We start from the raw sequence: 48025 nt of genomic DNA, 5'->3' as shown, positions 1-48025 counted from the left end.
TCCGTGGCACCCACCGACGGATACGGCAACGCGATCTTCGTCCCCTGCAACCGCCGCGGCGCCCGCAGATGAATCCCGTTCGGCAGCTTGTCCACCACCGCACCGAACTGCCGCAAGATGTCCAGGTGGTAGTTGATCGGCCGATCCCCGATCCGACACCCACCCAGATCCGGGATGAACGCCTCCCCCAACCGGTGCAGCAACGGACCACAGAACAGAATCGGGATCCGGCTCGACCCCGCATGCGCATCAATATCCGCCACATGCGCCGACTCCACGTTCGACGGATCCAGCACCAACGTCCCCGCACCCGGATCCGACGCCACCGTCACACCATGCAGCTCCAACAAACCCGTGACCACACCCACATCACGAATCTGCGGCACATTACGCAACACACTGGCCGACTCACCCAACAACGACGCCACCATCGCCTTGGACACGAAGTTCTTCGCCCCGCGCACCGTAATCGTGCCCTCGAGCGGAGTACCACCGTTCACGTACAGCAGATCGTTCATATCTTCGTCGTCGTCCCGTCTCACGATTGCATCGTCTGTGGCGCCGCCGACGCGGCGCGGTCGGCCGTGCCGGGTGCACGGTCTGGAGAGGCGCCGTCGATACTGCCCCGCCCGACCCGGTGGTGCCAACACGCGCCAGCGCCCAGGTATTCACGTTCACCACACCTTCACTCGCCACGCACTGTGAACGCGAGAGCCGTCCGACCATAGCGCGAGACGCGGGCTCACCCTGTGGGCAGTCTCCGAGGGTGCCCGTGACGACCGCCCGGGCAGTGCCGCGAGCTGTCAGGACGACGTGGACCTTCCGGTGGTCGAGGCCCTGACACGGCGAGGGTCAGCAGACGTCGTTGCCGTGGAGGTCCTCGCAGACCAGGCGGGTGCGCGCTTCGGTGACCGTCGCGGGAGCGGTCGTACTGGTGGTCGTGATGGTGCCCTCGATCGCAGTCCACGTGCTGCTGCCCTGGATGCGGAAGCTGCCCCGCCACGTCGTGGTCAACGAGACCTCGATCCCGGAACGGTAGACGTCCCCCTCCGCGTCGACAGCAGTCCCCACGTCCGTGCCCGGCTCCCCCAGCCGGCTGTACGTGTGCCCCACCCAGGACGCGTCCGGCAACGGATCACCCTCGCTCCACGCCCGCCCCGGCTCCGTCGTGGTCAACGTGCCGCCACCGGCCGAGTACGGGTCGTCGAAGTCCCACACGAACTGCGCCGGATCCGCCCGGATCACCACCGGCACGTCCAACAGCACGGCCTCGAGCTCCTGCGGCTCAGCCGTCGTGTAGGCCGGGTAGTGCACGTTGACGAGCATCGGCTCACCGCCCTGCACCGTCACCGGCGGCGTCGGGACCTTCATCACCGCGAACTCCCGCGCCGCCTCCACCGCCAGGTCCGCCGGAGTCACACACTGCCCGTCAGAAAGCTGCTCGGGCGCGCCGTAGCCCCCGTCGTCACGGACCCGCTGGACCCACAACGGCGCCAACCAGTACTCGTCACAGTCCGGGTCCGCCATGAAGCCGGCCTCGCCCGCATCACAAGCCCCCGGCGCATCCACGATGTCCTGCAGATAGTTCGTGTCGTTCAGCTGCAAGCACGTGACCGCGTCGACCCGGACGTACTTATCTTCAGGACCTGCCTGAGACGAATCATCCTGATCATTCTGATGCTGGGCGTTCGACGAGCCGATTGCGGTCGCTGTAGCAGTGTCGTCGACGTCATCAACATCGGCATCATATGTGCGATCGTTCGAGGACCCAAGAAGGAGCGCTCCCGAAATCATGAAGACTGCACCCATCTTCAACATGGTCACTCCTCGTCAAGGTTGGAGACTCCGACGACGGCCCAGTCCTCGCCAACCCGTGACATCTCGATTCGGATCGAATAAGTGACCTTCTCGTACGAGAAGACTGTTTCACCAGCGGGATCGGTAATCTCAACGGCACCCGTTGTTACTTGAAGATCAATCGGCCAGATCCCCGTTGAAGGATCCTGTTCGTAAGTTTGCAGAGTGCGTACATGAGTTTCACCGCCGTGAAACTTGTCCCCATTCTGGGCAATCTCGCGCGACTGCTCGAGCCTGTTGGCACAGGTCTGGCACGTCTTGTGAGACATCGCCTCCCACTCGGCAGTGTCGCCCGTCTTCATGATGTACGGATCGAGCAACTTGAAGTACACCGCCGCAGCCTCGGCACCTGCGGCACCGTCGTCGTCCATCTCCGCCGGGCGCTCGGGCGGGGCGACCGTCGACGTGGGACTCGGCGACACGGACGGTGACGCGGAGAGTGATGGCCCCGGCGTCGTGGACTCCGACGCGGCGGGCGGCGGTTCGGGTCCGTCCAGGCCGCAGCCTGCGAGGAGCAGGACCGCGGCGAGGCCGACGGCAGTGGCGGCGAGCGTTGCGCGAGGCATACGGGATGCTTTCGGTCGACGACGACAACGTGGAGACACGACAACGTGGAGACACTAGGGGATCTGACGCGATCGTGTCGGAACGTCCTGTGGACGAGAAGCCCCACGCGAGTTGTCAGGACCACGTGCACGTTCCTATCAACGTGGTCCTGACAACTCCCGACGCCCAGCAGTTGTCAGGACCACGTGCACGTTCCGATCAACGTGAACCTGACAACTCGCGCAGGGAGGGGCGCTCAGACTGGTTCGACGTCCTCGTGGTGCTGCGTCGCGGACATGAGCGCCGCGCACACGATGCCGATGACCAGCACCGCCCCCACCAGCAACAACGTCTGCGCCGCAGCGTCGGCGAACCCGGCGACGAAGGCCTGCTGCGCTGCGGCTCCGACCTGCTCGGCGATGTCCGCGGGCACCCCGTCGGGCAGCTGGACGGACCCGGTGGCCGTGGTGCCGAGGTCTCCGCTCGCCCGCGTGATGCCGTCGACGAACGACTGCCGGTACTGCTGGGGCAGGCTGGTCGCGAGCTCCTGCGCGGCCGCGGGCACCGTCACGGACAACCGTGAGGACAACGCGGCGACGACCACCGCCGACCCGATGACGCCGCCCACCTGCCGGTTGGTGTTGAACGCCCCTGCGCCGGCGCCGGCGGTGCGGGCGTCGAGGCCGGAGGTCGCGAGGTTCGACAACGGCGAGAACGTCAGGCCGGTCCCGACCCCGAACAGCGCCATCGGCCAGACCAGCACCCACGGGGACAGGGCGGGGTCGAGGACGGCCGCGAGCCACACCACGGACCCGGCGATCCCCGTGAACCCGGCGGCGACCACCCACTTGGCCGGCACCCGGTCCGACAGCCTCCCCGCGATCGGGGCGACCACCCCGGACACCAACGAGCCCGGCATCATCACGAGCGCCGCCTGGATCGGCGTCAGGCCCAGGATCGACTGCAGGTAGATCGTCAGCGGGAAGAAGATCCCGATCATCGCGAAGGTCACGACCATGCCGTCGACGTTGGCCAGCGAGAAGTTCCGCGACCGGAACAGCCGGAGCGGCAGCAGCGCGTCCGCCCCCATCCGGTACTGCCAGGCCACGAACGCCACCATCACCAGCAGTCCGGCACCGATGAGGCTCCACACCGTCACCGGGCCCCAGATCTGCCCCCAGTCGTAGTTCTCCCCCTCCTGCAGGCCGAACACGACGGCGCCCAGACCCACGAGCGACAGCACGACGCCCAGGGGGTCGAGCGTCGTGCCGTGCGAGGGCAGGTGCGGCAGCCGGGTGACGGAGAACCAGAGCGCCGCGACCCCCACCGGGATGTTCACGTAGAAGATCCACTCCCAGCCGACGGTCTCGACGAAGACGCCGCCGAGGAGCGGTCCGGCGATCGTCGCCACGCCCGCCGTCGCGCCCCACAGCCCCAGCGCGGCCCCGCGCTGCCTGGCCGGGAAGACGCGCGTGATCATCGACATCGTCTGCGGCGTCATCAGCGCCGCGCCCACGCCCTGCAGCACGCGGAACGCGATGAGCCACCCGATCTCGGGCGCCGAGCCGATGTTCCCGGAGAACCCGCACAGGAACGAGAAGACCGTGAACACGACGAGCCCGACGATGAACACGGCCTTCTGCCCGTACCGGTCCCCCAACCGCCCGGCGAGCAGCATCAGCACCGCGTACGACAGCAGGTAGGCGCTGTTCACCCAGCCCACCTCGATGAGCGACGCGGAGAACTGCTCGGTGAGGGTCGGGATCGCGATGTTCACGATGGTCGTGTCGACCATGATCATGAAGAACCCGAGGATGAGCGGCGGGAGCACGCTCCATGCGGACCTGCCGCCAAGGTCCACCAGCGGGATCACCGGGGCGCGCCCGGACGTGTCGGTCATGACGACGAGCCTGGCACGCACCCCTGACGACCGCTCCCGATCAGAGAGGACGACGCGCGGCAGCCCGGCCTCGTCGCCGCCCGGGCGCACTGTCCGCCCGGCCCGTACCTCGCGACGAGCTCCGCGCCGAGGCGGGCGAGCTCGGCCTGCACCTCGGGCGGACCCTCGACGTCGGCCTGCGCTCCCCAGCCGGCCAGGTGCCGCGCGACGTCGAGCGGCGTCGGCGCTCCGACGCGCACCCGCGCCCGGCTGCCGTCCCCGTCGTCCCCGTCGTCGACGTCACCCCCGTCGACATCACCCCCGTCGCCATCGTCGCCACCGTCGCGTCCGCCGCCAGGCACGGGTCCCTCCACGTGCGTGTGGCGCCCGAACTGCGCGCCCAGGACGCCGACATGCTCGGCGCGCACGACGACGGTCGTCCACGTCGCCGAGCGCCGTTCCTCCACCTCGCCCACCACCCGCTCCCACTCGGCGCCGAGGTCCAGGCCGGCGGGCACGGTGAAGTGCTCGTCGGTGACCTCGAGCCCGCCGATGCGGTCCACCCGGAACGCGCGGGACCCGTGCGGCGTGCCGGCGACGAGGTACCAGATCCCGTCCTTGTCGACGAGGCCCCAGGGGTCGACGTCGCGCCGCGACGTGCGCCCGGTGGCGCCGGTGTAGTCGATGCGCACACGCCGGCGCTCGACGACGGCCTGCTGCAGCTCGCCCAGCCCTGCGGGCCGTTCCCGCCCGGTCGTGCTCCAGCGCTCTCGGTCGACGACGACGGCCGCGGCGGCCGCCTCGGCCTCGGCCCGGAAGGTGGCGGGCAGGGCGCGCACGAGCTTGCGGAGCGCTGCGCGGGCGTCGTCGGACGACGCGGCGCCGGGCCCGGCGAGGAGGAACAGTGCGCGCGCCTCGGGCGCGGTGAGGCCGGACAGGTCGGTGCGCGACCCGCCCAGGAGTGACCAGCCCCCGCCGCGGCCCGGCTGCGAGTACACGGGCACCCCGGCGGTCGAGAGTGCCTCGAGGTCGCGGCGGGCGGTCGCGACGGAGACCTCGAGGTCGGCGGCGAGCTCCGCGGCGGTCACCCGGGGGCGTGACTGCAGGTGGAGCAGGACCTGGATGAGCCGGTCGGCACGCATGCTCCGAGACTGGCACACAAAGTGCTCAGTCGGTGAGCACTTTGGCGCCCACGATGGTGTTCAGGAGGCGTCGCCCGACGCCCTGACCGAAGGGAACGACCATGCTGCGCGGACTCACCACCATCACGTACCTCGCCGACGACGTCGCCGCCGCCCGCGACTGGTACGCCAAGGCGCTGGACGCCGAGGCCTACTTCGCCCGGGACGCGGACGGCGCCCTCGCCTACGCGGAGTTCCGCATCGGCGACTACCAGCACGAGCTCGGCATCATGGACCGGCGGTTCGCCCCGCCGCAGCCCGACGGCGCGGCGGGTGCCGTCGCGTACTGGGCGGTCGACGACGCCCGCGCCGCGCACGAGCGCCTGCTCGCGCTCGGCGCCACGGAGCACCAGGCGCCCGTCGAGCGCGGCCCGGGATACGTGACCGCGTCGGTCCTCGACCCGTTCGGGAACGTGCTCGGGGTGATGGAGAACGCCCACTACGAGGAGGTGCTCGCCTCGTTGCGCGGCTGAGGGCTGCTGACCGCGCCTGAGTGCGACGGCGCGGAGCCCTCGCCGCCGCGCACCTAGCGTTCGCGGCGGCGGGGCAGCCGCATCGTCAGCAGCGACGCCCGGGGCGCGAGCCGCCCGGCCAGGCCGAGCACGTCCTCGGTGCGCGTGCCGTCGGGGTCGATGACGGAGAACAGGTTGGCGCCGAGGTAGAACGTGATCGCCGCGTTCGCTACCTCGCGCGCAGGGAGCAGGCGCGCCAGCGGCGTCCCGCCGACGACCCGCTCCCAGTGCTCCTCGACGAACGCGACCCAGACCTCCGCCCGGGTGCTGATCTCCGCGCGCAGTGCCGGCTTGGTCACCGCGGCGGCGACCAGCTCGCTGAACGAGGCGAGGTACCCGCGCTCGACGTCGGTGCGGTAGATGGTGACGGCCGCCGCCGTGAGCTCCTCGAGGGTGCGCGCCTGCGCGGCGGTCTCGCGATGCTCGGCCAGGCGGGTCTCGCTCGCGCGGTCCAGCGCGGCGAGCAGCAGCGGGTCGACCCCGCCGTAGTGGTAGAAGACGAGCGCCGGGTTGACCTCTGCCGCGGCGGCGACGGTCCGCACGGAGGTGCCGGCGTACCCGTGCTCGCGCAGCACCCGGTCGGCGGCGTCGAGCAGCCGACGGCGCGTCTCGTCGGCGTTCCTGCCCCGGGTGCGCTGCACCGCCGCTTCCGCCATGGCCCGATCCTATGCTTTGATCGACTGACTTAATCGAGTGATCAACATGAGATCGGAGTCCACGATGATGGTCCCCTCCCCCACGCCGAGGCGAGCGGTCGTCGCGGGGTGGAGCGGGTTCATCGGCCGCGCGGTCGTCGAGGACCTGACCCACCGCGGGTACGACGTCGCCCGCGTGGGCCGCGACGGCCCCGACGCCCGCTGGTCGGACGGCGCCCTGGCGCGCCTGGTCGACGGCGCCGACCTGCTGGTGAACATGGCGGGCAAGAGCGTCGGGTGCCGCTACACCGACGCCCACCGCGACGAGATCCTGCGCTCGCGCATCGCGACCACGCGAGCGCTGCACGACGCCGTCTCCGGGGCGGCGCGGCCCCCACGCCTCTGGCTCAACGCCAGCACCGCGACCATCTACCGGTACGCGCTGGACCGCCCCCAGACCGAGGACGACGGCGATCTGGGCACCGGATTCTCCGTCGACGTCGCCCGGGGCTGGGAGGACGCGTTCTTCGGCGGCGACCTGCCGGGCACGCGTCGCGTGGCGCTGCGGATGGCCATCGTGCTGGGCGGGCCGGCGTCCGACCAGCTCGCGCAGGTGGCACGGCTCGGCGTCGGCGGGCCGCAGCTCGACGGGTGGTGGTTCGGCCACCGTCGTTACCGGGGCATCGGCGAGCACCCGACCGGCGGGCCGGCGCCCGCGCACCGCAGCCGCGGGCGGCAGATGTTCTCGTGGGTGCACCTCGACGACGTCCTGCGCGCCGTGCGGTTCGTCGACGACGACGCGTCGCTCGCCGGGCCGGTGAACGTCGCCGCGCCGCACCCCGTCGACAACCGCACCCTCATGGCGGAGCTGCGACGGACGGTCGGCGCGCCGTTCGGGCTGCCCGCACCGCGGTGGCTGCTCGAGCCCGCGCTCTGGGCGCTCCGCAACGAGTCCGAGCTGCTGCTCAAGAGCCGGTGGGTGCTGCCCGGGAGGCTCGCACGGGCGGGGTTCACCTTCGCGTGGCCCGACCTCGGCCCGGCGCTTGACGATGCCGTCCACCACCGCGCCCGGTAGTCGTGCTCGTCCGGGGGGGCGCCGCGGTCAGGCGTCGCCGCTCTGGCGTCGTCCCGCGACACCGACCGCCACGGCCGCGACGACGCACACGACCGCCGTCGTGAGCAGGCCGACGGCGAAGCTGGTTCCCGCGGCGACGAACCCGACGACGAGCGAGCCGAGGCCGGTGCCGGCGTCGAAGCCGATGTTCCACACCGCGCTGGCGGTGCTGTGCTGCCGTGACGGCACGGCGGCGAACGCGGCGACGAGCGTGAGGTTCTGCAGGCTGCCGTAGGCCAGGCCCACCACCGTCATGCCCAGCACGAGCGGGACCGGCCGGGCGCCGCCCCCGGTGATCGCTCCCGCGCACACGACCAGCCCGACCGCGCAGGCGACGAGCAGCGGCGCGAGGAACGCCCGTGGCCCGAACCGGTCGGCGAGTCCGCCCACTCCCCAGCGGGACAGCGCGGTCGCGGCGGTGAACCCGAGCAGCCCGGCCACCGCCGCGCCGGCGTCGCCGGCGAACTGCGGGGCGAACGTCAGCAGCGCCCCGCCGGGCGTCGTCACCGCGAGCAGCACCAGCGAGGGCATCGCCAGAGCGCGCAGGGTGTGCAGGCGGCCGCCGGGCGCCGCGCTGTCGCCGCCGTCATCGCCGCCGTCATCGCCACCGTCGCGGGCCGCGCCGTCGGCAGCCGAGGACGCGCCGGCAGCCGCGGACGCGGCGGCGGCCTCCGCGGCGTCCAGCCGCCGCCCGAGCAGCACGGCGAACGGCACCGCGAGCGCCGGCAGGGCGCCGAGGGCGAAGACGACGCGGAAGTCGAGCGTCTCGGCGATCCAGGCCGCGCTGGGCACCAGCACGAGCTGCGGGAACGCGACGGACAGCCCGTACAGCCCGATGGCGCGGCCGTGCCGCGGGCCGTCGACGAGGGCGGCGACGGCACTCGAGCCGCACACGGTCAGGACGGCGAAGCCGGTGCCGCGCACGGCGGACAGCGCGAGCAGCCAGCCGAGCTGGTCGGTGGCCATGAACAGCAGCGACGGCACGCCGAGCAGCACCACGCCGGCAGCCATCGTGAGCCGCCACCCCGCGCGCCGCAGCACCCACGGCACCGTGGTCTGCGTGAGCACCGTCGCCAGCATGAGCACGGCGTTCACCAGCCCGGCCCCACCCTCGCCCGCGCCACCGTGCACCGCCCACAGCGGAGCGGCGGGCAGCAGCAGCGCGTATCCGGAGAAGCCCAGCGCCGACATCGCGAGCAACGGTCGGAACCCCGGCACGGCCGCGACCGCCGAGGAGCCCAGCGGGACGGGATGACGCATCCGGCGAACCTATCGCGGTCGCCGTGATCGTTTCGTGACATTAGACCGGTCCGTGCGGTACGTTCCTGCCGGGCCGAGCGGCCCCGGCACGGAAAGAGGTCGCATGACAACGCAGGTCCTTCACGGCAGCACCCAGGACGCTCCGCCGTCGTTCCCGAGCCGGCGCGACCCAGGCCGCGGCGGCCGGAGCCGTCCCCGTACCGGCGCGACCCCGGCGGCCCGACCCGCCACGGTGCAGGCCGGCCTGCAGACCGGTCTGCAGACCACCGCGCAGACCACCACGCAGACCACCAGGAGCACCGCCCCCTCGCCGTCGAAGACCGCGCCGAAGACCAGGCCGACGACGAGGTCCGGCTCGGCCGACGGCCCCCGGCGCACCCCGAACCGCTGGGCCGGGATCGGCGTCGGGCTCACCGTCGCCGTCGCCACCACCACGACGCTCACCGCCACGGCGCCGCAGGCCGCGGCGCCGGAGGTGGACGACCGGCCCACGACCGGCACCCTCCGCGCGGTCACGCAGGCCGCCACGGCGCTGGAGGCGCGCGACGACGCCGCCTCGCGCAGCGGGGTCCGCACCGCGCCCGCGGAGCAGGCCACCACCGGTTCGCAGGTCTCCGTCCCGGCCGAGACGACGCTGTCCGTCGAGACGGTGGGCGAGGGCAGGATCGCGCCCGCACCGGAGCCCGTGCTGCCCGGGTGCGACGGCGAGATCGCCGGGCTCGGCACCAACGGGCAGGTCCCCGCCAGCGAGCTCTGCACGCTGTGGGACGGCCGCACGAAGGTCCGGGCGGACGCCGCCGTCGCCCTCGCCCAGCTCAACGAGGCGTACATCGCGACCTGGGGCGAGCCCTTGTGCATCACCGACGGCTACCGCACCTACGGCGACCAGGTCGCCGTGAAGGCCGCCAAGCCGACGCTCGCCGCCACGCCGGGCACGTCGAACCACGGCTGGGGTCTGGCCGTCGACATCTGCGCCGAGTCGTACGCCGGCTCCCGCTGGGACTGGCTGGCCGCGTTCGGACCCACCTACGGCTGGGACAACCCGGCGTGGGCCCGCACCGGCGGTGCCGGGGCGTACGAGCCGTGGCACTGGGAGTGGACGCCCGGCGTCGCGCAGACCACCGGGGCCTGAGCCCCTCAGGCAGACCCCGCGGGCGCCCGCCCCCGACGCCCCCTCCCCCCCCCCCCCCGGCGTCGGCGGGGCGTCCGCGCTTCGGCCCGACACGACGTCGAGGGCCCGCTCCCGTGCGGGTGAAGTTCTGACGGTGGGTACAGCCGTGCCCCAGGCCGTTCTCCGCTCCTGCCGCGGGCTCGCCCGCAGGGCCAAGTCACCAGGTGACGCTCGGTTTCCCTCGGCATCTTCGTCGCCAGGCGTCAGCGCCCATGAGCTCCGTCCTGACCGTCACCGCCGTGGGCGTACGCCGGGCGTCGACCCTGCCAACGGTTGCTGACCCGCAGAGCCGGACGAAGACTCGAAGCGCCCACCACCGCTGACAGCTCCGGGGGAGACCATGGTCGACACCTACGGGTTCGACGCCGCCTACGCGTCCACCGTCGACACCGCTAACCGGGCGCTCGACACATGGTTCGGCAAGCAGCCGCCGTTGCGGCTCCACTACGACGGCTCGGACACGGCCGACCAGGCGAAGATCGCCCTGTCGAGTGCGTGCCGGCCGTGGCAGATCGTCCGGGGCGGCAGCAACAAGCTGCTCCGGTTCGCGGTGCCGCTCGCCTCCGGCACCCTCGAGGTGGAGGCTCCGAGCCAAGGGATCGATCACGCATCCTTCGACCTGGGGGGTGTCTCCGTCGTCGTCGAGGTCCAGCTCGGGTGGTTCCCGCACGGCCCGGAGCAGACGGCAGCCGGCTCGGGAGGCGGCACGGCGCGGGCCCTGGCGCTGAACCTGTCGACCCGCGGGGCCGGGGTCGGTGACAGCACCCCCGGGGCCGTGACGACGGTCAGCGTCTCCGACCCCGGCAACAAGCTGTCGGAGCTCGGGTCGGCCGTGCTGGCGGAGGTGTTCCCCGATGTCCTGATCGCCCATCGGGCCGACGTCGGGCACGTCTTCGCCACGCTCGTCCCGGTGCCGGACGGCGCCGACGCCTGGATGAACCCGACGGCTTGGGACTACTTCTACCAGGAGTCCTCCCAGGGGCCCGCGGTGCTCTGCGTCCTGACGGTGGTCACCGGTCGCACCCTGCCTGCGACGTCCGCGTTCGACGCGTCCGTGCTCGTCGCGGGCGCCGACAGGTTCGCGGTCGTCAGCGGCCTGCAGCTCCTGACCCACGGTCTGCTCCCAGCGCTGCCGAAAGCGTTCGGCGGCGGGACGTTCGCCGTCACGCCCACGTCGGACACCACGGCGACGATCGTCAACGTCGGGCCCGTCAGGACCAGGACGACGAGCTGGGGCGCGGACACCTACTACCCGCACATCGACTCGTACGCGTTGTCGATCGACGGGTCAGACGTCGTCACCGCCGTGCAAGGGCGGTGCGACATCACCGGCCTCGCGGACGCCTACATCACGTTCAGCGGGACCAAGACGGCGGCCATGAGCTATTCACCGGACACCGGGGCCCTGTCCACCGGCAGTCCGTCGGGCCGGATCGACTCGTCCAAGCACATCCCTTGGTACGACTGGGTCTTCGGCGCCCTCTCCGGCGGCATCGGCATCGCCATCATCGACGGCGTCATCTCGGCGGTCACGGACACCGTCACCGCTTCCGTCGCCGACGCGGTCAGCACCTCCCTCGATGCCTCTATCGCCTCCACGGCCCTGGCGGTCTGCGACTGGGCAGGCCCACGGACCGATCCCACCGCGGGGGGGCTGAGCGGCGCGCTCTGGCTCGCCGGCACGGTGTCCACCAACTCGCGCTGATCTCCGCTCGATCCCTCTGGTTTCCGCTGACGTCTGCTGACGTCCGTTGACGTCCCGTCGATGCACCCGAAAGGGAAGACCCATGACCACCACCGCGCAGACCTCCTCCGACCGGACCACCCGCGGCGTGCCCGCGCACGAGCGAGCCACCGCGTCCGCCCTGGGCGCCGGCGGGGGCAAGGAGGTCGACACCTACGACTGGGACACCTCGTTCGCCATCCGCTTCGGTGACGCGAACGCGGCCATCACCCAGGGCTGGTCGAACGTCCAGGACGACGCCAAGAAGGTCTCGGCAAGCTCCGACGGCTACGGCCTCACGGCGACCCTCGGCCCGTGGCAGCTCGCCCTCGGCGGCGACGGCAGGAACGTCTGGATGAACCTGCCCGTGATCGACGGCTCCCTGCAGCAGCCGGCCGGCGGGCCGGTCGGTCTGGCAGGCGCGACGTTCGAGGTCGAGATCAACCTGCAGTACGTGCCCAACCCCGCGGCCGAGGCGAACCACCAGCTCACGGTGGACCCTGGCGGAACCGCGACCAGCGTGCGGGCCGTCACCGGCGTCGACCTGAGCCCCATCGTCGAGGGGATCGTCAAGGAGCTCGCGAACCTCTGGCTGGGGGCGAACCTGGCGGCCTTCAACCACGTGTTCCACGACCTCGACCTCAGCCAGAACATCGACACCGACGAGACGTGGGCCTTCATCACGCCCACCGCGGTGTCCTACGCGGTGACGGACGGCGGGACCATGGACACCTCGGTGTTCGGAGTGCTGACGATGACGGGCGGACGCCCGGCCCCGGAGACGCACCAGGTCAGCCCCAACGCCATCCCGGACGGCTCGAACAGCGGCTTCAACATCTCCGGCCCGATCTTCACCGACAAGATGCTGCTGACGGGGGCGGCCCTGCAGTTCGAGCAGCCCTCGTCGGTGACGTCGAAGGAGCAGGGGTCCCCGGAACGCCAGAAGGCCTTCGACGACTGGGTGGCGGCCAGCTTCTCCATCACGAACGACGGGATGACGGTCACCAACTCCGCGGCCATGACGCTCGGCAGCTTCGTCGACGACGGCGGTCACACCCGCGCACTGAAAATCCCCGCCACGGACTTCAAGCTCTCGGTCGACTACTCGTTCGTCGAGGTCCAGTTCGTGGACCTGGCATACAGCTTCAGCCCCGGCATCGACGTGCACATCAACTACACCCAGCACTTCACCGCGGGGCTCGCGGACGGCAAGGACGCCCAGGGCAACGCCGTGAAGGTCTTCACGCTCGAGAACCTGGACCGCGACTGCACGGTGAGCGTCACCAAGAGCAGAGAGGTCCAGATCACCCAGATCCTCACGGGCATCGGTATCGGCATCGCGGGTGCAGTCCTGGGCGGCATGGCGGGCGAGGCCGTGGGCGCGCTGATCAAGGGAGCCGGGCAGGCCGCGGCGGACGGCGCCGCCATCGCCGCGGAGGGCGCCAGCATGACGATCGCCGACGGTTCGGGCGAGGTGTCGGCGCAGGCGACGACCCTGGCCGCCGACGGGGCGGCGACGGCCGGTGCGGAGGCAGCCGGCGCCACGGGGGCGAGCATGTCCGGCTTCCTCGCGCGCGTCGCCCCCAAGCTGGTGGGCGCCATGATCGGCGCCGGCATCGGCGGCACCCTCGCCGCGATCCCCGACTTCGTCGTGCTCGCCGCGGGCGACGACTTCGACAAGCTGCCCTCGTTCACCACCTTCGCCGAGCGGTGCATCCAGGCGCACAACTGGCCCGGTCAGTCGGGCTACAGCTTGAAGACCGCCTCGCTGGCGTCGGCGTTCCAGCTCGGGGGCGACCTGACGTGGTGAACGCGGTCGTCGCCCCCTCCGGGCCGGCCGGGGTCGCGGACGGCGAACCTGCCTTCACCTACGGGTGGGACACGGTGTCCGCGATCCCCGTGCCGCACGTCAACGCCGCGATCGTCGCCGCAGGGTCGAGCCCGCCCGGCTTCGAGCACGTCCCGGCCGACGGCGGCTCCGCCGCGGTGCGCGCCACGTTCGGACCGTGGCAGGTGACCAGCGGCGGGGACGGGCGCAACCTGCGCATGAGCGTGCCGATGCCCGTGGTCACGCTCGGGACCACGACGGTCGAGGACGTCGTCGCGACGATCGAGATCACGCTGGCCGACCTGCCGCACACCGAGGCGGTCCCGCCGGCACGAGGGACCCTGCGCAAGCTCGTGCCGCGCACCACGACCCACGATCCCGTCGACGACCCCGTCGTGGTGGTCGTCGACGTCGGCGCACCGCACCCTCTCGGGATCGTGCAGAGGGCCGTCATCAGCGCGGGGCTCTCCGCGTGGGCGAACACGAACCTCGACCAGTTCACCCACGTGTTCGCGGTCGTGAACATCGACGACGAGATCGACGGCGACGCACAGTGGGCGTTCGTCACGCCGTCCTACCTCGACTACGCCTACCTCGACGGCGCGTCGGCGGACACGAGCGTCTTTGCCGTGCTGTGCACCACGGGCGGCCGTCCCGGCGACCGGCTGACGCCCCAGGTGTCGCCGAACGCCATCCCGCAGGGTACGGGCGGTGGCTTCCTCATCTCGGCAGAGCGCTACCTGACGGACCTGATGGTCCCCGCTCTCTGTCACTGCTACCCGGGTCTGGACGCCGACGCCGTGAGCGTCGCGAGCGACGCGTCCTCGGTCAACCTCCGCCCCGGCGTCGCGGTGTCCTTGCCGCCGGTGAGCCATGACGGGAGCTCGTACCGTCCCGAGCTCACCCGGCTCGACATCCTCGTGCGCGGCCAGACCGTCCAGATCACCTCGCAGACGAGGACAGCGGTCAGCCCCGGCATCACGGCCATCACCGACGCCACGCACTGGTACCACGTCACGCTCGTGACCCGCGACGACGGCTCCCAGACCCTCGAGTACGTCGAGTCCCAGCCCGCCTCGGTCGAGCACAGCACCGAGCAGGAGCCCGGCATCGAGATCCTCAAGTGGATGATCATCGCGGCCACCACCATCGGCCTGATCGTGGCCGGGATCCTCACCGACGGTGCGGCCTTCGTCGTCGCGGCCGTCGTCATCGGGGCACTCGGCGGCCTCGCCGCCGCCGCCCCCGAGATCATCGCCGTGGCCAACACGGACGCCTCGCCGTCCATCGACGCACTCGTGGCCAACACGTCCGCCCCCATCGTGTGGCCCGACGTCGCGTTCCGTCTCAGCAGCGCCGGGCTGAACGAGTCGCTCCAGCTCGGGGGCACGCTCGACAAGACGCGAGTCAGGAACCTTCCCTCGACCGTCGTCGGGCCGACCTGGCCCACCGGGTCAGCAGGTAGACGACGACCCCGGCGGCGAGCAGCACCCCCGCGAGCGCCCAGTGCTGCGCCTCCTGCTGGGTGAGCAGCAGCAGGCACGAGGCGATCGCCAGCACGGGGATCACCGTCGGTGACCGGAAGTGCTCGTGCTCCACGTGGTCGCGGCGCAGCACGAGCACGGCCGTGTTCGTCGAGAGGAACACGAAGAGCAGCAGCAGGACGACGGTCGACGCCAGGTCGACGAGCTCCCCCGTGGCGGCGAGCACGATGGCCAGGGCGGTGGTGACGGCGATGGCGACGCCGGGCGTCCGGCGGCCGGGCAGCACCCGCGCGAGCGGCGAGGGAAGCAGGCCCTGCCGCGCCATGCCGTAGGTGAGCCTGCTGGTCATGATCATCGTCAGCAGCGCGCCGTTGGCCACGGCCACGAGCGCGATGACGGCGAACAGCTCGGGGGGCACGGCGCCCGCGACCCGGACCACCTCGAGCAGGGGGCCCGTGGACTGGGCCAGCTCGTCCGGGGGCACGACCGCCGGCGCGACGAAGCCCAGCAGCACGTACACCGCGCCGGCGGTCGCGAGCGCGGCGAACAGGGCGCGGGGGTAGACGCGGGAGACGTCGCGGACCTCCTCGGCCAGGTTGGCCGACGTCTCGAAGCCGACGAAGGAGTAGAACGCCACCAGCGCGCTGCCCAGGACGGCGAGGCCCACGGACGTGTCCGCCGGCGGCGTGAACGCCCCGGCCAGGTCGGCGTCGCCGCGGCCGATCACCCAGGCGCCCAGCACGATGACCAGCACCAGGCCCGCGGACTCGATCGCCGTCATCACGACGTTCGCCCGCAGCGACTCCTTGATGCCCCACGCGTTGACGAGCGCCACGACCAGCAGGAACACGATCGCGGCGGGCACCTGCGGTACGTCCAGGAACGCTGTCAAATACTCGCCGGTGAACGCCAGCGACAGCCCGGCGGCGCTCACCGTGCCGGCCGCCAGCATGCAGAACCCGACGAGGAACGCGAGGAGCGGGCTGCGGAACGCCCGCTCCGCGTACACGGCCGAGCCGCCCGCCTGCGGGTACTTGGTCACGAGCTCGGCGTAGGAGAACGCCGTCAGCAGGGCCATGGCGAGCGCGACGACGAACGACAGCCAGACGAGGCCGCCGGCGTCGCCGGCCATCTCCCCGATGAGCGCGTACACGCCCGCGCCGAGCACGTCGCCCAGGATGAACAGGTACAGCAGCGGGCCGGTGACCGCCCGGCGCAGGCCGGGGCTCGCCGCCGTCATCCGCCGACCGCCGTCGTGTCGTGCGCCATGCCCACGGGCTTGGACTCGGGCGACCCGCGTTCGCGCAGGTAGATCGACAGCACGACCATGCTCAGCACGGCGAGCATCTCGGACTGCCAGTTCTGCAGGGTGCGGCTCCAGAAGTCGGGCATGGTCAGGTACTGGGCCCACGGGGCCGGGTCCTGCAGGTCACGCATCTGCTCCTCGCTGAACGCCACGGCTCCCCCGGCGGACTGCGCCACCCACGACGCGACGAAGATCGCGCCCATCACGAGCGAGAGGGACCGCGAGTAGACCGAGAGCCGCCAGCCCCGGACCTTCGCCCACGACGGCGAGCCCGGCTCGGCGTGCTCGCCGACCTTCTGCTCCTCGTCGGACTCGCGCCCTGCCCCGCCGACCTTCTTCGACTCGGGCGACCCGCGCTGGACCAGCCACACGGTCGCGGTGATGAACAGCAGGAACTGGAGGAACTCCGACTGCCAGTTCTCGGTGACGTCCACCCAGAACGCCGACGACGTGACGTACCGGCCCGCGGTCACGGGCTCGAGCCCCGCCGCCACCTGGTCCGCGTTGAACACCGCGACGCCGCTGACGGCCTGGCCCGCGAGCGACAGCAGGAAGAACAGGCCGAAGAAGATGCTCAGCGAGCTTCCCCGCAGCGGGCGCGGCAGCCCCCTCATCGGTGCGCCCCCGCGATCAGGAACGCCAGGACCAGTCCGACGACGATGAGCAGGATCGTCGTCCAGAACAGTGCTCGGGCCTCCCTCATGCCTCCACCTCACAGTCGTAGGGCCGCTGGGGGCGTGGCTCGCACGCCGCCGCGGTGATGACCCACCCGTCGCCGGACAGCGCGAGGAAGTACGTGTCGTCGCCGGTGGCGACCTGCGCCTGGCGGCCTGCGACGTGGGCTTCCTCCACCTGGGCGGGGCCGTCGGTGCCGACGAGGTCGCCGAACGGTCCCGCGGGGTCCATGACGGCCTGCGGGCACGGCTTCCCCGCCTCCTGCTCGAGCGTCGCCGCGGCGTCGGGCAGCAGGAGGCGGCAGGCCGCGTCCCCGTCCCCCCGCCGTCACGGCCTCGGTGAACACCGTGACGACGTCCTGGGCCTGCGTGACGTCCGGCCCGGCACAGCCCGCGAGCACGGCGGCGGCCCCCGCCGCGAGCGCCGCCGTCGTGCCGATCGGACGGCGCACCACCACGTTTTTCTGGGCCACCAGCGCCTCCGGTGAATGTCACGGATGAGATTTGCTCTGGCCTCATCGTGACCACTTCGCCGGAGGTCGCAACCGGGAGGAGCGGCCCGGGGGCCGGCGCGCGCCTCCCGACCTCAGTCCTTGTGCAGCGCGTCCTTGACGGCGCCGGCGGCCTTCTCGAGCCCCGACGGCTTGGGAGTGGTGCCGTGCAGCCGCTCGTCCGGCTGGGTCGGAGGCGGCATCGGGACGCCGCGGACCGGCTCGGCCACGTACTCGAACTCGCCCTTGCCGTCGGGGGCGGGGCCGCTGGCCCAGCGACCCTCGGAGGCCTGCTCGCCGTCGGAGAAGTTGATGTACTGGTAGGACGCCGAACGGTCCTCCTTGCCGAGCGGGAACGTGCTCGGCACCGGCAGCTCCTCGACGCCCTCGTCGCGCAGCTCCTGCGCGGCGGCGATCCACTGGTTCTGGTGCATCGTGTCCCGGGCGAGCAGGAAGGCGAGCAGGTCCCGCACCCCCGCGTCGTCGGTCATGTGGTAGAGCCGGGCCACCTGGAGCCGGCCCTGCATCTCGGCGTTGGCGTTGGACGTGAAGTCGGCCAGCAGGTTACCGCTCGCCGTGACGTAGCCCGCCGTCCACGGGTTGCCGTTGGAGTCGACCGGGCGGGCGCCGGCGCCCGCGACGATCGCGTGCTGCGGGTCGGTGCCCCCGATGATCGCGGCGACCGTGGGGTCGTCCTGCACGGCGCCCTCGACCGCCCCGACGGGCGCCTTCTCGAGCAGCTGGGCGATCATCGTGGCCAGCATCTCGACGTGCCCGAACTCCTCGGCGCCGATGCCGTAGAGCAGGTCGCGATACTTGCCGGGCAGGTGCGCGTTCCACGACTGGAACCCGTACTGCATGGCCACCGTGATCTCGCCGTACTGCCCGCCGAGGACCTCCTGCAGCTTGCGGGCGTAGACGGCGTCGGGCTTGTCGGGCTTGGCCTGGTGCTGCAGCTCCTGGCGGTGAAAGAACATGGGTGCTCCCGTCCGAGGGCGTGCCCTCGACCTGGTCGGGTGCCGCGCCTCGGCTCGACGCGAACCTCACCACGGTCACCCGCCGCCCGGTCGCCCGCACCCGGAGCAGCCCGCCTGGCCCCGCGGCGGCAGGCGTCGTTGCGGGGAGGTACCAGGCGTGATTGCGTCGGCGGATGAGCGAACCTGATGGCCGGACCCGCAACGTCTTCGTGCTGGGCATGACCGACCTGCAGCGCAAGGAGCTGGAGAGCATGCGGCACGCCGCGCGCTACTCCTTCCACTCGTTGCTCGACTACGACACGCTCGTGAGGGACACGGACTACGACTTCGACGAGCTGCTCGACCAGGCGCGCACCGAGCTGGCCGCGTTCTCCGGGCCGGTCGACGCCATCGTGTGCCACTGGGACTTCCCGAGCTCGCTCCTGGCGCCGATCCTCGCCCACGAGCACGACATCCCCGCACCGTCGGTGACGAGCATGCTCAAGTGCGAGCACAAGTACTGGAGCAGGCTGGAGCAGCAGCAGTCCGTGCCCGAGGTGGTGCCCGGGTTCGCCGCGTTCGACCCGTTCGCCGACGACGCCCTCGAGCAGGTGGACCTGACCTACCCGTTCTGGGTCAAGCCGGTCAAGGCGCACTCGTCGAACCTCGGCTTCGAGATCCACGACGAGAAGGAGTTCGCGGCGGCCCTCGGGGAGATCCGGGCGGAGATCACCGACGTCGGCGACGCCTTCAACCAGGTGCTGCGCCGGGTGGACCTGCCCGAGAGCCTCCACGGCGCGGGCGGGAACACGTGCCTCGCCGAGGAGGTCATCACCGGCATCCAGATCGCCCCGGAGGGAGTGGTCGCGCAGGGCAGGTTCAGCGTGCACGGCATCGTCGACATGCACCGCGACGCGTCCGGGCACAGCATCGACCACCTGGACTACCCCGCCGTGACCGTGCCCGCCGAGGTGCAGCAGCGGATGGTCGACGTCGCCGAGAGGTTCCTGCGGCACATCGACTACGACGACGGCGCCTTCAACGTCGAGTACATGTGGGACCCCGAGACCGACCGGCTGCGGCTCATCGAGGTGAACACGCGCATCTCGCAGTCCCACACCGAGCTCTTCCTCAAGGTCGACGGCACGTCCAACCACGAGGTGGCCATCGACGTCGCCCTCGGCCGGACCCCCCGGATGCCCCACCGGGAGGGCCCGTTCGCCGTCGCCGGCCAGTGGCACCTGTTCCACGACAAGGACGCGATAGTGCGCAGCGTCCCCGGCGAGGCGGACCTGGCCGCGCTCGAGCAGGCCATGCCCGACACGCAGGTCACGCTGCAGGTGCAGCCCGGCGACCGGCTGTCCGAGCTGCCGCACCAGGACAGCTACCGGTTCCGGCTGGGCAGCGTCTACCTGGGCGCCGACGACCACGACCAGCTCGCCGCGCGGTTCCGTCAGGCGGTGGACCTGCTGCCGTTCGAGCTCGAACCCGTCACCGAGGAGGACGCCGGATGAGGACCGTCACCGAGCTGCCCCACGAGACCGAGACCGTCGAGAACCTGTTCATCCCGCTGCGCGACGGCCAGCGGGTGGCCGCGCGGATGTGGGCGCCGGTCGACGCCGCGACGCACCCCGTCCCCGCGATCGTGGAGTACATCCCCTATCGCAAGCGGGACGCCACCCGGGGGCGCGACGCGTTCAACCACCCCTACATCGCCGGGCACGGGTACGCGTGCCTGCGCGTGGACCTGCGAGGCAGCGGAGACTCCGACGGCGTCATGGTGGACGAGTACCGGCCGCAGGAGATCCAGGACGCCGAGGACGTCATCGCCTGGCTCGCGGACCAGCCGTGGTGCGACGGCAACGTCGGCATGATGGGCATCTCGTGGGGCGGCTTCAACAGCCTCCAGGTGGCCGCCGCCGCGCCGCCCGCGCTCAAGGCGATCGTCAGCGCGTCGGCCACCGACGACCTGTACGTGGACAACATGCACTACATGGGCGGCTGCCTGCTGGCCGACAACCTGTCGGAGGCGACGGTGATGTTCGCCTTCAACAGCCTGCCGCCCGACCCGGCCGTCGTCGGCGACCGCTGGCGGTCGATGTGGCACGAACGCCTCGAGGGCAGCGGGCTGTGGCTCGACACCTGGCTGCGCCACCAGCGTCGTGACGACTACTGGAAGCCGGCGTCGGTCTGCGAGGACTACTCCCGCGTGAAGTGCCCCGTGATGGCCGTCGGCGGCTGGGCCGACGGCTACACCAACGCGATCTTCCGGCTGCTGGAGCACCTCGACGTGCCCCGCAAGGGGCTCATCGGCCCGTGGGGGCACCGCTATCCGCACCTCGGCGTGCCCGGCCCGGCGATCGGGTTCCTCCAGGAGCTGGTGCGCTGGTGGGACCACTGGCTCAAGGGCGTCGACACCGGCCTGCAGGAGGAGCCGATGCTGCGCGCGTGGATGCAGGACAGCGTGCGGCCCAGCGCCTCCTACGAGGACCGGCCCGGCCGCTGGGTCGCCGAGCCGAGCTGGCCCGCGCCCGGGGTCGAGGACGTCGAGTACCGGTTCACACCGCACCACCTGTCGCCGGCGGCTGGCGTGTCGGTGGAGCCGGACGGCGTCGTCGAAGGCGTGGGGGGCGACGACGACGGCGGCAGCGAGAACGGCGGCGCTCGCGAGCAGCGGGTGAGCCTGCTCTCCCCGCTCAGCGTCGGGATGTTCGCCGGCAAGTGGGCGTCGTACTCGGCGGTGCCCGACCTGCCGTACGACCAGCGCGAGGAGGACGGCGGCGCGCTCGTGTTCGAGACGGAGCCCCTGGCCGAGCCGCTCGAGCTCCTCGGGCTGCCGCGCGTCGCGCTCGAGGTCTCCGCCGACCGCCCGGTGGCCCAGCTCGCGGTCCGGCTGTCCGACGTCGCCCCCGACGGGGAGGCGACCCGCGTGACCTACGGCGTGCTCAACCTGACGCACCGCGACGGCAGCGAGAACCCGCAGCCGCTCGAGCCCGGGCGCACCTACCCGGTCACGGTCCAGCTCAACGGCATCGCCCAGTCCCTGCCCGCCGGTCACCGGCTGCGGGTGTCGATCTCGACGTCGTACTGGCCGCTGATCTGGCCGGCCCCCGAGCCGGCGACCGTGACCATCACGACCGGCCGCAGCGCGCTGCACCTGCCCGTCCGCAGGCCCCGGCCGGAGGACGAGCGGCTGCGTCCCTTCGGCCCGCCGGAGGCCGCGGAGGAGGACGAGACGACGGCGCTCGCCACCGGCGAGCACTCGTGGCGCGTCACGCGGGACCTCGCCACGGACGTCTCGACGCTGGAGATCGTCAACGACCAGGGCACGTTCCGGATCGAGGACACCGGCACCGTCATCCACCGCGACACCCGCGAGTGGTACAGCTTCCGCTGGAACGACGTCACCTCCGCACGCGGCGAGACCCGCACCGTCCGCCGGCTGGAGAACGGCGACTGGCGCGTCGAGGTCGTCACCCGCACCGTGCTGACGTGCACCAGCACCGAGTTCCTCATCAACGCCCAGCTCGACGCGTACGAGCTCGACGAGGAACAGGGCCACCCGCGCGTGTACTCGCAGAACTGGCAGCGCAGGATCGACCGCGACCTGGCCTGAGCGCGGCGTCCTCGGGCGGCTGGGCGTGGCCTGCGCCGACCCGCCCGCAGCGTACAGTCGGGCCAGGAGCTGACCTCGGTTCCCTGATCTTGGGAGACCGGATGTCCGGCACCGCTCAACGTTCCTCCGTCCCTGTCGCGTCGTCGGACGACGACACGCCAAGCAGCACCCTGCTCTCCCTCGGGCTGCTCGCGGGCTCCTCGATGGAGAACGAGCGGCGGCTGCCGATCCATCCCCACCACCTGGACCGGATCGACCCGGACGTGCGCGCCCGGATGGTCGTCGAGCGCGGGTACGGCGCCGACTTCCAGCTCGAGCCCGGCTACGTCGAGTCGCGCGTGGGCCGGGTCGCGGACCGCGCCGAGGTGATCGGGGCCGCGGACGTGCTGCTCCTGCCCAAGCCGCAGGCCGCGGACGTGGCCGCGATCCCCGAGGGCCGCGCGCTGTGGGGGTGGCCGCACTGCGTGCAGGACGCCGGGATGACGCAGACGGCGATCGACCGCCGGCTCACGCTCGTCGCGTTCGAGGCGATGAACCACTGGACCCGCCGCGGCGACTTCAGCCTGCACGTGTTCCACAAGAACAACGAGCTCGCCGGCTACTGCTCCGTGCTCGACGCGCTGCGCCTCATCGGGTCGACCGGCGACTACGGTCCCCGGCGCAGCGCCGTCGTCATCGGCTTCGGCGCGACGGCCCGCGGGGCCGTGACGGCGCTCAAGGCGCACGGCGTCCACGACATCCAGGTGCTCACGCAGCGTGAGGTCGCGGCCGTCGGCTCCCCGATCCACTCGGCCCACATCGCGCAGCTCAACACCGGCGACGTCCCCATCCACCTCAGCACGGTGCTGACGAAGGACGGCGACGCGCTGCTCCCGGAGTTCCTGGCGTCGCACGACATCGTCGTCAACTGCACCCTCCAGGACGTCGCCGCACCACTGACCTACCTGCGGACCGAGGACCTCGCGGGGTTCGCCACGGGGAGCCTGATCATCGACGTCTCGTGCGACGAGGGCATGGGCTTCGAGTGGGCCAGGCCCACCGGGTTCGACGACCCGATGTTCACCGTGGGACGAGGGGTGAACTACTACGCCGTCGACCACAGCCCCTCGTACCTGTGGAACGCCGCGACCTGGGAGATCAGCGAGGCGATCCTGCCGTTCCTGCGGACCGTCATGGAGGGCCCCACGTCGTGGGCGGCGAGCCTCACCATCGAGCGCGCGATCGAGATCCGTGACGGGGTGGTCGAGAACCCCAGCATCCTGAGCTTCCAGCGTCGCCAACCGGGGTATCCGCACGCGCTGATCGCCTGACAGCGGGTCGCGGACCGGTTGCCGGGCCGATCGGGGAGGCGCACGATTCTTGTGCGAGGCACGCGATTCCCCTCTCTCCCGGGTAGGCGACGATGCGAACTCCCCTTCACGCGGCTCTGCGCCGGATGGTCCGCGAACTTCACGACGAGGCTCGAGAACCCCGGCCGAAGGCGGGAGGAGGGCTGACGCGGCGCCAGTTCCTCGGTGGCGCCCTCGCCGCGGCGGGCGGCGTCGCGGCCGCCGGGCCGGCACCGGGTGCCGCGGCGGCCGGGGGTTCCGGACGGCGGCCGCGCATCGTCATCGTCGGGGCGGGCCTGGCTGGCCTGACCGCCGCGTACCGGCTGAAGCGGGCCGGCGTCGGCTCGACCGTCTACGAGGCGTCCGCGCGCCTCGGCGGCCGGTGCTGGTCGAACCGCCGCTGGGACCATGGCCTGGTGTCCGAGCACGGCGGGGAGCTCATCGACACCGGCCACACGCAGATCCTCGCCCTGATCGACGAGCTCGGGCTGAGCGTCGAGAACCGGGTGGTGGCGACACCGCCGGGCCTGGAGCCCTTCTACTTCTTCGACGGCGCGCCGTACCTGGCCGGAGAGGTCCGTGACGACCTGCGTGAGATCCTGCCACAGGCGCAGAGCGACGCGGCGGCCGCCGGCTTCCCGATCCTCTACACCGGCTACACCCCGCGGGCCCGCGAGCTGGACCTCATGTCGATCCGGCAGTGGATCGACGCCTACGTGCCGGGCGGGTCGACGTCCCGGCTCGGCCGCCTGCTCGACGTGGCCTACACGATCGAGTACGGCGCCGACATCGACGCGCAGTCGTCGCTCAACCTGGTCAACCTGTTCGGGTACTCCACGGACGAGCACCCGGAGCTCTTCGGGGAGTCCGACGAGGTCTACCACGTCGCTGGCGGCAACGACCAGATCGTCACGCGGCTCGCCGACGCGCTGCCCGGCCAGATCGAGACCCGCACCGCCCTGACCGGCTTGAAGCGGGAGAGCAGCGGCCGGTACACGGTGCGCCTGACCCGCCGTGACCGGACCACCTCGGTGCTCGCCGACCGCGTGCTGCTCGCGCTGCCGTTCTCCCTGCTGCGGCGCGTCGACCTGCGCGACGCGGGATTCTCGGCACCGAAGCGGACCGCCATCAGGTCGCTGCCCATGGGCGACAACACCAAGCTGGTCCTGGAGTTCGCACGGCCCGCCTGGCAGGACGCCGGCTGCGACGGGGCGACGTTCGCCGACACCGGCTACCAGGCCACGTGGGACACGACGCTGGGTCAGGGCCGCGCCCGAGGCCTCCTGACCAACTTCACCGGCAGCACCGTCGCTCGCGACTTCGCCGGTGGGCCGGCCACCCGGTATGCCCGCCGGTTCCTCGGCCAGCTCGCCCCCGTGCTGCCGACCGTCCCCCCGGAGTGGACCGGTGCCGCCGCACTGGACTACTGGCCCGGGTACCGGTGGACGCGCGGCTCGTACTCGTACTACAAGGTCGGCCAGTACACGACCTTCGCCGGGGCCGAGGCCGAACCGTCCGGGACCTGCCACTTCGCCGGTGAGCACACCTCGATCGACAGCCAGGGCTACCTCAACGGCGCCGTCGAGTCCGGCGAGCGCGCCGCGCAGGAGATCCTCGCCGCGCTCTGACGGCCGCTCGCCCCACGGACCGTCAGCCGCGTTGCTCGCGGGCCATCGCCGCCGAACGTTTCCCGAACGCGGCTGTCAGCGACGACGGGCCGCGGCGGCGAGCCCGCACCGCCGCGTACAGTGAGCGCCGCCACACCGACCAAGGAGAACCGTTGCGCACCGTCAATGCCTACGCCGCGCCGTCCGCGACCGAGCCGCTGGTCCCCACGACCATCGAGCGTCGCGACGTCGGCCCCCAGGACGTCCTGATCGCCATCCGCTACGCCGGGATCTGCCACTCCGACATCCACACCGTGCGCGGAGACTGGGGTCCCATCACCTACCCGCAGGTGGTCGGCCACGAGATCGTCGGCGAGGTGGTCGAGGTCGGCGCCGACGTCACCAAGCACACCGTGGGCGACCGTGTCGGCGTCGGCTGCATCGTCAACTCGTGCCGCGAGTGCGAGAACTGCCGCGCCGGCATGGAGAACTACTGCCTGACGGGCAGCACCGACACGTACGCCGCCGTCGACCGGGACGGCACCATCACCCAGGGCGGGTACTCGACGCACGTCGTCGTCGACGAGGACTTCGTGCTCCGCCTCCCCGACGCCATCCCGTACGCCTCCGCGGCGCCGCTGCTGTGCGCGGGCATCACCACCTACTCGCCGCTCGCGCACTGGAAGGCCGGCCCCGGCAAGCGGGTCGCCGTGGTCGGCATGGGCGGCCTCGGCCACATGGCCGTCAAGATCGCCGCTGCCATGGGCGCCGAGGTCACCGTGCTCTCGCGCACGCTCGCCAAGAAGGACGACGGCCACGCCTTCGGCGCGAAGGACTACCACGCGACCGACGACGACGCGACGTTCGAGGCGCTGGCCAACCGGTTCGACCTCGTCGTCAACACCGTGAGCGCGGCACTCGACGTCGACCGCTACCTGCGGCTGCTGCGCCTCGACGGCACGATGATCAACGTCGGTGCCCCCCCGGAGCCCATGCCGGTCACCATGTTCACGCTGTTCGGCAACCGCCGGTCGTTCGCCGGCTCCACCATCGGCTCCATCGCCGAGACGCAGGAGATGCTCGACTTCTGCGCCGAGCACGGCATCGCCCCCGAGACCGAGCTCATCAGCGCCGACCAGATCAACGACGCCTACGAGCGGGTGCTCTCCAGCGACGTCCGCTACCGGTTCGTCATCGACACCGCCACCCTGTAGCGGACGCTCAGAGCGTGCGGCCGCCCGTCACGCCGAGGCGGTCGCCGGTGATGTAGCTGGCCTCCTGGGACGCGAAGAACACGTACGCGGGCGCCAGCTCGGCCGGCTGCCCTGCACGGCCGAGCGGCGTGTCCGCGCCGAACTGCTCGATCTTCTCGTCCGGCATGGTCGCGGGGATCAGCGGCGTCCAGATCGGTCCCGGCGCGACGGCGTTCACGCGGATCCCCTCGGGCGCGAGCTGCTGCGCGAGCCCCTGGGTGAAGTTGAGGATCGCCGCCTTGGTGGTGGCGTAGTCGAGCAGCTGCGGGCTCGGCTCGAACGCCTGGATCGACGTGGTGTTGATGATCGCCCCACCGCGCGGCAGGTGGTCCAGCGCCGCCCTGGTGATCCAGAACAGCGCGTACACGTTCGTCTTCAGCACGCGGTCGAGCTGGCCCGTCGTGATGCCGCGCAGGCCCTCGTCCTGGGACATCTGATAGGCGGCGTTGTTGACCAGGATGTCGAGCCCGCCCAGGCCGTCGACGGCGTCCGCGACCAGCCGCCGGCAGAACTCCTCGTCGCGGATGCTCGCGTGCCGTCGCCCTCAGGCTGCGAACATCACCATCGACCGTTTCGACGGCGATTTGGCAGTCGTCACCTACGACTACCGGTCGTCCACCGAGGAAGGCACGGTGTCCTCTCAGCCGTGGGTGCTCGAGGATGGCGAGTGGAAGTTCGACGGCTGCTGACGTCGTTCGCCAGGTGATGCCCGCGGATCACCAGTCGAAGATGCGCGCCACGAGGCTCCCCACGCCTCGGAAGAGCCAGACGACGCCGCGTCCGACGTTCACGACGACGCTGATGAGGTCGAACACCTCCAGGACGCGGGCAATGCCGCGACCGAGGGCCCGGAACGGTCGCCACACCTGGTACCAGAAGCCCCGGCGCGGCCGGTTCGGAGGATTCACGACCGAAGAGTGCCACACAGCCGTTCTGAGGGCCGCCCGACCACGGGACTCGTCGTGCAGGCCGCTAGGATATTTCGCATGCGAAGTGACAACGTGGGGCCGGTGGACTCCGACGAGCTGCGGATCCAGATCCCGGCAGGTGGCTGGGTCGCCGGCACGGTGCGCAAGCCCGTCGACGAGTCGCCGCGCGCCGTCGTGGTGATCCATCCCGCGACGGCGGTCCCCGAGCGCCTGTACACCGCCTTCGCAGAGTTCCTCGCGACGCACGGGTACGCGGCAGTCACGTACGACTACCGCGGCACCGGCCGGTCCGGCAGCCCGCGCGACCATCGCGGCCTGCGCATGCGGGACTGGATGTCCGACGACGTCCCCGCGGTCGCCGCGTGGGCTCGCCCGCGGTTCGGCGACGTGCCGCAGCTCGCCGTCGGGCACAGCATCGGCGGGCACGCGCTCGCGCTGGGGCACGGGTCACGCGGCCTCGCCGGGTTCGTGACGGTCGCGTCCCACGCGGGCGTGACCGCGACGATCCCCGACCGCCGCGAGCGGGCGCGCGTCGGGCTGATCCTCCGGGTGCTCGGCCCCGCGGCTGCCCGCGTGCTGGGCTACGTGCCCGGCCGCCGCATGGGTCTCGGCGAGGACATGCCCGCCGCCGCCATGCTCGAGTGGAGCCGCTGGTCGCGACTGCCCGGGTACTTCTTCGACGACCCGACCATGGACGCCACCGCGGACGCCGCACGCGTCACCGGCGACGTGCTCGCCATCGGGCTCACCGACGACCCGTGGGCCACGCCCGCGCAGATCGAGGCGATCACCGACCACCTGACTGCCGCCCGCGTCGAGCGCCGCACCTGGAGCCCGGCCGAGGGCGGCGTGGAGCGCATCGGGCACACCGGCTTCTTCCGCCGCGGCCTGCGCGACACCTTCTGGCTCCAGCTCCTCGCCTGGCTCGACGCCCGAGCCGAGGCCGCCCCGGCGCAGCAGGACGGAAACGTCAGCCTCCGCCCCAGGAAGCCGCGCCGATGACAGCTGCCCGACGTCGCCCGCCGCGGCTGGTGTTCCTCGTCACCGCGGCAGAGCGCCAGATCCGACGGTGGATCGCAGGGCGCGGCAGCGCACAGACGGCCGCGAGCAGCGGCCAGGCCATCAGCGCCCCCGCCGCCGGGGTGCTGCTCCATGTGGCGAACCACCCAGGAGCGACGGTCGGCGAGGTGACGGCCGCCCTACAGGCCTCCCCCGCCGGCGCCAGCGGCCTGCTAGCCCGCATGGAACGCGCCGACCTCGTGCGCCGTCGGACCGACCCCGACGACCGGCGCACCGTGCGCCTAGACCTCACGCCCACCGGCACGGCGGCGCTTGACGGTGTTCGCGCCGGGCTGGCCGAGCTGAACGACCGCCTGACCGACGGCTTCACCGCCGACGAGCTGGCCACCGTCGCCCGCTGGCTCGAGCACGTGACGCACACGCTCCGTTGACCACGTGACAGCGCCCTCCGCCTCGACCCGCCGCACGTCCTCGACATCCCAGGCGGACCGCCGAGCGGCGGCAGGTGCTCCTACTCCTGGTGCTGTTGCACCACGTTGATGACGTTGCCGTCGGGAGCCCGGACGAAGAACCTGGTCACACCCCATGCCTCCATCGTCAGGGGATGCACGATCTCGTAGCCGCGTTCCTGCGCCTCCGCCAGCGCAGCCTCGACGTCGTCGACCTTGATCGAGACGACCGGGTTCACCGGTGCGGTCGCATCGCGAGAGACGAGCTGGAGGTGTGCCCCCGTGTCCGGCGACGTGTACCGGGCCACCCACCCCAGGCTGAACTCTTCGACGCTCAACCCCAGGTAGTCCGCGTAGAAGCCCTTCGCCTCGCCCACGTCGTCCACGGCGATGTCCGCGATGATGCTGACGACACGCATCTGAGCCTCCTCCAAGACAGACGACTTCTCACCGCCAGCATGCCGTCCGCCCATCCCGCGTGCGCACCGAAGGGTCCCGCGAGCCAGCACTGCGACGGTCGGTCAGGGCATCGTGCCCGAGGTGCAGTGGATAGGAGGCACGCAGGGTCGTTGTACGCACGACCCTCCGGAGTCTCACGTGTCGGGTTGGGGCTCACAACGGCACACCGCACACGATCGAGAACCGCCGGCCCGCGACACCGTTCCGGCGACCGCTGAACTCGCGCAGTCCTCACTCCCGTAGCCGCGTCACCAGACGCGGACGTGATGACGAACCAGGTCGAGCCCGCGGGGACCCAGCCTGCGACACAGCTCGACCAGAACCAGAGCGCACTGCCGCGCATCGGCCCCCGCATCGTGGTGGGCGTGGGCACCGATGCTGAGCGCAGCGGAGACGTCGGGCAGCCTGTAGGACGGCAGGTCCAGCACCGACTTCGCCGCGTCGCGCGTGCACAGCCACGTCGACCGTGGCACGAAGATCCCGTGCGCCTCGCTCGCCTGCGCCAGAACCGAGCGGTCGAACGATGCGTTGTGGGCGACGAACGCGTCGCTGCCCGCGAACTCCGCGATCTTCGGGTAGACGACGTCCCACGCCGGCGCACCGACGACGTCGCCGGCCGTGATCCCGTGGACCGCCACGTTGCGGCCGTTGAACGCCTCGTGGCCCGGTGGGGGCTGGACGAGCGTGTCGAGCGCGTCCACGACGACGCCGTCGCGCACCTTGACGACGCCGACGGCACACACCGAGGCCCGCTTCGGATTCGCGGTCTCGAAGTCGATCGCGGTGAACGACAGGCCGGGAAGCTCAGCAAGGTGCACAACGGGCACAGTAGACGACCCGGACGGACCGCCGCGACGAGCACCCGATGGCATCGTTGCAGTTCAGCGGGCGATACCCTTGGACATCGTGTCTGACGATCTCGGCTTCGCCACACCCGTCCTCCGCCGCGACCTGACCGCGTTGCGAGTCGCACTCAAATCTCTCGCCGTGGGTGAGGTGGCCACTGCGACGTTCCAGAACGCTGAGTACGGACGCTTCGCCGTCTCGGGCCAGGTACGCAGGGACCTGACCGACTCCGCGTTCAAGGTCGGCTGGTTCGACGTGACGACCGGCAAGGGCACGGAGCCCGTCCCAGACCTGCAGATCATCGCCACCGCGAGCGCGGACGACGACAACGGCTCGTCCGGGCCTCCCTCGGCCGAGGATGACGCGCTTCGCCGGGTGGTCGCCACGCTCGAGGTGGGTGATGTCGTCACCGCCGGATTCGAGTTCGAAGGGTGCGGCGCGTTCTCGATCGCTGGCGGCATCCGACGTGACGGCAGCGGCACGAGGTGGATCATCGCGGGCCACCATCTCTCCCGCGGCGGCGTCCCGGCGCCGCGCCTGCGCCAGCTCGTCGTCACCCGGAAGGCGGCTCCTGTTGCCGACGAGAGGTTTGACCTGTTCGGCGACTGATCACGTCGACACGGGCGTCATGGTCGGTGGCTGCGACGTCGTCGCGGAGCCCCTGGCGTGGGGTAGGGCACGGTGAACGCCCCTCGAGCGATGCTTCACAGCGACGGACAAGGCTGACCTGACCTCGATACCCGCGACGCGGCGTCGTCCGTCTCGTGACGAGGTCGACCTCATCACCAGCACGGTCCCGGTAGTGGCTCTCATGCCCGGAGAACGTGTCGCCTGCCACCTCGACTCGTCAATTCGCCATCGATGGCTCGTGGATCTGCAGCACCTTGTCCGTGGATTCGCCACGGAACAGGGGAAGCACGCCCGTCCTGCGGTGCCGCCAGAGAGCAGGCGGCCCGAGCCCGCGACGTTCCGCGGACCCGGGCCTCGTGCGAGCCGACCGCCGTCGTGCGGCGTCCGGACCTACCGGTGTCTCCAAGGCATCGCGGAACCCCATCCGACGCATCGCGTGAGCGGCCATCTGCTCTGCCGCACGTTCAGACTGAAGGTGCTCGCCGGGCACCCACGAAGTCGCACTCATGGGTAGATCTTCCCGCGCAGTCGCGAAGACGGCAGCCGCCGAGGCGGAGTGCGCCCCGCCACACCGTGCCGACTCGACGCGCCTCGGGCGCCAGACGTGTGGACGCCTCGGGTCGGTGCGTACGGGGTCACGCGGAGCTGCCGGTTTCGCGTGCACGGTGACGGCGGTCGGTAGGCGCCGAGAACATCGATGTGACAAGGGTTTGCCGCTCCTTCGGACGATACGGTGAGCATCGTGAACGGCGACCAGGAGGCGCTGCTGCGCCAGTTCGAGACCGCCATCAAGGACATGGGTGTCGAGGATCTGCGTGCGCTCACCGGCTCGCTGCTGTCGTCGGGCTCGTCAGCCGACCGAGTGACGTACCGGACGCGTCGGCCGGACCCGGCTTCGCGCCGCTCCCGTCGTCCGCGCCTGCCCGAGCCGGTGGTGTTCCGGCTCCGCGTCGACCTCGTGCGCGCCGCTCCCCCGATCTGGCGCCGGCTGGACGTGCGCTCGGACCTGACGCTCGACGTCGTGCACCAGGTGCTGCAGGACGCGTTCGCGTGGACGGACTCGCACCTGCACCGGTTCACCCTCGGCACCGACGCGTGGGACAACGACGGAGAGCAGTTCCTGTGCCCGTACGACGTCGAGGAGCAGGAAGACGACGAGTCCGGCGTCCCTGAGGAGCGGGTCCGATTGGACGAGACGCTCGACGAGCCGGGCGACGTCCTGCACTACGTGTACGACTACGGCGACGACTGGGAGCTCGTTCTCAAGCTCGAAGAGGTTCTCCCGGCGACTGCCGAGACCCCGGTGGCCGTGTGCGTCGGCGGACGGCGCGGCGCCCCGCCGGAAGACTGCGGGTCACTGCGCGACGCGGATGGCCTGGCTGAGGTGCTCGACGACCCAGCCCATTTCGACCCCGCCGACGTCAACACGCAGCTGCAACGCTCGTACTACCCGCTGCGCCGGTTGGGGCTGCCCGCACACCTGTTGCAGTGCATCGCGATGCTCGAGTACGACGGCGACGACCTGGGCGAGCGTCTCGTCGCGATCGACCCGACCCGTCGGCTGCCCGAGGCCGAGCTCGCGGCCGCGCTGCGGCCGTACCAGTGGTTCCTCGACCGAGCGGGAGGCGGCGGGATCCCCCTGACCGCGGCCGGGTACCTGCGGCCGACCGACGTCGAGGAGGTCACACCGCTCATCCCGGCGATGGCGGGCTGGATCGGCAAGGCGAACCGCGAGGACCTCACCGTTCCCGTCGCCGACTTCCGGGAGTTGCTGATCAGGCCGCTCGGGCTGCTCCGCAAGTACAAGGGGAAGCTGCTGCTCACCAGGGCGGGCGCGGCGGCGCGGCGAAGCCCGCAGGCGCTGTTCGACCATCTCGCCGCGCGGCTCGTGCCCGACGACGACGGCTTCGCCCGCGACGCCAACCTGCTCGTGCTCGCGTACGCGGCCGTGAGCGCCGGCAACGCGCTTCCTCGTCGGCAGATCGCCGAGACCCTGGATTCGCTCGGATACCACCGATCCGACGGGCGTTCGGTCGACGTCCACGCGCTCCGCAACTTCGAGGGCAACGCCCTCGACGTGCTCCTCAATGTCGCCACGCCGCCGTTCGACCGGCGCACCGAGCACCGGATCTCGCCGGCCGCGGCCGCGTTGGCGTACGCCGCGCTGATTCGACCGTCAGCCTAGTCGCGGTCCGCGCCGAGCCCGGTGGACAAGAACCACGCACGCTCGACCGTTCCCTGCCAGGTTTCTATCCATGACCGTGCTGCCGCCGGCCCTCCATGAGCCAGAACGCCACTTCAACCAGGTCGATTCATCCTGAATCACCGTCTAACCTGGTCCGAACGGAGGTCAGACATGAGCATCGCAGCAGTCGTCGAACACGGATTCGAACTGAAGCTGTCGTACGCACGCGCCCGCCTCGCCGAGGTCGAACGCATGCGCCAGGTCTATCTCGCGTCGCTCGACGGGATGCCACAGCGGGAGATCGCCCAGTTCGCACACCTCTCACAGCCCAGCGTGCACCGCCTGGTCGCCCGAGCTCGAGTCCTGGGCGCCGAGCATGAGTCGCTCGAGGAGATCGTGCTGCGACGGTTCGTCGAAGACAGCTCGCCGGACGAGATGGTCGAGCGACTGATCAGCTTCGAGAACTGGGTTCCCCGTATCGCCGACCCGGTCGACGGCGTGCTCGCCGAGGACTCTCAGCAGGCGCTGGAGGACCTGCTGGAGGACGGCTTCATCTCCGAGGAGGAGATCGACCGGGTACTCGACGCACGTGGCTGAGCCGCGCGACGAGACCCACGAGGCCGCGCTTGCCGTCGTGAGGCATGGCTCGCCACTCGACTCACTCCTGACTCGCAGCGAGCTGCGCCACCTCGTCCGCGAGGCGCGCGACTGGTACGTCGGCGCATACGCGGACGGGGTGGGCCGAAGGGGCACCTGCGTCGTCGTCACTGCTGGCCCACCAGGAGCGGGCAAGTCGAGCATTCTGAGGACCGCAATTGACGACCTGTCAATGCGCCTCGTCATCGACGCCGACATCGCCAAGGACCACCTCGCCCGCTGGTGCGCCACGAAGGGGCTCTACGCCGATCTGCTCGGCACGCCGCTGCCGGACGGCGGGGTGTTGCGCCCCCGCGAACTGAGGCCGCTGCTGCAGACGACATCGACCGAGGTGTGCAACGCCGTGCGGCGCGCAGCGCTCCTGGCCCGAATGGACGTTGTCATCGAGGGGACGATGGCGTCACCCGCCTACGGCGACCGGCTGCTCCAGTCGCTGGCCAAGGATGACTACGACCGACTGCACATCGTCTCGGTCGAGACCGACCGCGAGACCGCCGGCAAGCGCGCCGTGGAGCGATGGTGGCAGGGCCGGAACGAAGACTCGGAGATGGGTGGGCGGCTCATCCTTCCCGAGACGATCGACCACGCCTACACCGAGGGGCAGGGCGATTGCAAAGTTGATCTGATGGATGGTGCGGGGCTGGAGTGGCTCGACCCGGACGAGTACTTTGAGATCCTCTGGCCGCCCAGACCTGTGTTCGACGGAGAGGGTTCGACCTGGGACCCAGCGTTGGACGAGTGTGACGAGCACGGCATCGACTATGACGACGATTGCCAGGGCTGCGCCGCGATCGACCAAGAACCGGAGCAACCCTACGACCCCGCGACCTGGCAGTGGTACCTCGACGCTCGTCGCCACCGCTGGGTTGACGAAGACGAGGATGGTGCGCCTGGAGGCGTCGCGCATGACGGCGATGACGACGTCTTCCTCGATGCGGGTGGCGGCCGGGCACACGAGTGTCTCTGGTTCGAGACTGAGATGCACCCCACGAAGTCCACTATTGCGAGATGGGCCCTCCAGGGAACTCCTGGATCGACGCCGGACTCGATCTACTTCGGGAAGGATGACCGAACAGGTCGAGGGCTCGCCCGATGGGCGTCGAGGCCACCGCCGGGGTCGTCGTCGTGGCTCGCATCGGATCACGCATCGTCGTACGGGATCAGGAGCGCTTCGCGAACCTCATCGAGGTTGACCCGGATGAGGCGACCGCCGCCAAGCCGGTAGGCAGGCAGCACATGCGCGGTGATCCGGCGTCGGAGCGTCTTGACCGAGACACCGACAAGGTCGGCGGCAACCGCCAGCGAGACGAACCAGCCGTCGCTCGGCGGGTGCGCCGTGCCGGCGTGGCCGGCGCTGATGCGGGCAGCGCGCCTGACGTTGCCGTAGTGGGATCCGGTTCGCCGGCCGACACCGGCTCGGCCTGGCAGCTGAGCATCCATCGGTCTCTCCTCCCCGCGCGACGCGGCGACTGTGGTGGACAGACGTGCTCGCCTGCCACCCGGTGCATCGCCGTCGCGGAGAGAAGTGGGCCGCCGATATCGAGGAGGGGCGGCGCGCCGCGGGTGCTCCTGGCGGAGAGCCGTCACCCACGCGGTGAGCGCCCGGGCTTACCGAGCGTCGTCGATCTGCGCGACCCAATCGTTGACCGCCGCAACGGCTTCGTCGAGCGGCATCACCAGGTCGGCGTCCTTCGCTGCGGCCGCGTAGTCGCGCACCCAGTGCACATGAGCGCTCATCAGCGGCGGCCATGAGCGCTCAGGACGGCCGAGTTCCCGGGCATCCTGAGCGCGCGCTTCGAAGACAGCGACCGCTGCCGTACGGATGTCGGTCAGGGTCGGTTGCCCCTCCGCCTCGATCAGTGACCGCAGCAGCACGAGGTCGACGACGTCGCGAGGGCGGTCGTTGATCCACGTCGGGGGATCGTGCGGGTCCGAGGCCGCGTGGATCTTCTGTGCGACCTGGAACCGCATCGCGATCGTGACGAGGGCATCCGGCGTAGGCAGGCCGAAGGGTTCGAGGCGAGGCGCCGGAATCGTCTCCGGCGTAGCACCCGCGCCACCCTCGTCGGGGGCGAGCTCGACCTGCACCTTGCGCCACACCTGACCCTTGAGGCTGACGAAGACCTGGAAGCGGCGGGGCTGGACTACGCGGGTCGGCGTCTGGATGACCTCGACCTCCGACCGGGTGAGGGTCAGCGGGCCCCATTGCTCGGCAAAGGCGTCGTCGAGCGCGACGATGAAGTCGTCGATGTCGCCGCGCACGAGTCCGTCGAGGTCGCTGGTCGCGCGCGCTGACTTGCCGAGCCGATGCTGAAGGTACGTGCCGCCCTTGAGCAGGAAGCGGGGCGTGCCGCCGCCGTCGCTCGCGCGCTGGAGCGCAGCGATCACGACGGTAGAGGCCACGAGCCACCCCATGCGTCCACCGGCAGCGGGCACGTCGAGCGCCTTCTCCGCGTGGTTGACCCACTGGGCGAGGATCGACGCGCTGGCCGGCGCCTTGGCCTTGGGCTTGAGGTCGGCGAGCGTCTTGGCGGGCGGCTTGGCCTCGCTCATGAGCGGTCCTCCAGAAGTTGGGTGAGACGGGCGACCTCGTCGCGACGGACCGCGCCGGTCCGCTCTCCGCGTTCGATGGCTTGGCGCAGCAGGTAGGTCGGCGTGCCGCCAGCGGTGCACTGTTCGATCGCTGTCGTCGCGGTGACGATACGCATGAGGTTCCACCAACCGAGCTGATCTGGCTTCAGCTCGTCGACGTGGACGACGAAAGCGTCGTTGTCGGACCGCCTGATGCGCCGCGCCTTGGGAACGGTGACGTGGTACTGCGCAGGGTTGACGTCGCTGATCTCGTAGAGCGCGAGGGCCGTCTCGTGGCTCAACGCGGCGTCCGGGTCGCCGGTGCGGAGCAGCGCGACCTGGAGCCGCTCGTACTCGACGCCCGGCAGGTACGGGACGCGGTAGATCCCACGGGCCACCGGGAGCAGCCCGCCGTGGGCGACGAGATTGTCGACCGCTCCCGCCGTGAGGTCCAGATCGTGAATCGCCTGCTGGCGGGTGACGAGGCCGTTCTGCCCCTCCGCGAGGGCGCGCAAGGCATCTCGCGCGAGAGTTTCACCTGGACCTGGCATGTCAAAAACCTATCACTAGTGATGCATTTTTGACGTCCCATGTCTTGCCCCCGCGCGAGAGTCTTGCCCGGATCCTTGCCCAACCGGCATTTCCCTACCGTGCCGGCGTCGTCATCGCACGGGCGAGCTCTGCGTCGACGCTCGCGCTCATGCGGGCCGCGAGCTCGATGTCGCGGGCCATCGTCGCCTTCTGGTAGCGCAGCACCACCTTGATGTCGGCGTGGCCGCCGCGGCGCATCAGCTCAGCAAGCGTCGCGCCTTCCTGGGCGAATCGCGTGAGCCCCGTGTGCCGCAAATCGTGGAACCGGTAACCCTCGGGCAAGCCCGCGACAGCCTCGCGGCGGTCGGCCCACACCGAGTTCCAGCGCGACGCCGACATGTGTTCCTTGCCCTTCGCGCTCGTCGGGACGATGGGCGACTTCGCACCCGCGCCGACCCACTCGTCGAGGTGCTCCCGCAGCCGGTCGATCATGAGCGGCGGCACCGCCATCGAGCGCACGCCCGTCTCCGACTTCGGGTCGGTGAGCCCGCCCGTGGACCCGTTCTTCTGGCGGCGCACATAGAGCGTCGCCGCGGTGCGGTCGATGTTCCACACGATGTCCCGGCGCTGGAGCCCGAGCACCTCGCCCCGGCGCAGCTGGCACCACGCGGCAAGCAGTACGGCGAGCCGCCACGGCTGCGGCATCGCGGCATACAGGGCCTCGACCTGTGCTGGGGTGGCGACGTCGTCCTCGGGCGCGTGGTCCTGGTCGTGCCGGACGGACTTGCGCTGCGGCGTGGCGACGTCGGGCATGCGCGCAAGCACGCCGTCGGCGACGGCGGCCCGCAGGATCATCTTCAGCACGTCGATCGCGTCGCTGGCAACGCCGTTGTGGGGCGCGTCCGGGCGCAGACGCGACGGGATCGCGACGAGGTCTCGTGTCAGGGCGCGGACGACGTCGGTGTCGATCTCGCGGACCAACGTGTCCCCGAGGCGCTCGCGCAGGTAGTTGTTGACCCGGCCCCGGTACATCATCACGGTCGCGGGCTTGCGCATCTTGCTGCCCTTGCCCGGCTCAGTCGCGATGCGCTCCAGCCAGCGGTCGGCGTACTCGGCGAAGGTGATGTCCCGCGCGGCAGCCTCGGCCTCCTCGCGCTCGCGCCGGGCGGCGGCCTCGGCGGGCGGCTCCCACTCGCCGCGGGCGATGGAGTCATGCACCCGGTTGAGCCAGGCACGCGCGTCGCCCTTGGTGAGGAACGTCAGGGGGCGGTCGTCCTCGGTGCGCGCCGAGTAGAGCTTGCCGTCCGGCGCGGGGTACCGCGCCTGCCACCGCTTCGAGGGGAGCTTGCGCAGTCGGCCCCACGCCTCGCGGCGACTCTTCGCCGTCGCCGTCTCCGCCATCGCCCGTCCCCTCCCCTGAGACCCCTCCCGACGCGTTCCAGCGGTGGGGCACGAGTCTCGCGTTACTCGGATTCGTGCCCCCTGCGTGCCCCACAGAATGAACATTCCCGTCCACCGCTGTCCGCGAGTGTCCACTCGATCGTGGACACAGAAAGAGGCCCTGACCTGCACCGATGGTGCAAGCCAGGGCCTCCGACCAGGACCGCGGACGCGTCCGGTTTATCCCCGCGATCAGAAGTTGATCATGTGCCCCACGAGGCCGTGGATGGACTCCTGCACGGACTCGGACAGCGTCGGGTGGGTGTGCACGTTGCGCGCGACCTCGTCGGCGGTAAGGTCCCACTTCTGCGCGAGGGTGAGCTCGGGCAGCATCTCGGAGACGTCGGGGCCGATCATGTGGGCGCCGAGCAGCTCGTTGTACTTGGCGTCGGCGACGATCTTGACGAAGCCGGTGGTGTCGCCGAGGCCGTGCGCCTTGCCGTTCGCCATGAACGGGAAGCTCGCGACCTTGACGTCGTAACCCTCGTCCTTGGCCTGCGCCTCGGTGAGGCCGAAGGAGGCGACCTGCGGGGAGCAGAACGTAGCGCGCGGCATCATGCGGTAGTCGCCGAGCGTCATGGTCTCGGCACCGCCGATGGTCTCGGCGGCGACGACGCCCTGCGCCTCCGCGACGTGCGCCAGCATGAGCTTGGCGGTGACGTCGCCGATGGCGAAGATGTGCGGCACGTTGGTGCGCATGTGGTCGTCGATGGCGATGGCGCCGCGCTCGGTGAGCTGCACGCCGGTGTTCTCGAGGCCGAAGTTCTCAACGTTGGGCGCGAAGCCGACGGCGGACAGGACCTTGTCGACGACGATCTCGCCGGGCTTGTCGTCCTTGACGCCCTTGTAGGAGACGGTGACGGACGAGCCGTTGTCCTTGATCGTCTGGACGGCGGTCGAGGTGAGGAGCTTGATGCCGAGCTTCTTGTACTGCTTGGCGATCTCCTTGGAGACGTCGGCGTCCTCGTTCGGCAGCGCACGGTCGAGGAACTCGATGATCGTGACGTCCACGCCGTAGTTCTTCAGGACGTAGGCGAACTCCATGCCGATGGCGCCGGCGCCGACGATGGCGATCGACTCGGGGAGCTCGCGCGTCATGATCTGCTTCTCGTAGGTCACGACGTTCTCGGACAGCTCGACGCCCGGGAGCAGCTTGACCTTGGAGCCGGTGGCGATGATGGCGTTGTCGAACGTCACCGTGTCGGTGCCGCCGGAGTTGAGCGTCACCTCGATCGTGTTCGCGTCGCGGAACGTGCCGCGGCCGTCGTACTCGGTGATCTTGTTCTTCTTCATGAGGAAGTGGACGCCCTTGGTGCGGCCGTCCGCGACCACGCGGGACCGGTCGAACGCCTTGCCGAAGTCGAACGTCACGTCGCCCGACATGCCGAAGAAGTCGGCCTGGTGGTTGAAGATGTGCGCCAGCTCGGCGTTGCGCAGGAGGGCCTTGGAGGGGATGCAGCCCACGTTGAGGCACACACCACCCCAGTACTTCTCCTCGATGATGGCGACGGACTTGCCGAGCTGTGCCGCACGGATCGCGGCGACATAGCCGCCGGGGCCAGCTCCGAGGAGGACGACGTCGTAGTGGGAAGCCATGGGGTCAGCCTATTAGCCACGCGGAACTCACGCGGCGTGACGTCCGTCGCACCGCCGACGACGGCGAGGCGGGCCCTCGCGGGGGCGTGCGCCCGCGCTCAGCGGACGGTGTCGACGCCCAGGTTCGCGAGCTCATCTGCCCGCTCGTTTCCCGGGTCCCCCGCGTGCCCCTTGACCCACACCCAGCGCACGTCGTGCTTGGTGACCTCGGCGTCGAGGGCCTGCCACAGGTCGACGTTCTTCACCGGCTTCTTCGCGGCCGTCGTCCACCCGTTGCGCTTCCATCCGGCGATCCAGGTGCGCATGCCGTTCATGACGTAGGAGGAGTCCACGTGGACGACGACGGTGCTGGGCCGCTTGAGGGCCCGCAGCGCCTCGACGACGGCGGTGAGCTCCATGCGGTTGTTGGTGGTGACCTTCTCGCCGCCGTACAGCTCCTTCTCGTGGGTGCCGGAGCGCAGCAGCGCCCCCCAGCCCCCGAGGCCCGGGTTGCCCTTGCAGGCCCCGTCGGTCCACATCTCGACCAGCGGCGTCTCGGTCGTCTCGGTCGTCTCGTCAGGCACCCGCACACCCTAGACGCACGTTGTCTGTGGCGAGTCGTAGCGTCGAACCCGACACCCGAAGGTCCGACGACGGAGGGCAGCAGCATGAGGTTCGGCTTCATCGGCAGCTACGGCACGCCCGCGCAGCAGGTCGCGCTCGCCCGCGCCTGCGAGGACAACGGCTGGGACGGCTTCTTCACCTGGGACGGGATCTCGCTCGACGAGCCGGGGTTCGACGCCCACCCCACCTACGACCCGTTCGCCCTCCTCGCCGCGGTGGCGGCCACCACGGAGCGGATCACGCTGGGCGCGATGGTGTTCGCGCTCCCGCGCCATCGGCCGTGGGAGCTCGCGCAGCGCGTGCTGACCGTCGACAGCCTCTCCGGCGGGCGCCTCGTGCTCCCGGTCGGCGTCGGCGTCCCCTCGGACCAGGCGTTCACGTCCGTGCCGGGCCAGGCCACCGCGCTGCGCGACCGCGCGCACCTGCTCGACGACGTGCTGGGCTGGCTCGAGCGGTCCTGGTCGGGCGAGTCGTTCGACTACGACGGCGAGCTGCTGCACACGGGACCGTTCCGCTTCCCCGCGCCGCCGGTGCACGGCCGGGTGCCGGTGTGGCCGGTCGGGGTCTGGGACGCGCAGCGACCGCCACGGCGCAGCCTCGACCGCGCGCTGCGGTGGGACGGCATCGTTCCGCAGGTGCGGGGCGATTCGCCGGAGGACGCCGAGGCGGGGCCGGAGCAGATCCGCGAGCTCGTGTCCTGGATCGCCGAGCAGCGCGGCCCGGACGCCGGTCCGTTCGACGTCGTGTTCCAGGGTCGGCTCGACGACGATCCCGCCACGGCCGCGCAGCAGGCGCGCGAGGTGGCCGACGCCGGTGCCACGTGGTGGATGGAGTCGTGGTGGGATCCGACCACGACCACCCCCGAGCGCCTGCTCGAACGGGCTCAGCAGGGCCCACCGGCCCTCTAGGCACCGCCCCGGACGGCAACGAGCGTGCCGACGCAGGCGTCAGCCGACGGGGCGCGCCGGCTCGATCGGCACGGACGGCAGGTGCTTGGCCGGCAGGGTCGTGGGCCGCCACGACGCGCGGTCGGCCTCGAACGCGGTGATGTCGGCCTCGTTCTGCAGGGTCAGGCCGATGTCGTCCAGGCCCTCCATGAGGCGCCAGCGCGTGTAGTCGTCGATCTGGAACGGCACGGTGACGTCGTCCGCGGCCGCGGTCTTCGCCCCGAGGTCCACCGTCACCTCCGTGCCCGGCTTGGTCTCGAGCACCTTCCACAGCAGCTCGATGTCCTCGGGCGCCACGATGCCGGCGACGAGGCCCTGCTTGCCCGAGTTCCCGCGGAAGATGTCCGCGAACCGGGAGGCCAGGACGACCCGGAAGCCGTAGTCCTTGAGCGCCCAGACGGCGTGCTCGCGCGACGAGCCGGTGCCGAAGTCGGGGCCCGCCACGAGCACGGAGCCCGCGGAGTAGGCGTCCTGGTTGAGCACGAACGACGGGTCGCCGCGCCAGGCGGCGAACAGGGCGTCCTCGAACCCCGTGCGCGTCACCCGCTTGAGATAGACGGCGGGGATGATCTGGTCCGTGTCGACGTTGCTGCGGCGCAGCGGCACCCCGACACCCGTGTGGGTGGTGAACTTCTCCATGACGATCTCCTGCTCGGTGTCGGGGGTCAGACGAAGGACGGGGCCTCGAGCGGCGCCAGCGGCGAGCCGTCGAAGGTCGTGAGGTCGACGTCGTAGCCCAGGTCGAGGTCGGAGACCGACGACAGCGTGCCGCGGATGGCGGTGGCCGCCGCGACCAGCGGCGAGACCAGGTGGGTGCGGCCGCCCTTGCCCTGGCGCCCCTCGAAGTTGCGGTTCGACGTCGACGCCGCACGCTCGCCCGGCTTGAGCTGGTCGGGGTTCATGCCCAGACACATCGAACAGCCGGCGTTGCGCCACTCCGCGCCGAACTCCTTGAACACGACGTCGAGGCCCTCGGCCTCGGCCTGCAGTCGCACGCGCGCCGAGGCGGGCACGACGAGAACGCGGACGTTCTCGGCCTTCTCCTGGCCCTTGAGCACCTTGGCCACGGACCGCAGGTCCTCGATGCGGCCGTTGGTGCACGAGCCGATGAACACGGTGTCGACGGGGATCTCGCGCAGCGGGGTGCCGGGGGTCAGGCCCATGTACTCCAGCGACCGCTCGGCGGTGACCCGCTCGTTCTCGTCGGCGATCTCGGCCGGGACCGGCACCGACGCGGACAGCGGCAGGCCCTGGCCCGGGTTGGTGCCCCACGTGACGAACGGCTCCAGGTCCGAGGCCTCGAGCACGACCTCGGCGTCGAACCGGGCGTCGTCGTCGCTGCGCAGCGTCTTCCAGTACTCGACGGCGGCGTCCCAGTCGGCGCCCTCGGGCGCGTGCGGGCGGCCCTTGAGGTACTCGAAGGTGGTCTCATCGGGGGCGATCATGCCCGCGCGGGCACCGGCCTCGATCGACATGTTGCAGATCGTCATCCGGGCCTCCATGGAGAGCCGGCGGATCGCCTCGCCGCGGTACTCGAGCACGTAGCCCTGCCCGCCGCCGGTGCCGATCTTGGCGATGATCGCCAGGATGATGTCCTTGCTGGTCGCGCCCACCGGCAGCTCGCCGTCGACGGTGATCGCCATCGTCTTGAACGGGGCGAGCGGCAGCGTCTGGGTGGCGAGCACGTGCTCGACCTCCGAGGTGCCGATGCCGAACGCGAGCGCGCCGAACGCGCCGTGGGTCGAGGTGTGCGAGTCGCCGCACACGACCGTCAGGCCGGGCATGGTCAGCCCGAGCTGCGGTCCCACCTGGTGGACGATGCCCTGGTCGGCGTCGCCCAGGGAGTGGATCCGCACGCCGAACTCGCGCGCGTTGTTGCGCAGCGTGTCGATCTGCGTGCGGCTCGTGAGGTCCGCGATCGGCAGGTCGATGTCGAGCGTGGGGGTGTTGTGGTCCTCGGTCGCGATCGTGAGGTCCGGGCGTCGGACCGGGCGCCCGGCCAGGCGCAGACCCTCGAAAGCCTGCGGGCTCGTCACCTCGTGCACGAGGTGCAGGTCGATGTAGAGAAGGTCCGGCGACCCGTCGGAGCCGCGGCGCACCAGGTGCGCCTCCCAGACCTTCTCCGCCAGCGTGCCGGCCATCATGTGCTCCTCGTCCGCCGCCTCGTGGGCGGCTCTCGTGACTGCGTCGTGCGTCGTCGTCGGGCTGTCGTCGAGTAATTTCGTCCAGTGAGATGTCGTCCCCGACTTGCGGTCTCAGTGGGCGAGACGTCAGTATCGACCTATGGACGATACTAGCGGAGTCGGCGTACTCGACAAGGCCGCGTCCGTTCTGGGCGCTCTCGAGGCCGGTCCGGCCACCCTCGCGCAGCTGGTCTCCTCGACGGGCCTGGCGCGACCCACGGCGCACCGCCTGGCGGTCGCGCTCGAACACCACCGCCTGGTGGCACGCGATATGCAGGGCCGATTCGTGCTCGGACCGCGACTCAACGAGCTCGCCACGGCGGCCGGCGAGGACCGGCTGCTCGCGGCCGCGAACCCCGTGCTCACGGCGCTGCGAGACCACACCGGGGAGAGCGCGCAGCTCTACCGGCGCCAGGGCGACCACCGCGTGTGCGTGGCCGCTGCGGAGCGCCCGGTCGGACTGCGCGACTCGATCCCGGTCGGCGCGACCCTCACCATGCACGCAGGATCCGCGGCGCAGGTGCTGCTCGCCTGGGAGGAGCCCGACCGCCTGCACCGCGGGCTGCGGGAGGCCGTGTTCACGGCCACGATCCTGTCGGGCGTCCGACGGCGCGGCTGGGCCCAGTCGGTGTCCGAGCGCGAGCTCGGCGTCGCGTCGGTCTCCGCCCCGGTGCGCGGGCCGTCGGGTCGCGTCGTCGCGTCGGTGTCGGTCTCCGGCCCGGTCGAGCGGCTCACCCGTCAGCCCGGGCGGCTGCACTCGGCCGCCGTCGTCTCCGCCGCCAACCGCCTCACCGAGGTGCTGCGCCGCGCGGGCGAATGACGCCGCCACCACGCTCACCTGGGCGTTCACGCGCGCGGTGCCTGACGCGCCGCGCCGAGACCGGTACTTTCGGCGCCTCGCCCAGGTCAGTAGGCTCCAGGCTGACGGGCGCAACCCCTGCCCCGCGACTGGAGGGCGTGAGGACCTGATGCCGGCGAAGGCCAAGACACTGCTGATCTGGATCGTCGTGATCTTCCTGATCTATGCGATCGTGACCAGCCCTGACTCCGCCGCGGACATCGTGACGGCGATCTGGGAGTTCATCACGGGCGCCTTCGCCAGCTTCGGCCAGTTCTTCGCGAACCTGGCCTCCTGACGCCGGGCGGACGCCGTGGATCCCGACGAGCCCCACCTCCGCGACGCCGTCCGCGCGCACCGCCACCTGCGTCGGTACGTCCTGCCCCACGAGCGGGTCGTCGTCGCGACCCGGCTCCACTGGGCGCGCCTGCTCAAGCCCGCCGCCGTCACGGTGGCCGCGTTCCTGGTCATCGGCGCCATCGTCATGTCGACGCCGCACGAGATGCGCGGCGTCGTGCAGTGGCTGTGGCTCGTCTGGTTCGTCGTGGCCGGCCGACTGGTCTGGCTATGGCTCGAGTGGAGCCACGAGTGGTTCGTCGCCACCGACAAGCGCCTGCTGCTGCTCTACGGCCTCATCGTGCACCGCGTCTCGATGATGCCGTTGAAGAAGGTCACCGACATGGGCTACGCACGGAGCCCCGTCGGGCAGCTCGTGGGCTACGGGCGGTTCGACATGGAGTCCGCCGGGCAGGACCAGGCGCTGCGCACGATCAACTTCGTACCGCAGCCGGACGCCACCTATCGCGTCCTGTGCGACACGATCTTCACGCCCGGCGCCGCGACGACCGAGCCCGACGGCCCCCGCCAGCCCCCGGCGATCCCCGTCGGCGGCGGCGCCGGCCGGCCCGGCGGACCGGCCGGACCCGGCGGTCCCGCCGGCGGCGCGGTACCTGGCGGCCCGACCGTGACGGTCGGCCACGGCGACCACGGCGACCACGGCGACCACGGCGAGCAGGCCCGACGGCGGCCGATCACCCAGCCGATCGAGGTGCCGCCCCGGGCGCCCGCCCCACGCCCCGCCGACGACAGCGACCCCATCCCGACCGTCGACCCGCCCCAGTGGTACGCGCCGCCCAAGAGCGACGGCGGCGGCGCCGTCGTCCCCAAGCCGTTCCTCTGACCCGCACGCCCAGGGCGCTCGCAGACGGGCCGCCCGCGCCATGGGCCAGGGGATGCGCCCGCCGGGCCTGGGAACGACGAAGGCCCGGTCCGTGATGGACCGGGCCTTCGACAGCTCCGACGAGCGAGTACCCCCAGCGGGATTTGAACCCGCGTTACCGCCGTGAGAGGGCGGCGTCCTAGGCCGCTAGACGATGGGGGCCCAGAACCGCTCCCCCGCGCCGAGGCGAGGTGAGCGAGCGACGCCGGACGAGCCGGCGAACTGCGTACCCCCAGCGGGATTTGAACCCGCGTTACCGCCGTGAGAGGGCGGCGTCCTAGGCCGCTAGACGATGGGGGCCTATGAACTCGATGATCCTGGATCGCTCCCGGTCCACCGTGCTGTGAGAGCTCTTCGCAGAGCGCTGCGCTGGGGTACCAGGACTCGAACCTAGACTAAGTGGACCAGAACCACTCGTGCTGCCAATTACACCATACCCCAAGGGATGGAACCTTCCGGACAAAACCGACTGTGGTCGGCGTGACCGGTCAGGCCCAACGACGCAGAACATTACCGGACCGGAGGCCGTCCTCCAAAACGGGAGGGGGTGCTCTGGATCACTGTCCAGCCGCGAACCGTGCGAGGCTGGACGCCATGACGACCGGCGCGCCCTCCCCCGCATCTCGCCCCGTCGTCACGGGCGCGGACCCGACCTCGCCGGCCGACCGCGCGGCCTCCTTCGAGCGGGGCGCCGACGTGTACGCCGCCGTCCGGCCGTCGTACCCGCCCGAGGCCGTCGACTGGCTCCTGCCGCCGGGCGCGCGCCGCGTGCTGGACCTCGGCGCCGGCACGGGCAAGCTCACGACCGCCCTGTCCGGCCGCGGGCTCGACGTCGTGGCGGTGGAGCCCTCCCCCGGGATGCTGGGGCGCCTGCGGCACGCGCTGCCCGAGATCGAGGCGCACCTCGGCACCGCCGAGACGATCCCGCTGCCGGACGCGTCCGTGGACGCCGTCGTCGTCGGGCAGGCCTGGCACTGGTTCGACGAGGAACGCGCGCCCGCCGAGATCGCGCGCGTGCTGCGCCCCGGCGGCCAGGTCGCCGTGATCTTCAACGACCGCGACCACACGGTGGACTGGGTGGCCCGGTTCGGCGAGATCCTGCATCGGGGCGACCGCCTGGAGCCGAACCCCGCCCGCGGCGCGGCCGGTCCGCGCCTCGGCGCGTCGTTCGGCGACGTCGAGCGCGCCACCTTCACCTGGGCCGACCTGCTGCGCACCACCGCCCTGCGGCCGCTCGCCTCGTCGCGCAGCTACCTCCTGACGCTGCCCGACGACGAGCGCGACGCCCTGCTGGACGACGTCGACACCCTGGTCGCGACGCACCCGGCACTGGCCGGCCGCGACCGGGTCGACCTGCCGTACGTGACGCACGCCTACCGCGCCCGGCGACGCTGACCACCTGTCAGGCCCTCGTGCACCAAAACGTGCACCAGAACCTGACAACTCCCGCGCCCAGCGAGTTGTCAGGCCCACGTGCGCCGGAACGTGCACCAGAACCTGACAACTCGTCGGTCAGCCGGCTCCGGCCTCCGTCACGAGCTGCTGGGCGGTGCGCGAGAGCGTCGCGCCGTCGCGCCAGACCACCCGCAGCCGGCGCGACAGGTCGAGCTGGGCGATGGGGACGGTCACCAGGTGTCCCGCCGCGACGTCGTCGGCCACCGTGAGCGCGGAGAGCACGGTGATCCCGTCGCCGTGGCGCACCGCCGTCTTGACCGCGACGGTGGACCCCAGCACCGTCACGTGGTCCGGCAGCCGCACCCCGGCCTGACCGAGCGCCTCCTCGAGCACGTCGCGCGTCCCGGAGCCCGCCTCCCGCAGCACGAGGTGTCCCGTGACGAGCTCCCCGGGGCTGACGGACCTGCGCCGGGCCCACGGGTGGCGAGGGGCCACGACCGCCACCAGCTCGTCGGTCGCGACCGTCCGGGCCCGCAGCCCCCGGCGCACCGTCGGGCTCTCGACGAACCCGAGCTCGGCCACGCCGTCGAGCACCAGCTCCATCACCTCGCGCGAGTTGCGCACGACGAGCTCGACGTCCGGCGACCCATCTCCTGCGGTCGTGGCTCCGGCCAGCGCACCGAGCCAGCGCGGCGCGAGGTACTCGGCGATCGTCAGGCTCGCCGCCACGCGCAGCCGCTCTCCACGCCCGGCACGGAGCGCCGCGACCGCGTCCTCGAAACGGTCGGACGACGACACCACGTCCCGCGCCCACGCCGCGGCCGACCTGCCCGCTCCCGTCAGGCTCGTGCCCCGGGCGCCGCGCGCCAGGAGCTCCACCCCGAGCCGCCGTTCCAGCCGGCGCAGGCCGGCCGACGCCGTCGGCTGCGACACCCCCAGCTCTCGGGCGGCGGCGCTGATCGACCCGGTGTCGTCGACGGCCACGAGAAGCTCGAGCGCCGCCAGGGAGGTCCGTTCAGCCATAGCGGGAGTCTATGGATCGATCGGAGACTGGGCCTTCTGACGGCCACCCGCGCACGCGAGGGTGGGCACGTGACCGAGACCCT

At 71.3% G+C, this 48025-nt stretch carries 45 protein-coding genes, 3 tRNA genes and 3 pseudogenes (1 of these 51 cut by a window edge); 24 read left to right on the top strand and 27 right to left on the bottom strand.

The annotated features are described in order from the left end of the window. From LEP48_RS16155 to LEP48_RS16135, 5 genes and pseudogenes are all read right to left on the bottom strand, one after another. Positions 1-518, bottom strand: a pseudogene (locus LEP48_RS16155) (UDP-N-acetylglucosamine 1-carboxyvinyltransferase); the annotation flags it as partial. A gap of 334 nt (positions 519-852) precedes the next feature. Then, positions 853-1605, bottom strand: coding sequence for a hypothetical protein (locus tag LEP48_RS16150; protein WP_225566600.1), 753 nt, complete (start codon positions 1603-1605; stop codon positions 853-855). A 215-nt stretch (positions 1606-1820) separates the two neighbouring features. After that, entirely contained in the window at positions 1821-2423 is a 603-nt protein-coding gene (locus LEP48_RS16145; RefSeq protein ID WP_225566599.1) for a DUF6318 family protein, read from the bottom strand. A gap of 236 nt (positions 2424-2659) precedes the next feature. Then, positions 2660-4303 carry a DHA2 family efflux MFS transporter permease subunit gene (locus LEP48_RS16140; RefSeq protein WP_225566598.1) on the bottom strand — a complete coding sequence of 548 codons (1644 nt, stop codon included), beginning with the start codon at positions 4301-4303 and terminating at the stop codon, positions 2660-2662. Then, positions 4300-5424 carry a helix-turn-helix transcriptional regulator gene (locus LEP48_RS16135; RefSeq protein ID WP_225566597.1) on the bottom strand — a complete coding sequence of 375 codons (1125 nt, stop codon included), beginning with the start codon at positions 5422-5424 and terminating at the stop codon, positions 4300-4302. Before LEP48_RS16135 ends, LEP48_RS16140 begins: the two co-directional genes overlap by 4 nt. Positions 5425-5525: 101 nt before the next feature. Between LEP48_RS16135 and LEP48_RS16130 the strand changes: the two genes are divergently transcribed. Then, positions 5526-5936, top strand: coding sequence for a VOC family protein (locus LEP48_RS16130; RefSeq protein ID WP_225566596.1), 411 nt, complete (start codon positions 5526-5528; stop codon positions 5934-5936). 53 nt (positions 5937-5989) lie between these two features. Here the strand turns inward: LEP48_RS16130 and LEP48_RS16125 are convergent, their stop codons facing one another. After that, positions 5990-6631 (bottom strand): TetR/AcrR family transcriptional regulator, encoded by a 642-nt coding sequence (locus LEP48_RS16125; protein ID WP_225566595.1) that lies wholly within the window; start codon positions 6629-6631, stop codon positions 5990-5992. A 46-nt stretch (positions 6632-6677) separates the two neighbouring features. On the opposite strand from LEP48_RS16125, the gene LEP48_RS16120 reads away from it, so the two are divergent. Continuing rightward, positions 6678-7685, top strand: coding sequence for an epimerase (locus LEP48_RS16120; RefSeq protein WP_225566594.1), 1008 nt, complete (start codon positions 6678-6680; stop codon positions 7683-7685). A gap of 27 nt (positions 7686-7712) precedes the next feature. Here LEP48_RS16120 and LEP48_RS16115 read toward each other — a convergent pair whose 3' ends face one another. Then, complete coding sequence (locus LEP48_RS16115; protein WP_225566593.1) at positions 7713-8984, bottom strand: MFS transporter; 1272 nt, start codon at positions 8982-8984, stop codon at positions 7713-7715. A gap of 103 nt (positions 8985-9087) precedes the next feature. Here LEP48_RS16115 and LEP48_RS16110 point away from each other — a divergent pair, with 103 nt between their 5' ends. From LEP48_RS16110 to LEP48_RS16095, 4 genes and pseudogenes are all read left to right on the top strand, one after another. After that, the gene (locus tag LEP48_RS16110) at positions 9088-10116 is read left to right on the top strand and encodes a M15 family metallopeptidase (RefSeq protein ID WP_225566592.1); all 1029 of its coding nucleotides are present in this window, start codon (positions 9088-9090) and stop codon (positions 10114-10116) included. Between the two features lie 379 nt (positions 10117-10495). Further along, entirely contained in the window at positions 10496-11860 is a 1365-nt protein-coding gene (locus LEP48_RS16105; RefSeq protein ID WP_225566591.1) for a TULIP family P47-like protein, read from the top strand. A gap of 82 nt (positions 11861-11942) precedes the next feature. Beyond that, entirely contained in the window at positions 11943-13688 is a 1746-nt protein-coding gene (locus LEP48_RS16100; protein ID WP_225566590.1) for a TULIP family P47-like protein, read from the top strand. Beyond that, a pseudogene (locus LEP48_RS16095) lies at positions 13589-15082 on the top strand (TULIP family P47-like protein); the annotation flags it as partial. The gene LEP48_RS16100 and the pseudogene LEP48_RS16095, both read left to right, overlap by 100 nt. A 31-nt stretch (positions 15083-15113) precedes the next feature. Here the strand turns inward: LEP48_RS16095 and LEP48_RS16090 are convergent. From LEP48_RS16090 to LEP48_RS16075, 4 genes are all read right to left on the bottom strand, one after another. Further along, entirely contained in the window at positions 15114-16430 is a 1317-nt protein-coding gene (locus LEP48_RS16090) for an APC family permease (protein ID WP_225566589.1), read from the bottom strand. Beyond that, on the bottom strand, positions 16427-17110 hold the full coding sequence (locus LEP48_RS16085) for a DUF6766 family protein (protein WP_225566588.1): 684 nt from the start codon (positions 17108-17110) through the stop codon (positions 16427-16429). Before LEP48_RS16085 ends, LEP48_RS16090 begins: the two co-directional genes overlap by 4 nt. Before the next feature lie 85 nt (positions 17111-17195). Beyond that, entirely contained in the window at positions 17196-17402 is a 207-nt protein-coding gene (locus LEP48_RS16080; protein ID WP_225566587.1) for a hypothetical protein, read from the bottom strand. A 354-nt stretch (positions 17403-17756) separates the two neighbouring features. Beyond that, complete coding sequence (locus LEP48_RS16075) at positions 17757-18638, bottom strand: manganese catalase (RefSeq protein WP_225566586.1); 882 nt, start codon at positions 18636-18638, stop codon at positions 17757-17759. Positions 18639-18811: 173 nt separating this feature from the next. Here LEP48_RS16075 and LEP48_RS16070 point away from each other — a divergent pair, with 173 nt between their 5' ends. The 5 genes from LEP48_RS16070 (at position 18812) to LEP48_RS16050 (ending at position 26382) form a co-directional block, all read left to right on the top strand. Then, complete coding sequence (locus LEP48_RS16070) at positions 18812-20131, top strand: ATP-binding protein (RefSeq protein ID WP_225566585.1); 1320 nt, start codon at positions 18812-18814, stop codon at positions 20129-20131. Further along, positions 20128-22233 (top strand): CocE/NonD family hydrolase, encoded by a 2106-nt coding sequence (locus LEP48_RS16065; RefSeq protein WP_225566584.1) that lies wholly within the window; start codon positions 20128-20130, stop codon positions 22231-22233. The genes LEP48_RS16070 and LEP48_RS16065 overlap by 4 nt, the downstream gene beginning before the upstream one ends. Positions 22234-22334: 101 nt before the next feature. Next, positions 22335-23543, top strand: coding sequence for a N(5)-(carboxyethyl)ornithine synthase (locus tag LEP48_RS16060; protein WP_225566583.1), 1209 nt, complete (start codon positions 22335-22337; stop codon positions 23541-23543). 92 nt (positions 23544-23635) lie between these two features. After that, the gene (locus tag LEP48_RS16055) at positions 23636-25189 is read left to right on the top strand and encodes a flavin monoamine oxidase family protein (protein ID WP_304608346.1); all 1554 of its coding nucleotides are present in this window, start codon (positions 23636-23638) and stop codon (positions 25187-25189) included. A 152-nt stretch (positions 25190-25341) separates the two neighbouring features. Continuing rightward, positions 25342-26382 carry an NAD(P)-dependent alcohol dehydrogenase gene (locus tag LEP48_RS16050; protein ID WP_225566582.1) on the top strand — a complete coding sequence of 347 codons (1041 nt, stop codon included), beginning with the start codon at positions 25342-25344 and terminating at the stop codon, positions 26380-26382. A 7-nt stretch (positions 26383-26389) separates the two neighbouring features. Here the strand turns inward: LEP48_RS16050 and LEP48_RS16045 are convergent. Next, a pseudogene (locus tag LEP48_RS16045) lies at positions 26390-26947 on the bottom strand (SDR family oxidoreductase); the annotation flags it as partial. On the opposite strand from LEP48_RS16045, the gene LEP48_RS16040 reads away from it, so the two are divergent. Beyond that, positions 26871-27110, top strand: coding sequence for a hypothetical protein (locus LEP48_RS16040; protein WP_225566581.1), 240 nt, complete (start codon positions 26871-26873; stop codon positions 27108-27110). The pseudogene LEP48_RS16045 and the gene LEP48_RS16040 overlap by 77 nt on opposite strands. A gap of 27 nt (positions 27111-27137) precedes the next feature. Here LEP48_RS16040 and LEP48_RS16035 read toward each other — a convergent pair whose 3' ends face one another. Beyond that, positions 27138-27329 carry a hypothetical protein gene (locus LEP48_RS16035; RefSeq protein ID WP_225566580.1) on the bottom strand — a complete coding sequence of 64 codons (192 nt, stop codon included), beginning with the start codon at positions 27327-27329 and terminating at the stop codon, positions 27138-27140. Between the two features lie 78 nt (positions 27330-27407). Here LEP48_RS16035 and LEP48_RS16030 point away from each other — a divergent pair, with 78 nt between their 5' ends. Next, positions 27408-28352, top strand: coding sequence for an alpha/beta hydrolase family protein (locus LEP48_RS16030; protein ID WP_225566579.1), 945 nt, complete (start codon positions 27408-27410; stop codon positions 28350-28352). Continuing rightward, positions 28349-28801, top strand: coding sequence for a MarR family winged helix-turn-helix transcriptional regulator (locus tag LEP48_RS16025; RefSeq protein WP_225566578.1), 453 nt, complete (start codon positions 28349-28351; stop codon positions 28799-28801). The genes LEP48_RS16030 and LEP48_RS16025 overlap by 4 nt, the downstream gene beginning before the upstream one ends. Before the next feature lie 80 nt (positions 28802-28881). On the opposite strand, the gene LEP48_RS16020 is transcribed toward LEP48_RS16025, so the two are convergent. Together LEP48_RS16020 and LEP48_RS16015 are read right to left on the bottom strand one after the other, a co-directional pair. Further along, complete coding sequence (locus LEP48_RS16020; RefSeq protein ID WP_225566577.1) at positions 28882-29238, bottom strand: VOC family protein; 357 nt, start codon at positions 29236-29238, stop codon at positions 28882-28884. 288 nt (positions 29239-29526) lie between these two features. Continuing rightward, positions 29527-30021, bottom strand: a complete 495-nt coding sequence (locus LEP48_RS16015; protein WP_308010047.1) for an exonuclease domain-containing protein — start codon at positions 30019-30021, stop codon at positions 29527-29529. Here LEP48_RS16015 and LEP48_RS16010 point away from each other — a divergent pair. The 4 genes from LEP48_RS16010 (at position 29963) to LEP48_RS15995 (ending at position 34821) form a co-directional block, all read left to right on the top strand. Then, positions 29963-30733, top strand: coding sequence for a hypothetical protein (locus LEP48_RS16010; protein WP_225566607.1), 771 nt, complete (start codon positions 29963-29965; stop codon positions 30731-30733). The genes LEP48_RS16015 and LEP48_RS16010 overlap by 59 nt on opposite strands. Positions 30734-31496: 763 nt before the next feature. Then, on the top strand, positions 31497-32939 hold the full coding sequence (locus tag LEP48_RS16005; protein WP_225566576.1) for a plasmid pRiA4b ORF-3 family protein: 1443 nt from the start codon (positions 31497-31499) through the stop codon (positions 32937-32939). A gap of 171 nt (positions 32940-33110) precedes the next feature. Continuing rightward, complete coding sequence (locus LEP48_RS16000; protein ID WP_225566575.1) at positions 33111-33536, top strand: hypothetical protein; 426 nt, start codon at positions 33111-33113, stop codon at positions 33534-33536. Further along, on the top strand, positions 33529-34821 hold the full coding sequence (locus LEP48_RS15995; protein ID WP_225566574.1) for a zeta toxin family protein: 1293 nt from the start codon (positions 33529-33531) through the stop codon (positions 34819-34821). Before LEP48_RS16000 ends, LEP48_RS15995 begins: the two co-directional genes overlap by 8 nt. Here the strand turns inward: LEP48_RS15995 and LEP48_RS15990 are convergent. The 6 genes from LEP48_RS15990 to rnhA all read right to left on the bottom strand — a co-directional run bounded on the left by LEP48_RS15990 (position 34737) and on the right by rnhA (position 40252). Continuing rightward, positions 34737-35036, bottom strand: coding sequence for a helix-turn-helix domain-containing protein (locus tag LEP48_RS15990; RefSeq protein WP_225566573.1), 300 nt, complete (start codon positions 35034-35036; stop codon positions 34737-34739). The two genes, LEP48_RS15995 and LEP48_RS15990, sit on opposite strands and share 85 nt — an antisense overlap. Before the next feature lie 168 nt (positions 35037-35204). Beyond that, positions 35205-36149 (bottom strand): nucleotidyl transferase AbiEii/AbiGii toxin family protein, encoded by a 945-nt coding sequence (locus LEP48_RS15985; RefSeq protein WP_225566572.1) that lies wholly within the window; start codon positions 36147-36149, stop codon positions 35205-35207. Continuing rightward, a complete protein-coding gene (locus tag LEP48_RS15980) occupies positions 36146-36682 on the bottom strand; it encodes a type IV toxin-antitoxin system AbiEi family antitoxin domain-containing protein (protein WP_255641582.1) in 537 nt (178 codons plus the stop codon). Before LEP48_RS15980 ends, LEP48_RS15985 begins: the two co-directional genes overlap by 4 nt. Positions 36683-36812: 130 nt before the next feature. After that, positions 36813-38099, bottom strand: coding sequence for a tyrosine-type recombinase/integrase (locus LEP48_RS15975; protein ID WP_225566570.1), 1287 nt, complete (start codon positions 38097-38099; stop codon positions 36813-36815). Between the two features lie 231 nt (positions 38100-38330). Then, positions 38331-39734, bottom strand: coding sequence for a dihydrolipoyl dehydrogenase (gene lpdA / locus LEP48_RS15970; protein ID WP_225566569.1), 1404 nt, complete (start codon positions 39732-39734; stop codon positions 38331-38333). 98 nt (positions 39735-39832) lie between these two features. Then, entirely contained in the window at positions 39833-40252 is a 420-nt protein-coding gene (gene rnhA / locus LEP48_RS15965) for a ribonuclease HI (RefSeq protein WP_225566604.1), read from the bottom strand. Between the two features lie 129 nt (positions 40253-40381). On the opposite strand from rnhA, the gene LEP48_RS15960 reads away from it, so the two are divergent. Further along, positions 40382-41245 carry an LLM class flavin-dependent oxidoreductase gene (locus tag LEP48_RS15960; RefSeq protein ID WP_225566568.1) on the top strand — a complete coding sequence of 288 codons (864 nt, stop codon included), beginning with the start codon at positions 40382-40384 and terminating at the stop codon, positions 41243-41245. A gap of 39 nt (positions 41246-41284) precedes the next feature. Here LEP48_RS15960 and leuD read toward each other — a convergent pair whose 3' ends face one another. Both leuD and leuC read right to left on the bottom strand, forming a co-directional pair. Further along, the gene (leuD, locus tag LEP48_RS15955; RefSeq protein ID WP_225566567.1) at positions 41285-41923 is read right to left on the bottom strand and encodes a 3-isopropylmalate dehydratase small subunit; all 639 of its coding nucleotides are present in this window, start codon (positions 41921-41923) and stop codon (positions 41285-41287) included. A 26-nt stretch (positions 41924-41949) separates the two neighbouring features. After that, positions 41950-43425, bottom strand: a complete 1476-nt coding sequence (gene leuC / locus LEP48_RS15950; protein ID WP_225566566.1) for a 3-isopropylmalate dehydratase large subunit — start codon at positions 43423-43425, stop codon at positions 41950-41952. A 142-nt stretch (positions 43426-43567) separates the two neighbouring features. On the opposite strand from leuC, the gene LEP48_RS15945 reads away from it, so the two are divergent. The 3 genes from LEP48_RS15945 to LEP48_RS15935 all read left to right on the top strand — a co-directional run bounded on the left by LEP48_RS15945 (position 43568) and on the right by LEP48_RS15935 (position 45485). Further along, positions 43568-44287, top strand: a complete 720-nt coding sequence (locus LEP48_RS15945; protein WP_225566565.1) for an IclR family transcriptional regulator — start codon at positions 43568-43570, stop codon at positions 44285-44287. A gap of 148 nt (positions 44288-44435) precedes the next feature. Beyond that, positions 44436-44603, top strand: coding sequence for a hypothetical protein (locus tag LEP48_RS15940; RefSeq protein WP_225566564.1), 168 nt, complete (start codon positions 44436-44438; stop codon positions 44601-44603). Between the two features lie 15 nt (positions 44604-44618). Continuing rightward, positions 44619-45485 (top strand): PH domain-containing protein, encoded by an 867-nt coding sequence (locus tag LEP48_RS15935; protein WP_225566563.1) that lies wholly within the window; start codon positions 44619-44621, stop codon positions 45483-45485. A 128-nt stretch (positions 45486-45613) separates the two neighbouring features. On the opposite strand, the gene LEP48_RS15930 is transcribed toward LEP48_RS15935, so the two are convergent. The 3 genes from LEP48_RS15930 to LEP48_RS15920 form a co-directional block, all read right to left on the bottom strand. Next, positions 45614-45686: transfer RNA gene (locus tag LEP48_RS15930), tRNA-Glu, on the bottom strand. A 65-nt stretch (positions 45687-45751) separates the two neighbouring features. Further along, positions 45752-45824: transfer RNA gene (locus tag LEP48_RS15925), tRNA-Glu, on the bottom strand. Positions 45825-45893: 69 nt separating this feature from the next. Then, positions 45894-45965, bottom strand: a tRNA-Gln gene (locus tag LEP48_RS15920). A gap of 153 nt (positions 45966-46118) precedes the next feature. Here LEP48_RS15920 and LEP48_RS15915 point away from each other — a divergent pair. Continuing rightward, entirely contained in the window at positions 46119-46919 is an 801-nt protein-coding gene (locus LEP48_RS15915; RefSeq protein ID WP_225566562.1) for a class I SAM-dependent methyltransferase, read from the top strand. Positions 46920-47036: 117 nt separating this feature from the next. On the opposite strand, the gene LEP48_RS15910 is transcribed toward LEP48_RS15915, so the two are convergent. Then, a complete protein-coding gene (locus tag LEP48_RS15910) occupies positions 47037-47942 on the bottom strand; it encodes a LysR family transcriptional regulator (protein ID WP_225566561.1) in 906 nt (301 codons plus the stop codon). A gap of 69 nt (positions 47943-48011) precedes the next feature. On the opposite strand from LEP48_RS15910, the gene LEP48_RS15905 reads away from it, so the two are divergent. Continuing rightward, positions 48012-48025 carry the start of a YeiH family protein gene (locus LEP48_RS15905; RefSeq protein WP_225566560.1) on the top strand. It continues 1138 nt past the right edge of the window, so 14 of the gene's 1152 nt are visible here — the first part of the coding sequence; it begins with the start codon at positions 48012-48014; the stop codon falls past the right edge of the window.

It is taken from the genome of Isoptericola luteus (assembly GCF_020297055.1).
Classification (GTDB): domain Bacteria; phylum Actinomycetota; class Actinomycetes; order Actinomycetales; family Cellulomonadaceae; genus Isoptericola; species Isoptericola luteus.
Note: the sequence above shows the minus strand (reverse complement) of the source record. Positions and strands in the feature narration are given on the sequence as shown.

Excerpts from the sequence above, each read along its gene's own strand:
- LEP48_RS16145 (WP_225566599.1), bottom strand. The coding sequence starts at position 2,423 with ATGCCTCGCGCAACGCTCGCCGCCACTGCCGTCGGCCTCGCCGCGGTC.
- LEP48_RS16140 (WP_225566598.1), bottom strand. The coding sequence starts at position 4,303 with ATGACCGACACGTCCGGGCGCGCCCCGGTGATCCCGCTGGTGGACCTT.
- LEP48_RS16135 (WP_225566597.1), bottom strand. The coding sequence starts at position 5,424 with ATGCGTGCCGACCGGCTCATCCAGGTCCTGCTCCACCTGCAGTCACGC.
- LEP48_RS16130 (WP_225566596.1), top strand. The coding sequence starts at position 5,526 with ATGCTGCGCGGACTCACCACCATCACGTACCTCGCCGACGACGTCGCC.
- LEP48_RS16125 (WP_225566595.1), bottom strand. The coding sequence starts at position 6,631 with ATGGCGGAAGCGGCGGTGCAGCGCACCCGGGGCAGGAACGCCGACGAG.
- LEP48_RS16120 (WP_225566594.1), top strand. The coding sequence starts at position 6,678 with ATGAGATCGGAGTCCACGATGATGGTCCCCTCCCCCACGCCGAGGCGA.
- LEP48_RS16115 (WP_225566593.1), bottom strand. The coding sequence starts at position 8,984 with ATGCGTCATCCCGTCCCGCTGGGCTCCTCGGCGGTCGCGGCCGTGCCG.
- LEP48_RS16110 (WP_225566592.1), top strand. The coding sequence starts at position 9,088 with ATGACAACGCAGGTCCTTCACGGCAGCACCCAGGACGCTCCGCCGTCG.
- LEP48_RS16105 (WP_225566591.1), top strand. The coding sequence starts at position 10,496 with ATGGTCGACACCTACGGGTTCGACGCCGCCTACGCGTCCACCGTCGAC.
- LEP48_RS16100 (WP_225566590.1), top strand. The coding sequence starts at position 11,943 with ATGACCACCACCGCGCAGACCTCCTCCGACCGGACCACCCGCGGCGTG.
- LEP48_RS16090 (WP_225566589.1), bottom strand. The coding sequence starts at position 16,430 with ATGACGGCGGCGAGCCCCGGCCTGCGCCGGGCGGTCACCGGCCCGCTG.
- LEP48_RS16085 (WP_225566588.1), bottom strand. The coding sequence starts at position 17,110 with ATGAGGGGGCTGCCGCGCCCGCTGCGGGGAAGCTCGCTGAGCATCTTC.
- LEP48_RS16080 (WP_225566587.1), bottom strand. The coding sequence starts at position 17,402 with ATGGACCCCGCGGGACCGTTCGGCGACCTCGTCGGCACCGACGGCCCC.
- LEP48_RS16075 (WP_225566586.1), bottom strand. The coding sequence starts at position 18,638 with ATGTTCTTTCACCGCCAGGAGCTGCAGCACCAGGCCAAGCCCGACAAG.
- LEP48_RS16070 (WP_225566585.1), top strand. The coding sequence starts at position 18,812 with ATGAGCGAACCTGATGGCCGGACCCGCAACGTCTTCGTGCTGGGCATG.
- LEP48_RS16065 (WP_225566584.1), top strand. The coding sequence starts at position 20,128 with ATGAGGACCGTCACCGAGCTGCCCCACGAGACCGAGACCGTCGAGAAC.
- LEP48_RS16060 (WP_225566583.1), top strand. The coding sequence starts at position 22,335 with ATGTCCGGCACCGCTCAACGTTCCTCCGTCCCTGTCGCGTCGTCGGAC.
- LEP48_RS16055 (WP_304608346.1), top strand. The coding sequence starts at position 23,636 with ATGCGAACTCCCCTTCACGCGGCTCTGCGCCGGATGGTCCGCGAACTT.
- LEP48_RS16030 (WP_225566579.1), top strand. The coding sequence starts at position 27,408 with ATGCGAAGTGACAACGTGGGGCCGGTGGACTCCGACGAGCTGCGGATC.
- LEP48_RS16025 (WP_225566578.1), top strand. The coding sequence starts at position 28,349 with ATGACAGCTGCCCGACGTCGCCCGCCGCGGCTGGTGTTCCTCGTCACC.
- LEP48_RS16020 (WP_225566577.1), bottom strand. The coding sequence starts at position 29,238 with ATGCGTGTCGTCAGCATCATCGCGGACATCGCCGTGGACGACGTGGGC.
- LEP48_RS16000 (WP_225566575.1), top strand. The coding sequence starts at position 33,111 with ATGAGCATCGCAGCAGTCGTCGAACACGGATTCGAACTGAAGCTGTCG.
- LEP48_RS15990 (WP_225566573.1), bottom strand. The coding sequence starts at position 35,036 with ATGGATGCTCAGCTGCCAGGCCGAGCCGGTGTCGGCCGGCGAACCGGA.
- LEP48_RS15985 (WP_225566572.1), bottom strand. The coding sequence starts at position 36,149 with ATGAGCGAGGCCAAGCCGCCCGCCAAGACGCTCGCCGACCTCAAGCCC.
- LEP48_RS15975 (WP_225566570.1), bottom strand. The coding sequence starts at position 38,099 with ATGGCGGAGACGGCGACGGCGAAGAGTCGCCGCGAGGCGTGGGGCCGA.
- lpdA (WP_225566569.1), bottom strand. The coding sequence starts at position 39,734 with ATGGCTTCCCACTACGACGTCGTCCTCCTCGGAGCTGGCCCCGGCGGC.
- rnhA (WP_225566604.1), bottom strand. The coding sequence starts at position 40,252 with ATGTGGACCGACGGGGCCTGCAAGGGCAACCCGGGCCTCGGGGGCTGG.
- LEP48_RS15960 (WP_225566568.1), top strand. The coding sequence starts at position 40,382 with ATGAGGTTCGGCTTCATCGGCAGCTACGGCACGCCCGCGCAGCAGGTC.
- leuD (WP_225566567.1), bottom strand. The coding sequence starts at position 41,923 with ATGGAGAAGTTCACCACCCACACGGGTGTCGGGGTGCCGCTGCGCCGC.
- leuC (WP_225566566.1), bottom strand. The coding sequence starts at position 43,425 with ATGGCCGGCACGCTGGCGGAGAAGGTCTGGGAGGCGCACCTGGTGCGC.
- LEP48_RS15945 (WP_225566565.1), top strand. The coding sequence starts at position 43,568 with ATGGACGATACTAGCGGAGTCGGCGTACTCGACAAGGCCGCGTCCGTT.
- LEP48_RS15940 (WP_225566564.1), top strand. The coding sequence starts at position 44,436 with ATGCCGGCGAAGGCCAAGACACTGCTGATCTGGATCGTCGTGATCTTC.
- LEP48_RS15915 (WP_225566562.1), top strand. The coding sequence starts at position 46,119 with ATGACGACCGGCGCGCCCTCCCCCGCATCTCGCCCCGTCGTCACGGGC.
- LEP48_RS15910 (WP_225566561.1), bottom strand. The coding sequence starts at position 47,942 with ATGGCTGAACGGACCTCCCTGGCGGCGCTCGAGCTTCTCGTGGCCGTC.